General features: G+C 37.1%; 37 protein-coding genes and 2 pseudogenes. 7 read left to right on the plus strand and 32 right to left on the minus strand.

Going from position 1 to position 45,996, the window contains the following annotated elements; all coding sequences use genetic code 11:
* Nucleotides 1-268: 268 nt before the first annotated feature.
* The 14 genes from ACTHO6_RS18500 to ACTHO6_RS18565 form a co-directional block, all read right to left on the minus strand.
* Nucleotides 269-1,255: a hypothetical protein gene (locus ACTHO6_RS18500; RefSeq protein ID WP_440243157.1), complete on the minus strand. Its 987-nt coding sequence runs from the start codon at nucleotides 1,253-1,255 to the stop codon at nucleotides 269-271.
* Between the two features lie 176 nt (nucleotides 1,256-1,431).
* Nucleotides 1,432-1,998 carry a hypothetical protein gene (locus tag ACTHO6_RS18505; RefSeq protein WP_440243158.1) on the minus strand — a complete coding sequence of 189 codons (567 nt, stop codon included), beginning with the start codon at nucleotides 1,996-1,998 and terminating at the stop codon, nucleotides 1,432-1,434.
* Nucleotides 1,999-2,335: 337 nt separating this feature from the next.
* Nucleotides 2,336-8,176, minus strand: a complete 5,841-nt coding sequence (locus tag ACTHO6_RS18510; RefSeq protein ID WP_440243159.1) for an SDR family NAD(P)-dependent oxidoreductase — start codon at nucleotides 8,174-8,176, stop codon at nucleotides 2,336-2,338.
* Nucleotides 8,177-8,214: 38 nt separating this feature from the next.
* Nucleotides 8,215-9,474, minus strand: coding sequence for an ACP S-malonyltransferase (gene fabD / locus ACTHO6_RS18515; protein WP_440243160.1), 1,260 nt, complete (start codon nucleotides 9,472-9,474; stop codon nucleotides 8,215-8,217).
* A complete protein-coding gene (locus tag ACTHO6_RS18520; protein WP_440243161.1) occupies nucleotides 9,471-11,834 on the minus strand; it encodes a non-ribosomal peptide synthetase in 2,364 nt (787 codons plus the stop codon). The genes fabD and ACTHO6_RS18520 overlap by 4 nt, the downstream gene beginning before the upstream one ends.
* Nucleotides 11,824-12,951, minus strand: coding sequence for a nucleotidyltransferase family protein (locus tag ACTHO6_RS18525; RefSeq protein WP_440243162.1), 1,128 nt, complete (start codon nucleotides 12,949-12,951; stop codon nucleotides 11,824-11,826). The genes ACTHO6_RS18520 and ACTHO6_RS18525 overlap by 11 nt, the downstream gene beginning before the upstream one ends.
* Before the next feature lie 125 nt (nucleotides 12,952-13,076).
* Nucleotides 13,077-13,346 carry an acyl carrier protein gene (locus tag ACTHO6_RS18530; protein WP_440243163.1) on the minus strand — a complete coding sequence of 90 codons (270 nt, stop codon included), beginning with the start codon at nucleotides 13,344-13,346 and terminating at the stop codon, nucleotides 13,077-13,079.
* A 144-nt stretch (nucleotides 13,347-13,490) separates the two neighbouring features.
* The gene (locus tag ACTHO6_RS18535) at nucleotides 13,491-14,603 is read right to left on the minus strand and encodes an acyl-CoA dehydrogenase family protein (RefSeq protein ID WP_440243164.1); all 1,113 of its coding nucleotides are present in this window, start codon (nucleotides 14,601-14,603) and stop codon (nucleotides 13,491-13,493) included.
* A 7-nt stretch (nucleotides 14,604-14,610) separates the two neighbouring features.
* Nucleotides 14,611-15,576 (minus strand): dTDP-glucose 4,6-dehydratase, encoded by a 966-nt coding sequence (rfbB, locus tag ACTHO6_RS18540; RefSeq protein ID WP_440243165.1) that lies wholly within the window; start codon nucleotides 15,574-15,576, stop codon nucleotides 14,611-14,613.
* The gene (locus ACTHO6_RS18545; protein ID WP_440243166.1) at nucleotides 15,573-16,334 is read right to left on the minus strand and encodes a sugar phosphate nucleotidyltransferase; all 762 of its coding nucleotides are present in this window, start codon (nucleotides 16,332-16,334) and stop codon (nucleotides 15,573-15,575) included. Before ACTHO6_RS18545 ends, rfbB begins: the two co-directional genes overlap by 4 nt.
* A gap of 59 nt (nucleotides 16,335-16,393) precedes the next feature.
* Complete coding sequence (locus tag ACTHO6_RS18550; RefSeq protein ID WP_440243167.1) at nucleotides 16,394-17,164, minus strand: ABC transporter permease; 771 nt, start codon at nucleotides 17,162-17,164, stop codon at nucleotides 16,394-16,396.
* Nucleotides 17,164-17,934: an ABC transporter permease gene (locus tag ACTHO6_RS18555; protein WP_440243168.1), complete on the minus strand. Its 771-nt coding sequence runs from the start codon at nucleotides 17,932-17,934 to the stop codon at nucleotides 17,164-17,166. Before ACTHO6_RS18555 ends, ACTHO6_RS18550 begins: the two co-directional genes overlap by 1 nt.
* Nucleotides 17,935-17,937: 3 nt before the next feature.
* On the minus strand, nucleotides 17,938-18,900 hold the full coding sequence (locus tag ACTHO6_RS18560; protein ID WP_440243169.1) for an ABC transporter ATP-binding protein: 963 nt from the start codon (nucleotides 18,898-18,900) through the stop codon (nucleotides 17,938-17,940).
* A gap of 260 nt (nucleotides 18,901-19,160) precedes the next feature.
* The gene (locus ACTHO6_RS18565) at nucleotides 19,161-19,871 is read right to left on the minus strand and encodes a thioesterase II family protein (protein WP_440243170.1); all 711 of its coding nucleotides are present in this window, start codon (nucleotides 19,869-19,871) and stop codon (nucleotides 19,161-19,163) included.
* A gap of 217 nt (nucleotides 19,872-20,088) precedes the next feature.
* Between ACTHO6_RS18565 and ACTHO6_RS18570 the strand changes: the two genes are divergently transcribed.
* Entirely contained in the window at nucleotides 20,089-20,829 is a 741-nt protein-coding gene (locus tag ACTHO6_RS18570; RefSeq protein ID WP_440243171.1) for a 4'-phosphopantetheinyl transferase family protein, read from the plus strand.
* A 49-nt stretch (nucleotides 20,830-20,878) separates the two neighbouring features.
* Here the strand turns inward: ACTHO6_RS18570 and ACTHO6_RS18575 are convergent, their stop codons facing one another.
* Both ACTHO6_RS18575 and ACTHO6_RS18580 read right to left on the minus strand, forming a co-directional pair.
* Entirely contained in the window at nucleotides 20,879-21,061 is a 183-nt protein-coding gene (locus tag ACTHO6_RS18575; protein ID WP_440243173.1) for a hypothetical protein, read from the minus strand.
* A 563-nt stretch (nucleotides 21,062-21,624) separates the two neighbouring features.
* A complete protein-coding gene (locus ACTHO6_RS18580; RefSeq protein WP_440243174.1) occupies nucleotides 21,625-21,831 on the minus strand; it encodes a hypothetical protein in 207 nt (68 codons plus the stop codon).
* A gap of 136 nt (nucleotides 21,832-21,967) precedes the next feature.
* Between ACTHO6_RS18580 and ACTHO6_RS18585 the strand changes: the two genes are divergently transcribed.
* The 3 genes and pseudogenes from ACTHO6_RS18585 to ACTHO6_RS18595 all read left to right on the plus strand — a co-directional run.
* Nucleotides 21,968-22,258 carry a transposase gene (locus tag ACTHO6_RS18585; RefSeq protein ID WP_440243175.1) on the plus strand — a complete coding sequence of 97 codons (291 nt, stop codon included), beginning with the start codon at nucleotides 21,968-21,970 and terminating at the stop codon, nucleotides 22,256-22,258.
* A 14-nt stretch (nucleotides 22,259-22,272) separates the two neighbouring features.
* Nucleotides 22,273-22,932 (plus strand): annotated as a pseudogene (locus ACTHO6_RS18590) (IS3 family transposase); the annotation flags it as partial.
* Nucleotides 22,933-23,027: 95 nt separating this feature from the next.
* Nucleotides 23,028-23,123: pseudogene (locus ACTHO6_RS18595) on the plus strand (IS3 family transposase); the annotation flags it as partial.
* Nucleotides 23,124-23,817: 694 nt separating this feature from the next.
* Here ACTHO6_RS18595 and ACTHO6_RS18600 read toward each other — a convergent pair.
* The 13 genes from ACTHO6_RS18600 to ACTHO6_RS18660 form a co-directional block, all read right to left on the minus strand.
* Entirely contained in the window at nucleotides 23,818-24,822 is a 1,005-nt protein-coding gene (locus ACTHO6_RS18600) for an acyltransferase (RefSeq protein WP_440243176.1), read from the minus strand.
* Nucleotides 24,823-24,858: 36 nt separating this feature from the next.
* A complete protein-coding gene (locus ACTHO6_RS18605) occupies nucleotides 24,859-26,226 on the minus strand; it encodes a UDP-glucose dehydrogenase family protein (RefSeq protein WP_440243177.1) in 1,368 nt (455 codons plus the stop codon).
* A gap of 296 nt (nucleotides 26,227-26,522) precedes the next feature.
* Nucleotides 26,523-27,323: a class I SAM-dependent methyltransferase gene (locus ACTHO6_RS18610; protein ID WP_440243178.1), complete on the minus strand. Its 801-nt coding sequence runs from the start codon at nucleotides 27,321-27,323 to the stop codon at nucleotides 26,523-26,525.
* Nucleotides 27,324-27,342: 19 nt separating this feature from the next.
* Nucleotides 27,343-27,801, minus strand: a complete 459-nt coding sequence (locus ACTHO6_RS18615; protein WP_440243179.1) for an NUDIX hydrolase — start codon at nucleotides 27,799-27,801, stop codon at nucleotides 27,343-27,345.
* Nucleotides 27,802-27,821: 20 nt separating this feature from the next.
* Nucleotides 27,822-29,123, minus strand: a complete 1,302-nt coding sequence (locus tag ACTHO6_RS18620; RefSeq protein WP_440243180.1) for a hypothetical protein — start codon at nucleotides 29,121-29,123, stop codon at nucleotides 27,822-27,824.
* Nucleotides 29,120-30,700, minus strand: coding sequence for a hypothetical protein (locus ACTHO6_RS18625; protein ID WP_440243181.1), 1,581 nt, complete (start codon nucleotides 30,698-30,700; stop codon nucleotides 29,120-29,122). Before ACTHO6_RS18625 ends, ACTHO6_RS18620 begins: the two co-directional genes overlap by 4 nt.
* Nucleotides 30,701-30,710: 10 nt before the next feature.
* Nucleotides 30,711-31,775 (minus strand): radical SAM/SPASM domain-containing protein, encoded by a 1,065-nt coding sequence (locus ACTHO6_RS18630; protein ID WP_440243182.1) that lies wholly within the window; start codon nucleotides 31,773-31,775, stop codon nucleotides 30,711-30,713.
* Nucleotides 31,776-31,786: 11 nt separating this feature from the next.
* Nucleotides 31,787-32,863, minus strand: a complete 1,077-nt coding sequence (locus tag ACTHO6_RS18635) for a radical SAM protein (RefSeq protein ID WP_440243183.1) — start codon at nucleotides 32,861-32,863, stop codon at nucleotides 31,787-31,789.
* Nucleotide 32,864: 1 nt separating this feature from the next.
* A complete protein-coding gene (locus tag ACTHO6_RS18640; RefSeq protein ID WP_440243184.1) occupies nucleotides 32,865-33,566 on the minus strand; it encodes a class II aldolase/adducin family protein in 702 nt (233 codons plus the stop codon).
* A gap of 18 nt (nucleotides 33,567-33,584) precedes the next feature.
* Complete coding sequence (locus ACTHO6_RS18645; RefSeq protein WP_440243185.1) at nucleotides 33,585-34,241, minus strand: class II aldolase/adducin family protein; 657 nt, start codon at nucleotides 34,239-34,241, stop codon at nucleotides 33,585-33,587.
* Between the two features lie 19 nt (nucleotides 34,242-34,260).
* The gene (locus ACTHO6_RS18650) at nucleotides 34,261-35,253 is read right to left on the minus strand and encodes an NAD(P)-dependent oxidoreductase (RefSeq protein ID WP_440243186.1); all 993 of its coding nucleotides are present in this window, start codon (nucleotides 35,251-35,253) and stop codon (nucleotides 34,261-34,263) included.
* 750 nt (nucleotides 35,254-36,003) lie between these two features.
* Nucleotides 36,004-37,317, minus strand: coding sequence for a helix-turn-helix domain-containing protein (locus ACTHO6_RS18655; protein ID WP_440243187.1), 1,314 nt, complete (start codon nucleotides 37,315-37,317; stop codon nucleotides 36,004-36,006).
* A gap of 356 nt (nucleotides 37,318-37,673) precedes the next feature.
* The gene (locus ACTHO6_RS18660) at nucleotides 37,674-37,907 is read right to left on the minus strand and encodes a hypothetical protein (protein ID WP_440243188.1); all 234 of its coding nucleotides are present in this window, start codon (nucleotides 37,905-37,907) and stop codon (nucleotides 37,674-37,676) included.
* Nucleotides 37,908-38,058: 151 nt separating this feature from the next.
* Here ACTHO6_RS18660 and istA point away from each other — a divergent pair, with 151 nt between their 5' ends.
* The 3 genes from istA (at nucleotide 38,059) to ACTHO6_RS18675 (ending at nucleotide 40,651) form a co-directional block, all read left to right on the plus strand.
* Nucleotides 38,059-39,132: an IS21 family transposase gene (gene istA, locus ACTHO6_RS18665; RefSeq protein WP_440243190.1), complete on the plus strand. Its 1,074-nt coding sequence runs from the start codon at nucleotides 38,059-38,061 to the stop codon at nucleotides 39,130-39,132.
* A 167-nt stretch (nucleotides 39,133-39,299) separates the two neighbouring features.
* Nucleotides 39,300-40,079: an IS21-like element helper ATPase IstB gene (gene istB / locus ACTHO6_RS18670; protein WP_440243200.1), complete on the plus strand. Its 780-nt coding sequence runs from the start codon at nucleotides 39,300-39,302 to the stop codon at nucleotides 40,077-40,079.
* A gap of 23 nt (nucleotides 40,080-40,102) precedes the next feature.
* On the plus strand, nucleotides 40,103-40,651 hold the full coding sequence (locus ACTHO6_RS18675) for a site-specific integrase (RefSeq protein WP_440243192.1): 549 nt from the start codon (nucleotides 40,103-40,105) through the stop codon (nucleotides 40,649-40,651).
* A gap of 209 nt (nucleotides 40,652-40,860) precedes the next feature.
* On the opposite strand, the gene ACTHO6_RS18680 is transcribed toward ACTHO6_RS18675, so the two are convergent.
* The 3 genes from ACTHO6_RS18680 to ACTHO6_RS18690 are packed head-to-tail and all read right to left on the minus strand — an operon-like array spanning nucleotide 40,861 to nucleotide 45,530.
* A complete protein-coding gene (locus tag ACTHO6_RS18680) occupies nucleotides 40,861-42,093 on the minus strand; it encodes a patatin-like phospholipase family protein (RefSeq protein WP_440243194.1) in 1,233 nt (410 codons plus the stop codon).
* Between the two features lie 21 nt (nucleotides 42,094-42,114).
* On the minus strand, nucleotides 42,115-44,487 hold the full coding sequence (locus ACTHO6_RS18685; protein WP_440243196.1) for a ThiF family adenylyltransferase: 2,373 nt from the start codon (nucleotides 44,485-44,487) through the stop codon (nucleotides 42,115-42,117).
* Nucleotides 44,487-45,530, minus strand: a complete 1,044-nt coding sequence (locus ACTHO6_RS18690) for a ComEC/Rec2 family competence protein (RefSeq protein ID WP_440243198.1) — start codon at nucleotides 45,528-45,530, stop codon at nucleotides 44,487-44,489. Before ACTHO6_RS18690 ends, ACTHO6_RS18685 begins: the two co-directional genes overlap by 1 nt.
* Nucleotides 45,531-45,996: the final 466 nt, after the last annotated feature.

The following is a 45,996-nucleotide window of genomic DNA, read 5'->3' on the forward strand; positions in this document are numbered from 1 at the left end:
ATTAGGCTATATGACGCCTGTTCAGTATCGCCAAGAAGCCCTTAAAATAGTTGTCTGAATTACTGTTGACAATCCACCTGTAGCTTTTTAGAGCTCAGGGTGTAAGCGTCCTACATTTTTCTCAAATGATTAAACAAATGCTATATCATGCGTATAGATTAAACGAATAAAGAAGGCTTCCTTCGTCTCGAGCCTGCCGAAGAAATGATCGGTGATAATGGAATAGACACTCAGTTTAAAACAAAACCAACTTTTTACCCTCTATTTTTTAGAACACTTCCAAAACTTTTTGTTGTAAGAGCATTAAATTCTTACTTTCTTGTTCGTATACACGGTCAAAACGATAACCAATACGCTCTTTCATGCCAGTGGTTTTTCCTGTAACGTGCATTCGACAAATCATGTTGGCCAAAACCGTCCAACATTGGTACGACTCCAAGAAAAGTTCGGCTTCGTCCCAATTGTAATAATTAAGTAATCGATACATGTGGTATCGTGAGTTACCTACCTCTTTTAGATGCTTGTAATAGACGTCAAAGATCTGAAACGCCCTTTCTCCATTATCCTCCACCCATTTGAGCACACCTTCTTTTATTTTCGGAATTGCCTCTAACCCAATTAAAGCCCCTTCGTACCTTACAAATCTATATAACGGATTACCTTCCATCACTTTAATGTAATCTTCAACCACCTTTTTTACATCCACTTCCTTAATTTTATCTTTACTAAGTTGCTCCTCAGGATTCATGTAAATCAATTTGCAGGTAGAACTAACCGTATTTTCAAATACAGAAAAAATAGCTCTTTCTAACTGTTCAATAGCAATCCACCCTTGATAATGATAATAATGATCACAAATTTCAACTGCACCCTCCTGAAATTTAATGATCTCTATCATGTGAATCTCATGAGTTTTTTGATAATAAATACAATAAGGAAGTTCATAAATGTCACACGTAACCCCAACAGTTACTCCATCTTTAATAAGTGCGTTCTTAAAATCCTCTAAATATGAGAGATACTCGGATTCCAAGTAATTGCGTTCAAATAGTGAAATTTCATTGTGAACCTTAATATCGGTCCTTAAATTTTGGTAATAGGGTGTGAGAATGACTCCTTTTTCTGTTTCTTGATACAAAAGACCGGCCTGTTTCCACAGATGAACAATAGGAATTCCTTCTCTATTTAACATTGCTGAAACAACAAGTTGTGAACAGTTTAGGTAAGGGTTTTTATAAACTAAGTTTGACGACACCTTCATTGTTCCCCCTTTAAAAAATGTATTTATTAACTCTCTACAGATGAAGTATTTTCCTGAATCAAAGTAGAATGTCCAAAACATAGTTAAGAAACAAATCAATTTTCAAAGAGGTTTGTTTGAGTGAGTACATTACTCAATCCAAAGAGCTCAGTGAAATATGTCTAATACTATCAACAATCAGTTAGCTCTTTCTCACTTTCAAAGGTGACAGCAAAAATATGCATAAATGGATTGTCCTCTAAACGAATCCCATTAATAAAATATGTTTTTTCTAAATCCACGCAATAATACCAAAGGTTAGGGCGATAAAAATCATTCCTCCCAACTTGTGTATGAAGGTATTCAAAATTGATCGCTAGTTCGTCTCCGAGCGCAGGCACCGTCTCAACAAAATCTGACAGACATACTTTTGCTTTTTTGACTACTACATCATTTTGCAATAAATAAAGATAATCCGAGAGGCTCCCATTACTAGAAACCCCGATAACATGGATTTTTGAAATGAATTGTGAAGGAAAACCTATTGTTTGCCCCTCTAGTTCAATATTGTCTCCTTCTAATTTATAGGTAAAGTGAAAGGGAATGTTTTTATACACAAATTCTCTATCCAGTGGAACCCCCTCGACTGGTAAAGATGACCCCCCCAGACTCAAGTTCCCGTCTTGTACATTTTGTTCTGTCGTAAACCCTCGATTATTTAAATATGGACCGATATTTAACATCCAAAATTTTGACATTCACAGCACCTCATTTAGGGTCCAAACTTCCATTTCACAGCTCATCGTATTAGATAAAAAACTGAAGCAATCATTGCTTTGCTTGATGAAAAAAGTAGACGAAGCAAATTTTCACCCCGTCTACTTTTTTCTAACCCGAATTATTCAAAGGTTAAATTGCTTTTTGCTCAAGTTTGTCGATAGCTTTTTGGTCGTTTTTACGAGTTTTCATGTTAATCACCTCCTTTCCATATTTTATCATATTAACAAATTTTTTCAACTTTTTTAGTTATTAATATTAAAAATTATTGATAATCTTGAAACACTATCCACATTGGTCAAAGTTTCATTGCAGATTTCAAATCCCGAGGTGTTTATAATACCGTTTTTCGAGTTGATAAATTTGTTCTAACATACTTGGAACACTCTCCATTTTTTCCTTATCCCATCGTGAAGTGTAGTGATATCTGAGCATGATAATTCGGATGGAGTTCCAAAGATTGAAAATCTTGTCCCTAATAATCGTAAATTCAGAGTCACCCCCCCATAGCTGATGGCTGCTAAATTTCTCGATTTGTTTACAAAGAATGGTATAGTTAAGGATTGGGATAAATTTGTTTAAATCGCACTTTATTCCATTCTTTGAAAAAATACTTTCCCGCAATTGCCATACCTCATCGATTCCTCTATCTATCTTGTTTTTATTTACCTGTACATTGTTTCGGTAAATTGTTTGATAACGTTCCAGGCTTTCATCGATAAAACCAGATTCATTATCACCATCTAAGAAAAACTCGTAATATGTTGGCATATTTGCATAAGGAGCGTAATTACGCACAAATCCTTCATAGGCAGTGACTAGATCATCGTAAGAAATAAATCGTTCTTTGTACGTTAAACTCTCCAGAGAATCATGTTCAAAAACTGTAAATAATCGGGTGTCATCATTAAAACCAGTTAGCAGAAGAGAATGCATCCAATGAGTTCTCTTGAATGTGTCCTTTCTAATTGATTCATGGAAGCAATCCACCCAAATAATGATGGGGTTACCCTTTAAAAGTCCCTTTCTGATCTGCTGTACCAAAGAAGATATTTCGTCAACGTATTCGTTCGGATCCATGGCAATTTGTCTAGAAAATGTTTCTAATAGACGAATATCTTCTACAGGCACCGTAAATTCCGATTGTTTCGCTGAACGATGGCACTTTGTTCGAACCCCTATTCTTTGTTCCTGAAGTAATTCCCTTACCGTCCTCTCGAAAAAGTGGCTATTTTCATTTAAACTCAACTCATTAAAGTTATAGAAAAAGATGTCATTTGCATAAAAACCTTTTTTTGATTTTTGGAATAATGTAAGTACCGGAAATAAGGAGTTGTGAAAACAATCCTTGTAGAAAACATCATTAAAAGGCTTTATTTGATTTACTTTGGTTGAGTGGCAAGTTGAAAGTTTACTTGATTTTCCTAAATCTGAATCAACTAATTGGTTCGCGATTGCACTGGCTGCACTTTGTGAATCAGTGGCTTCACAGCTTTCTTTACATAGTTTTCTTTCTACATATCGGGCTAGATCGTTAACGGTTCCGAACTCGTACAAATCAAGCAGCTTAATCGGTAACTGATGATTTTCCATCTCAAGTTCTACTTTCACAGCCAAAATCGAGTTTCCACCCATGTCCAAAAAATTCTCATAAACATTTATCTTTTCCAAGCCCAAGGTGCTGGATAAAATACCTGCGATACGTTTTTCTAAATCCGAATATTCATTTTCTTCCCGCCCTGTTAGAGTTACTTGAGTAAAGGAAACAGGGGTCTCCGCCTCAAGAGAAGAGGGTCTCTTTAGTGTACTGACCTTTTCTTTGATAGGAGCAGATAAACTAAACAGCAAGGAACCGTCTGTCAAAGATGGATGCTGATAATTAAGCTCACCTACGATAATTCGATCGACTCGTTTTCGAAGAACGGTATCTAAAACAGCGATCGCATTTTTCGTAGTGAGACTATAGAAAAGGTCTTTGTCCATCTCAATTTGATAATTCACGGCCATTCCTGTCTCATTCCATGCTGGCCAGTTGATTGTTAACGTCCGTAAACCCAACCGATTTCGAAAAGAAGTGAATGAATCGAGAAAACAGTTTGCGGCTGTATAGTCACCTTGACCGGCGCCCGCTAATAATGACGTGATGGACGAAAACATGACGAAAAAGTCTAATGTATCGTTCTCAGTTAATTTGTGTAGCAGCCACGTGCCTAGAACTTTAGGGGAAATTACCCTGTTAAAAGACTCCTTTTCTCTCCTTACAATAAACTGATCTCCAGCAACTCCTGCACCATGGAAAACCCCATTGATCTTTCCAAATTTCTGTCGTATTTCATGCAGTAATGAGGATAATTGGTCTTTATTTGAGACATCTGCAGGACGAATGTGAATTGTAGAACCATTGCTCTGAATTTCTTTCAAAATAGCAATCTTGTTCTTGAGTTTCTGATCACTTGAAGAATTTAAAATATCGGTCCAGGTTTCTTGTGATGGAAACTCAGAACGCTGCGTAAGAACGAGATGCACATTTTTTTGAGTTGAGAGATACCTTGCTGTTTCAAGGCCAATTCCTCCCGTTCCACCCGTAATGATATACACCCCTTGTTCTTTAATCTCCAATCCACTGTCATCAATATTACTAAAATCTACTGTAATTAACTCTTGGACATACCTATCTCCATCTCTGTACGCAGTCAAATACATGGGATTCTGTGCAGTCAATTCATCGACAACCACACTTACATTGGATCTGTCGTCTAAATCAATACATCTGCAAGTCACTTTCGGAAATTCCTCATGTATTACTTTACCCAGACCAAAGAATGCTGCATTCAAAGGGGAGATTTTCTCCTCCTTTTGGTTAACTACATGGGCATATTCCGACACCAAAATTATCTCCATAGGTTTTTGGAATCTGCTCGCCGCTAATGCTTTCATGAGTCGAAATAAGCTGTTAACTCCTCTATTCTGATCTTCAATTAAATCATTATCTAGCAGGACCGCGTGTTTTTTATCCGAGAGGGTTTGTAAGTGAACAATATAAGATATCTCGGTTTCTTTTACACTTTCTAAAACTCTGCTATAATCTAGTTCCGTTAAACCGGTGACAAGTTTACCTGAATCATCTATAGAAAAATGACTCCCAAGTTCGACTTCTATTATCTTAAGTCCTGATTTTTTGAATGCATGTACGATGTCCTCGCTCTTCTGCCCACTCCCTTTAAAAATCAATACACATTTTTTTTCAACAGTTGCTGTTTCCCTTTTTTCTAGGAATTCCTGTTTCCAACTCATATCAAAGTACATATCTTTTCTTCGTTTCTTTAGTTGATCTAACTGGTCTTTGTTAACTTTCTTTATCATGTAATCTTCTATCTCTACCAGTACGTTCCCTAATGGGTCAATTAACGTGATATCAAATGCAGCCACCTCAGGATTTTTACGATCCTCATTTTTATACCTTACATAGCTATAAAACTTTGTTGGCAGTCGATCATAGATAGTTACTTTTTTGTATGCGAAGGGTAAATACAGGTCTTCTCCAATACTTCTAAGCGCAACGTTAGCTGCTTCATCTAATAGAGCTGGATGAAGATAGAAGCGTTCTATTTCCTCTCTGTACCTTTCATTCATATCTATTACCGCAAATACCCCATCAATACCAGCCTGAATACTGTGTATACAATCCCATCTATCTCCCGTTTCGATTTCATCTCCATGTCGGTAGGAATAAGTCTTCAACTGTCCTCCTGAACATGATTCTTTTATTTTCGCAATATCACATATTTGTTGACTTTTATACCCGAATATTAAAACGCTTCCTTTTACGTGTATTATCCATTGCTCACTCTGATCTGTCTTGCTGCAAATTGTAAATTCAAACCGACCTTTTTCAGTCTCATGAAGAATCGTTTGAACCTCTTTTGATTCACCTTCATTTACCTCAAGGGGGGCTAGAAATACTACATCCTCTAACCTTATCATTTTTCCAGCTTTGTGTTTTTGAACTGCTTCATGGACCATTTCCAAATATGCAGTACCAGGAACGATTGGTATCCTAGCTACTTTATGGTCACTCAAAATCCAATGAGTTTCACATGAAAATTTGCTGACATACGTGATTCGGTCGAACGAACTGGCAAGGCAGCGGTCAAGTAAGGGATGCACAGATTGATCCTCACGCTTACCGGAGCTATTGCTCTCAACCTGCAACGGTGACTCAATCCAGCACTTTGTTTTTGCAAAAGGATACGTAGGTAAGCTTAATTTTGTAATTCTTTGGCCTTCATAAAGAAGCTCCCAATTTAATTCTGCTCCTCTTACATATAGATTACCAACCTTTTCCAACAATTCTCCATCGACACTACTACTCGTCTTCCCCTCTTGTAATAAGCTCATAGCCTCGACAGATAAAGCCATTTTATCTTTTTGTGTAATTTCTCCCTGTTTTCTAGTCGTTTGTCTTTCTGAAACGATCCGATGTTCGTTGTAACTCACATATCGTAATTCTTGTCCTGATAAGCCATACAGGATTGCCTTCTCCAATTTCTCTATTAAATCGTTTCGATCTTTAAATACAATTGATAATCTGTGTGAATAATGTCCTCTCCCTACATTCGCAGTAGCACAAACCTCTCCAAGGTTTAGATTTGGGGATTGGTGCAAAAGGACTTGATATTGCCAGATGAGTTGCTGTATTCCTTCTTTGCTTTTTGCAGAAAGACATAGTATTTGCTCAGAGCCTATTTGTTGGGACATTGTTTCCTTCGTTACTGAGGGAGCCTCTTCAAGAACAATGTGGCAATTGGTTCCACTAATACCAAACGCGCTTACCCCACATCTCCTAGGATGATGGTCTTGCTCCCATTTTCTAAGGCTGTTGTTAACGTAAACAGGTGATTCCTCGAAATTTATCTTTGGATTTGGTCTCTTAAAATGGATGGTTGGTGGAATCTCTTTGTGATGTAAAGCTAGAATCACCTTTATCAGAGATGCTATACCTGCCGCATGATCAAGATGTCCAATATTGGTTTTAACCGAACCGATGCCACAAAACTGTTTTTGATGTACACGACCATGGAAAGCCTGACTAATTCCGTTTATCTCAATAGGATCACCTAATTTTGTACCTGTTCCATGCGCTTCAATATACGATATGGTCTGAGGATCAATGCCTGCATCCTCCCAAGCACTCAAGATGACTTCACTTTGGGCCAAAGGATTTGGAGCTGTAAGACCAACTGATCGGCCATCTTGGTTTATTGCACTTCCTTTTATGACAGCATAGATATTGTCTCCGTCTGCTAATGCTTTGGAAAGCGGCTTCAATAAAATGGCTCCTACACCTTCACCCAAACCTGTTCCATCTGAACTGCTATCAAATGTTCTAGCACGTCCATCTACTGATGTGATACCAATTTCATCCTCTTTAATTTTGATGCTATTTAAAGGAAGTAAATCGATTTTTACTGAACCCGCGATAGCCATTTCACATTCTCCGTTACGAATGGAACGACAAGCCATATGTACTGCAACAAGTGACGAAGAGCAAGCTGTATCCACAACTAGGCTAGGACCTTTTAAATTGAGAAGATATGAAATCCTACTTGCAATTGTGGAATTTATGTTACCTGAAATGGAGATACTCGATAATGAAGAGTCTATAGTTTCTATATACTCTCGATAACTAGTACCAAAATCAGTACTGTGTCCAAGGAAAACTCCAGTTTTTGAATCGCATAGTCTTCCTCCACCATAACCAGCATCCTCTATAGCGGACCATGCGGTCTCCAAAAATAGCCTTTGGTTTGGGCTCATAAGATTAGCTTCTAAAGGGCTCAAACCAAAGAAGTCTCGATCAAACTTATCAACCTCTTCCAGAAAACCGGCTTCATAATATCCATCTTGCTCAACAGAGATATTTTTGCAATTCAAAAACACTTCATTTAATTTTTGTCTGTTTTCTGGAAGGGGACGAATCCAATCCTCCCCCATTTTTAGGGAGTGCCAAAATTCTTCTTTATTATTAGTACCAGCAATTCTACAGGCCAATCCTATTACGGCGATATCGATATTCTCTCCATCTTTAGTACTTGGTTTCTCTTCAAACTCCATCTGTTTACTAATTGATTCTGATAATAGCTTTAGGCTGATTGACATAATAATCCCCCAATAAACCACCTATTAACATTTTTCTTTTACCAAGTCGTAAATGAATCTCCAAATACTTCCGCGCTCGTTTCTCTGATCAATCTTTTGACTATTTCTTCGACTTCATCCATTGGAGTTTTCTTGGAAAGAAGAATCATTCGAAGCAATTCAAGCGCATTAGTCATTTGTTCTTTTGAAGGATTTTCATTGTTGGATTCCGGTTCCATTAACATTTGCTTCAACTTTCTGATTGGTTCAATGAATGCGTTATGATATTCGACAGACGAATCATTATAATTAGGAGTACAGACTGCTATAGCAAGACATTTCTCAATAAATTGCAATGCAGTCATTTCCTCACGAAGATTGATGTTAAGAGAACGAATATGTTCAAAATCTTCTAGTTTGTCAAATGAATAAGCTTCCATTCGTGCAGAATTTAATTTACTTAGTGCTTTTAAGGTATCTTTAGGTCCTAAGTCAATACACACATCGATTTTTTCTGCCATTAGAAACCGCATAGTTTGGTGCCATTGCACAGGCCTGATCAGTTGTTCTGTTAACATATCCACAATAGTATCCTTATTGACATTAACGTAAGGAAAAGCAGTTACGTTAGAGATCACTGGGTATGTAAAATCATGAAACTGCAGTTTAAGAAGTTCAGACCGAAAACGATCTGCAACAGGTTTCATAAGGATGCAATGAGCTGGAGCGGTAATATTTAATGGAATAACTTGAGCACCTTTAGAGTTTAAAGCAGACGCAACAGCCAAAACTGCTTTTTTGTTACCTGAAACAACAAACTGATTTGGGGAATTATGGTTTGAGACGAAAGCCATAGAATCTTTGGTCGAGTACCTCTCACACTCAGCTCTAACAGCTTCCCTGTCGAGTCCATTTACTGCAATCATGGAGCTTTCAATATCTTTTACCAATTCTTGCATGTATCGCCCTCGAAGCTGCACAATTTTAATTGCATCTTGGAAGCGAATTACTCCTGCACAAGCAAGTGCCGAGTACTCCCCTACACTATGACCAGCCATGTAAGTTGGTTGATATCCAAATTGTTCTAAAAATACACGGAATGCTGCAACACCTACTGTAAAAATCGCCGTTTGGGCTTTCATTGTTTCCATCAGCTGTTTTGAATCGCCTTCGAAGCATAACCTTTTCATATCGTACTTCAATACATCAGATGCTTCTTCAAACACTTGCTTTGCTGTTTGAAATTGCCTGAAAAGCTCTTTTCCCATACCAATGTATTGAGTTCCTGTTCCAGGAAAAAGTAAAGCAATCTTTTTCATTTCATTTCCCCATTTACCGTTGTAAGTTCACCGATGATAATAGTGACCAACTTTTTGTATTTAGCTAACCAGTGGGTCATAATATTCTGCTTAAATTTCTTGTTATTAAAGACCATTTTTAAATGAAACGATGAATCCTCCTGCGTTACCAGCAAAGAAATGTCTGAATACTTTTGGACTTCTTGTTCGGAATCATAAGCAAACAACATAGATCCTTCATTGGTAGTTGAATGGTCACTTTTTGTGTTTGGATGTAAATTCATACCCTTTGCATTCAGTACTTCTCTTTCAATTTGTTTATATACCTCATCAAATTGGGTAATATCATCAAAATTAAAGTTCAATATTGACATACTTGAATCTCCGTTCAAGTATGCGATAATCCTTAGTTTCTCTTGACGTAATTCTTCAGATAATAGGAACCCAAAAGCTGCGGCTAGGAGATAAGATATATTCATTCGACAGACATCAGCTATGTAGCTTAGTTTTTTTTGCAGCTCTTGATCAATGATTTTCTCTGAAATAGATCGATACTTACTTTTTTGTTCAGCCAAATAGCGAGCCAATTTTGAGACTGTGGGGTAGGAAAATATATCTGATATTTGTAGTTTCATTTTAAAATGTTCTTCTAGTTCTACATACATCCGAGAAAGAAGTATTGAATTACCTCCTAGTTCAAAAAAATTATCATTCACGCCCACTAAATCAAGTTTCAATACTTTTCCCCATATAGCGGCAATTGCACTTTCTTCATCAGTATTAGGAGCCAAGTAATCTGTATCCAAATTCGGGCGTTTCATGTCTGGTTCGGGTAAGCTTAATCGGTCTATTTTCCCATTCGGGGTTAACGGAATTTGCTGCAACCTTACAAAATAACTTGGTATCATGTACTCTGGCAAGCTCTCGGAGAGATGAAAAATCAAATTCATTTTTGTTAGCTCATTATCCGCTACATAATATGCAACTAAATATGACTCGCCCATCTCATTTTCTTTCGCTGTTACGACACATTCCTTTATTAAATAATGTTCTTGGAGACAATCTTCAATTTCTGCTAATTCGATTCGGAAACCGCGAATCTTTACTTGTTGATCAATTCTGCCTAAATATTCGATTTCACCATTCTTTAAAAGTCTCACTCTATCTCCTGTTTTATACATCTTCATAGCAGGATAATATGGGTGGTTTCTGAATCTTTCACTTGTTAAGTCCGAGCGATGTAAATAACCACTTGCTAATCCATCCCCTGATATACAAAGTTCTCCTGCTGATCCTAGAGACACTGGAATGCCTCGCTCATCGACTATACATAGTTGTGTATTTGCTATCGGAAGTCCGATGGTAATATCATCTTCAGATAATATTTTTTTCACGGTAGACCAAATTGTTGTTTCGGTAGGCCCATACATATTAAATATTGTTGCTTTCGTTAATCTTCTCAATTCACTTAATAAGTGTCTGGGAAGAGGCTCGCCACCAAGCATTATTTCTGACAAACGTGCGATTAATCCTAGATTAGAGGGATCATTCAACATTAATTTCATTGTCGAAGGCGTTGTTTGTAACATATCAGGTTGATGATTTAACAAATCCGTTGATACTTTTCTTGGATCTGCAATCATGATTTGCATTCCGATTGTTAAAGGTAAAAGTGTTTCTAACACAAAAATATCAAAAGAAATAGTAGTTAAACATAATATAGATTTATCTGAATGAAAGTCTATAACATCAACCATTCCCAAAATGAAGTTATGGACAGACTGATGCTTAATCATCACTCCTTTTGGTTTTCCCGACGATCCTGAAGTATAAATTACATAAATCAAATCAGAAGAATTGTTAACATTATCAAGGTCAGAGTCTTCTCCCGAATATAAAAAATCATCATCTATATACATGAGAGTTCCGTCAAAAATAAAGTTATCACTTAACTCATGCTGTGTTATTATTAAATTGACATTACTTTCGTGGATCATATATTGAATTCTAGTCATTGGAAATTTTGGATCAATTGGCAGATAACACCCCCCCGCCTTGATAATCCCCAAAATCCCAATTATCATTTCAATGGATCTTTGTACCATTAATCCCACTATCATGTTGCGCTTAATACCATATTGTCTTAGCTTTCTTGCTAATTGATTGGATTTTCGATTTAGTTCTTTATAAGTAATACTCTTATTTTGATAGATGATTGCTGTCTTCTCTGGACACTTTTTTACTTGTTCCTCAAACAGCTCATGAATAGTTTTTTCGGTATCATATGATTTCTTTGTTCTCTCATATGTTTCGTCCATCCATGTAAAAACATCCAAAATTTTATTGTCAATATCATCTAAAGCTTGTCTATTATTTTCCACTCTTACTATTCATCTCCTCAATTCGGTTAAAATTGAAGAATCGCTCCACAACTGGGCTTGTCCACTTATGCCATACTTGGCCATCATATAGAACTTCTGACAAATAATCGAGTGATCCGGGATGAAGAGCTGCAAGTAAATTTTGCGGAACAGTGTCTGGGAATAATTCATTAACATAGTGCAACGCAAAATATACTTCCTTAATTAGTGAATTCTCATTTACGAGTTTTATAAAAGTATCAAAATCAATTTGAATATTTCTGTTAACAAAGAAACTATGTATATCTATTGCTTTGTACAACACTAAATCCTTATACCGTTCAACACCGTTACGATAAATCGCGTCTTTATAGAAGTGAATACAAGTAAAGAGTAGCAAGTCTTCTACTTGCAACGTCGATATAGGCCACTTTCCGCCAACGACTCGTTGCGTTCTCCTATTTAACATTTGCTGTACAAGCTTGTCCGTTCTATTTTTTGTCATAAAATCAATAGAGAATTGGATGTCAATTTTATGGAATTCTAGGAAAGAACTGTTTTTTACAGGTTTAACAAGTGAATATAATTGGTGAGACGTCATTTGTGAATAAAGAATCTCACTCCGCTTCACACTGTCAATTGTGCCTAGTTGAAAATTGTAATGTCCAAATACATATCCGTGTTCTTGCAAAATTTGCGCAACTTTGTTTGCCTGGCTTGGCTCTATTAATACGTCGTTGTCGGAAAATAGGCGTAAGCCAAGATCTTCATAAATCCAATCCGCGAGAATGGCCCCTTTAACTAAAGCGTACTTAATTCCAAGTTCATCAAATTTCTGGAATACCATGTGATTAAATGTCATTTGCTCATGAGAGAGCTGACGTTGACCTTTGTACATGATCTCAAGAGCTTTGAAAAAATATGCTGCTTTATATTTAGCACGTTCTTGAATTATATAATTGCGTATATTTTTCCAAGCTAGTCCTGCAACTCGATGAACTTGTAACATCCCTAGAGTCAAATTCCAGTTTTGATGAGATTGTAATAGCTGCTTAAGTCTATCCACCTCTTCTTCTGTTAAAATGGGTTTTGCCAATAACAAAACAAGTTGTACCTCTTTTTTTAAAATATCCTGCACCTTTATCCCATCCTTATTGAACCAATTACTATCGACTACTTAGCTCCAATTTTTGAAAATTGATAACCAGAATAGTATTCATGGATAATTGAATATGGAGCACTAAAAAGTTGTCGATTATACTTTTAAGAAATTGGCAGTATGTCAAATTTATTGAGCAACAACTTGCATACCATCTCTAATGATCTAAAATTGTCTAGAATTAGATCATCATCATCAATTTGTATCTCCAGCTCTTCTTCGATTAATACAATCAATTCCACTGTTTTAAGGGAATTCATTCCTACTTCAATTAAATCAGTTGACATTTCAACGCTTCCCTTAGGCAAATCCAACACTTGTAAAACCTTAGTTACAAGTAAATCTTGTAATTGTTGTTTGTTTTGGATGATCATGCGTGCTATCCCCTTTTCCGCAGACTCAAGTGTCTTAACGAAAACGAATAATTTAATTACAACTGCCCATCGACCACAATTAATAATGAGCATTACACATGTCGTATATAAGAGTAGAAGTTATCAGAAATAACTCTGAAACATTTAGCACCAACGGTGACGAAATGAAATCAATCCCAATTTCTCTTTTGCTAGAACTTCATACACGATATCTCTTTGGGGTGGATGAAATGCCCCCGCTTTTACGTCTCGATATAAGGTAGAGAGTAAATTACTATTGAATATACTCCCAATTCCTTCTATTTTCATTGCTTTGTTCACTATTTCTTCCGCAGATTGAGTTACGTACTCTTTAGTAATGAAGCTAGTAGTTTTAAGTTTTTGTTTAATGCCTTGTTCCGTAGGTTCCTGTAAATAAGTCCTGAGCAGTTCACAAAAATATCGTATCTGGGAATAGGAGGTTTCCAATAAAATTAACATTTCTGCCAATGAAAACTGGACTCCCGGATATGTTCCTAACTTGTTATTTGTATGTGGTACCGCCTTTTCTTTACTTTGTCTTACTACATAATCAAGTGCTGTATTTGCAATGCCATAATATACGGCCACAATACTGAAACGAAACAAGATCCCTAAAATCTCGGTTTGATCTAAAGAACCCGCTTTACGTATAACCTGATATGGCTCTACAACTACATCCTTTAGCTTAATTCGATTGCTATAAGAGCCTTGCATTGCAATGGTATCCCAATCCTTTTCTACAGTAACTCCAGGGGCATTTTTATCAAGAATAAATAGGGCAACACCAAAACTAGGGCCATCATAATCTTTGATAAGTGCATAAACTGGCAAATAGCGCACGTATGGCTCTAATGAGACGAAAGGTTTTATACCATTTACTAAATATTTATCCCCTATTTTCTCTGCCTTGATTGGATATGACGCTTCGTTAACTTGTTTGGGATGCACGAAATAGAACCCAGGTTCATTCAATGAACTAAATAATGCTTTTTCTTTTAGTACTTGTGAAAAATAAAATTTCTTTTGTTCTTCACTCATTAGAAATTGAAAGCCCCAAACTGTGAATAGATGCATCGCCAAACTAAGGGCTACTGATGGAGATTTTTTAACTAAATCGCAAATAGTTTGAAAATAAATATGTGGATCAATACATATTCCACTCTCATTTGGTAAAGTAAGACAATGTATATTTTGATCTAATAAGGTACTGATTTGATCATCTACTTTAATCGTCATATGGGAATCAATCCTTTACAGTTTTCCACCAATTAATATTATTGATATACCAATCAATAGTTTTAACAATTCCATCCTCGAAACTAGTTAAAGGTAGCCAGCCTAATTGTGTCCGGATTTTTGCTGAGTTAATTGCATATCTTCTGTCATGCCCCTTCCGATCATCAACATAAGTAATTAAACTTTTTGGTTTACCTAATATATTTAGTATTAAATGCACGACATCATTGTTAGTTTTTTCATTCCCACCGGATATATTGTAGACTTCCCCAACATTCCCAAGATGCAGGACACTATCGATAGCTCGACAATTGTCTTCCACATATAACCAATCCCGAATATTCAGTCCGTCACCATAAATTGGGATCGGCTTATTTTCTAATGCATTCGTTACTACAAGAGGAATTAATTTTTCAGGATATTGGTGCGGTCCATAATTATTAGATGAACGAATGATATTAACCGGAAGTCCATATGTTTGGTGATATACACGGACAAGAAGTTCTGCACTTGCCTTAGTAGCTGAATAAGGATTGTTTGGTGAAATCGGAGAATCCTCACAAAAATAGCCTGACTCATCTAGGCTACCGTAAACTTCATCTGTCGATATTTGAATAAATTTTTTAATTTGGAATTTAAGTGAGAGTTCTAGAAGGCTTTGGGTCCCAAGAAAATTTGATCTAATAAAAGGAACAGGACTTATTATGCTCTTATCTACATGTGTCTCAGCTGCAAAATTTACCACAGCATCTACACCTTGGGAGAAAATGGAATTGAGCAACCTACCATTGCAAATATCACCGCGCACAAATCGATAATTAGAAAAGTTCTCAACATCTAGTAAATTCATGAGATTGGATGAATACCCTAGAATGTCAAGATTAATTATTTGATAACTGGGATACTTATGTAACATATACCTTACAAAGTGACTTCCGATGAACCCCATTCCACCTGTTATTAATATTCTCATTTTATATCCACTACTTTAGAATAATTATCAAAATGTTGAATAGCTAAGTCAACGTCTCTTGCTAAATGATCAGCTTTTAACCACGATTCATATGTTCCAGCGTCTACCCACCATCCTTGTAAAATGTCAAAAGTTAATTTTTCTCTGGTGATATAGATGTTGTTCACATCAGTAATCTCTAACTCTCCACGTTTCGATGGTTTCAAGCTTTTAATTATTTCAAATACTATTGGATCGTACATATATATACCAGTTACGGCATAGGGACTTTTTGGCCTATTCGGTTTTTCTTCTATTTTGACTATAGAATTTCCTAAAAAAACAGGAACACCGTATCGTTCTGGATCGGCCACTTCTTTAAGTAGAATTTTGGCCCCACTCGCTGTTTGCTCGAACTGCTTAACGTATAACGTAATATCATCTGAAAATACATTATCACCTAAAATTACTGTCATTAAGTCATTAGATACAAAATCTTCAGCAAGACTTAAAGCGTGGGCAATTCCTCCTGCTTCATCCTGGACTTTGTATGTAAATGATACTCCAAACTCTTCTCCACTTCCCAATAAAGACGCAATGCTACCTATGTGTCCCTTTCCTGTGATAATTAATATATCCTTAATATCCGCTTGGACGAATTTATGGATCGCATGAAATATCATGGGGTATTTACCTACAGGTAGCAATTGTTTATTAGTGACCTTTGTAAACGGGTATAGACGCGATCCAGTTCCTCCAGCTAAAATTATTCCCTTCATGTAATCACCCCTTTAAGCAAAAAATATGGAAGCTCCGAAAGACTTTTTCAATCACTAATCTAGTTAAATAGTGTAGATTTTTGCTTTGCGATTTTTTCCATAATTTTAATCAACAAAAATGCTAATGAGAAATAGAGGAACCCTAGTAGTAACTCGTTAAACAATAAATGGGAAACATTGTAAAAACCAGCTCCGTTTAATGCCGCTCTCATAGCTGCTAATCCATTTGTCACAGGCAATATTTTTGAAATTGTTTCCAACCAAATAGGTAGCAAATTTGTTGGAAAGTTAATCCCACTCATCACCTGAAAGATCCCTATCGAAATATTTAGTATAAGATTGATATCACGAAGCACCAACCCTACACTTGCAATTATTAGTGCAAAGCCAGATACGGAGAAAATAATTGAGCTAATTAATAGAAACAGTAACAAAATATTTGAAATATTGATATTAACGTGAAAATAAGTGTAATAGAGGAACAGACTAAAAGTAGCTACAAAATATGCATCCAAAATAGGAATTAACATTCTTAAAATAATAATTTTAAATATTGAGGTTCGAGTGGATGTAATAAGCCCTATGGTGCCGTAAAGGCGCTCATATCTGGACATTAGGGTAAGGTTGAAAATGACCGTCCGTAGTATAATTAAAATCACATTACCTAAAATTAAATAGTTTAGATATTCATTACCTAAAACGGTATATCCTAAAAGAATAAAAAAAACAAAGTAGAAAAATGGTTCGACAAATCTAAATAATATAAATGATTTCAGGTCCTGATACGGATATAATGCTTTATACGTCAACTTAATAAATTCAAAATGCATTAAAGCAATCCCCCTATCTCACCCTTCTTTTTCATATTAGACTCCATTCTATTGATTAAAATATAGCTGATAAGTGTATAAATTAAAGATAGTAACAATGCAGTCCCAAGACAAAATTCAATACCTTGAACATCGTTTGAAAAAGAATTGGATATACTTTTTATAGACCAAGTAGTAGGAAGCATAATCGAAACGATCTTTCCAATTAGCGGTAGATCTTCTAAATGAGTGAATAAACCTGATAGCAACAGAAAGGGGTACACGATAACATTCTGATATGAATACACATTCTCGCTGAAATTGAAGATTATCGCTAGAATCATACCAATTGCGGATAAAGAAATGATTAGAGATAGTACAGATAGAACAAACCTGAAGATATTTTCTATTTCAACGGCAAAATAAAATATGAATATAGCATATAAAAACGTAATTACTAGAGATAATGCACCTAGAATAGCGTTATTAATGATTTTACTTAATAAAATTTTAAAAAGAGATGTTTTAGTCCCAACCAACAGTCGTAATGTGTTTGTTCTTGTTTCTGAAATTAGAGCTGATCCACATGAATAGAGCACATAGTTCCACATACTAACTACTGCCACCGCGACAAGAAACATCGTCACATTTTGCTTCGGACGAATTATCAACATATATTTAATGATTGTCAGCAAAATAATTGGTTGAAAGAAAAATATAAATTGATACATTTTGTTTTTTAGATTGGTAAATTTAAGAAACTGAAAACCAAAAAGGTGAAAAAAGTTCATGTTTTATGCCCCTTTTACAATGTGCTTATAAGCATCTTCCAGACTAATTTCTTTTTGGTCTAATGTAATAACGTCCGGAAAATATTGAAGTAACTCGTTTTTAATCTCTTCTTTTGAATGTGACATTTCTACTTCAAAAGTAATGTGTTTATACTTTTCACTAATTATCTTCATTTTTACATTTTTAATTACTTCACTATTTTCTATATTTTTTTCAGTCGAATTTTCTACAGTAGCTTCATAAATTCTAATTGAATTACACGACTCCTTTATTTCTTGTGGAGTTCCAATAGTTTTGAATTCACCGTCATTTAAAATCCCAATACGATCGCATAACTCGTCAGCTTCTTTCATGTAGTGCGTAGTTAGGATAATCGTAATATTCTTAGCTGATAAATTTCTGATAATTTTTCTGATATGCTCGCCGATTACCGGGTCTAAACCGATTGTTGGTTCATCTAAAAAAATTATTTTTGGATTATTTATTAGTGATCGTGCAATGTGTAATCTTTGAATCATACCTTTAGAAAAGGTGCGAATTTTATGCTTTGCTTTTTCCTCCAACTCTACCAATTTGATGACTTCGGTTACTGTCTTCTCTTGGTCTTTTTTAGGAATCTTGTACAGACAACAGAAATACCTTAGATATTCCTCTGCTGTTAGCCTTCCATAAACGCCACTTTCGCCACCAAACATAAAATTAATTGATCCTCTGATTTGTGTATCATTTTTTATTACATCATGTCCAAGTACCCGTACTGTCCCAGATGATGGTGCAAGTAACGTACACAGTATCTTAGTGGTGGTCGTCTTTCCTGCCCCATTCGGTCCCAGTAACCCGAACACTTCACCTTCAAAAACATCAAACGAAATACCTTTTAATGCAGAAACAATTTGCGATTTGCCTTTTAATTTAACTTCATATTCTCGAGAGAGATTATTAACCTCTATTACTTTTTTCTTCAAGATATGACCTCTCCTAACTCGATAACTAATAAAAAACCTTAAGGAAAACTTACTATTATACGATCTAGGTGATTATGAATCCGCAGACACTGTCAACTGCTTATAGTGAGTTATTTCAATTAATAGTTACGCGCTTCATTAAGTCTGCCTAAAATATACCATACATTCAAATTGATAGATTTTTAAAAGTTCGACAATTAAACAACCTTATTTACTCTATTAGCTGAAATTCATTGAACTTAAAGCGTTTTAGCTGATTGCTAATGTTTGTAAGTGTTGAAAAGCTTTTCACTTATTAACCCGGTTATTGACTCGATATTATCATGTATAAAGAAATGCCCACCTTCGAATAATGCAAATTCGCATGGCTTACTTGTGTATTCTACCCATTCTTTGAGTTGTGCAAATGTTGAAGTTTGATCATCTGTGCCATGTAAAATAAGTAGACGACATGGTAGTAAAGTATCTTTATGTTCGAACTTGTAGGATTCGATAAGTTTGAAGTCCGCTTTAATTACCGGAAGAAAAAAACTGAATAATATATCATTATTAATGATTTCCTCAGGTGTTCCACCAAGTTTTAATAACTCTATTTTTAAATCTTCATCTGACAAGTTATGCTGGATTTTATTTGAACAAAGATGTGGCGGTTTCACACCAGAAATAATACTGAGTGAAGGTAACCTTAATTTACATGAGTTGATTTTATGAACTAATTCAAAAGTAAGTAAGCCCCCCATACTATGCCCGAAGATGGCATATGGAGAGTCATCGATCTCTGTTGCAATGTTTTTCAAAATATCATCGATCGCTTCTTCAAAATCGGTATAAAATGGGTGTTGCAGTCGTTTACCTCTACCCGCCAGCTCCACAGGAATTAATTTTATAGATGAATGGAGATGCTGTTTCCATTTATAATAGATTGAAGATGATCCTCCGGCATATGGAAGACAAAAAAGCTTAAAGTTCATCAATCTCCCTCCTCAATAAACATAATCACTCAAGTGTGATAGTACTATAGTGCCTTCATATATGAAAAAAGTAATTTTATTAAGCTTACACTCTTACCACCTTAAATATAATCAAAGTTAATAATAAAATAGTAGTACTCTTATGTATTGGTATTTGTACATAGAAAAATAAACAATGTTGATGATATTGTTACACAGGAAAGGTATGAGGGCAAAAGTGATTCGTTACGTACCGCCTCAAGAAACAAAAAGGATAGCGCTTTGTGCTATAAAAGTCCCATTGGTAATGGATTCAGATATTTTCAATCAATTTTCCCAAATGGTTTCACCGGAAAAAAATAAAAGAATCATTCGCTTCAAAAATCAGGTTGATGCCTATAGAACATTAGTCGCAGATGTATTAATTCGATCTGTAATTTGTAGGGAATTACAACTTAGAAATAGTGATCTTACTTTTTCTAAGAATCCCTATGGAAAACCCTACTTAGTTGACGCTCCAAATTTCAACTTTAATGTCTCACATTCAGGTAAATGGATAGTATGCATAACACACAATGCAAGTGTTGGTATCGACATTGAGGAAATTAAACCAATTGACCTTAGCATGGCGGAGCGTTTTCTATCAAGGGAAGAATACAATGATCTATTTGCTCAACTTCCGGAAGACAGATTGCATTATTTTTATGACTTGTGGACGCTAAAAGAGAGCTATATAAAAGCTATAGGAAAAGGAATGTTCATTCCATTAAATTCATTTACAATAAGAAAATCCAAGAATGAAGACATCACGTTATTAGACAATCAATTGAATCAATTATCTATGTTTTATTTTAAACAGTATATTCTCGATGAAATGTATAAAATGTCAGTCTGTGCTACTATAGCGGATTTTCCGAATGAAATAATAATTCGTGATATACTAGAGTTGCGAGATGAAATGATCAATAAATACTTGTGAATATTTTCGTTATCAGCCTAAATACATATGCTCTCCATGGTTCTGCTCACTAAAAATGTTTATCACGAATTATGTACTGTTGATTCATGACGTTTACACCATAATTGTACTGCTGTTGCGTGATATCCGGGTGAGCAGCCCTATAAGCTTCATCATATTCCGCTGATACCGGTGTGCTTAATGCGCTTACAAATAATAGACTAGCTACAATCATACCCAGTTTCTTTTTCATCTTTTTCCCTCCGATAGTTGTCTTTTTCTATCATAATTCTTACTTTTCATTGATGCAAAAAAAGTAACCGACTTGATTGGATGGTTAACCTCCCAAATCACGTTTTTTGGATTTTATTCATACACATACATTTGCATCAGCCGATTATCCAGGACCCTTTAAACATTATGGAATGGTATGTATAGACCACATTGTTAATATCGTTTCTGTTTCACAACCAATAATAACCGAAGTAAAAAGATGAAGATGGTTTTATATATGTTATTCAACTAACGGAAATCAGATAGCGGAATAGTGGTTGCTAAGGCAACCGTTTTTTATTACTCCGCTAACAGGCAGGATAACTGAACAAATACTGATATTAAAACAAAATGTACTGCTTAATTTTTAGCCATAAAACTGTGCACGGATGGTGCTTATGAAGAGAGTGCTTGTAATTTACTTACTTTTATGTATTTTGAATACGAACTTAGTCAATGCAGCTTGGTGGTCGAAACCACCACTGCAGGTAACCCATTTTGGGTCTATTGGTCGTTGATTTGGGCAGTGGATTTTTTCGTTGCCTAATTCATTACGAAGCTATAAATTCTAAATGCATCTCCTTCAAATTCTTCATAATCATCCCAAGCAGTAAATGATTCGTTCGTAATGGAGTAACTTATATAGGTTTCAAAATCTATCTGAATTATTGGCAATTGTTCATCGGTAATGACCGAATAACCTGTAAACGACTTATCTCCTACTTCAAACGATTCTGGTTTATCGCTCACTTTGCGTCTCTTGAAGAATAGTCTAAGCGAATTAACTGCTGGTTCTGTCGTTCCAATTAAATCAATGGACTTTCATCAATCCTCTTTACACGGAGTTAAGACTAAGGATAACTTTGTGTAAAGGGGTTGTTTTTCTATGGTGCGTAAAAAGTATGACAAAGCCTTCAAGATAGCTGCCGTGATGCAGATCATGGATGAAGGAAAGAAGGTCTCCCATGTTGCGAAGGCTTTAGGCATTCTTCCTACGATGCTGAGCCGATGGGTGTATGAATATCAAACACACGGTGATGAAGCATTTACAGGTAACGGGAAACCAATCGCCAACAAGGATCTCGAAATCAGACGGCTACAAAAGCGCTTGGAAGAACTCGAAAGGGAGAATGAGATTGTAAAAAAGTTTCAGGCATTCTTGAAGGAGCCCGAGTAGCCAAGTATCGGTTTATTCAAAGCCACGTAAAAATCTATCCCGTCCGGCTCATGTGTAAAGTGCTTGGAATCAGCCCCCAAGGGTATGATGACTGGAAGAAACGCAGAAAAAGTCAACGAACCATCGACCAGGAAATTCTCGAGGAAGCCATTCTGCAAGTGTACAAAGAATTCAAGGGTCGATATGGCAGTCCCCGGATCGCTTTAGCGTTGTGCAAACGCGGCTTGTTTACCAGCAAGAACCGTGTCGCTCGCCTTATGCAGCGGATGGGACTGGCTGCCGTTTCTTATCGAAAACGAAGTCGGATCGGACGGAAACCAAAAGGAAAAGGATCGGGAATCATGGACAATTTAGTGAAACGTGCGTTTGAAGCCCAAACGAAAAACACGCTCTGGATTGGAGATATCACTTACCTTCCCCTTCAGCATGGATTTCTCTATCTGGCCACTTATCTTGATGGATTTTCAAGGAAAGTTGTCGGTTGGGCAATGAACACCCGAATGACCGAACAGTTGGGGATAGACGCCTTTTTGCAAGCCGTTGGAAGGGAACGCCCGTCAGCAGGACTGATTGTACATACGGATCGAGGTTCGCAATATACAAGCCGACGTTACCAAAGCACCTTGGCAGCACATGGAGCCATCCTCAGCATGTCCCGCTTGGGAGATCCATATGACAATGCCGTGATGGAGAGCTTTTACAAAACGTTAAAACGCGAACGGATGCCGGAACAAGAAAGTTCACCAATGAAAAGGAAGCACGAAATGCAGTCTTCGAGTACATCGAAATGTTTTATAATACGAAAAGAATGCATTCCGCATTGGGTTATATGAGCCCAGTGGAATATGAAAAACAACATTCATAACAGATTGGTCTTACCTTCGTGTCAAGTAAATTAGGGAAAGTCCATCAGAGTTTATCCCAGTATCCTGCTTCTGGAAAAAATCATTTACTTCATCTCCGTTGTCCATAATTCGAGCTACGGTTACTCGACAACAACCCCTTTACTAGAGTGACTCTGTTGCTGAACTAACCTCCCTCTATGTAGGTTCACTTTTCTCTAAAATCCTGCGATTCTCGCAGGATTTCGCGTTTATTGAAATCGTCCAGATCATCTTCTTTGTGGCTGGAAGTTGAAGTGAAGGAAAATCTAGGGGCGGAGAGATCGCAAAAAGGGTACCCACCTAGCCACTTGTTTCTAAAAAGTGGATACTTAGGAGATGTATAGTCGCACTTATGGATCTCCACTCATATCATGGAGGTCAACCCTCCCATAGTTCGATCAGGACCGCACACCTAAATAAGATTGATCTCGCCGTTGAAAGGAATAAAAAATGCCCACACTCCAACCAAAACAGTGATTTTAACCGTATACATCTTATAGGTCATGATCATTGTACAATACCTAGAAAAGGGACCATTTGGCCCCTTTTTATTGTTAATCGTAGTTATTAAACATAGATAATAAACTTTAAAGGGTATGTAATGTTCAACATTACAACAAACGAAACAATTAACCATTTCACAAAATACTTACTTCGGTTATAATCATCAATTTATCACTGATTATTGGCCCGTTTTATCATCTCAAAATGGTGCTGAGTATAAAACCGGAAGCCTTTTCTCCTTAAAAAGTTTCGAAAGCCTTCAAATACTAAAGAAAATTTTTGATCGTCAGGTAATACGTTGTAATCCTTTAAGTCAAAAATAGCTCCAAAGTTATTAGTTTTCGGATGGTCCCCTCCATTAAATCTTCCCAATATTAATTGATTATAATTTGGATATTCACAAAATTCATATTTATAAGTAATGATTTCCCCAGTTTCTAATTGGATTGACAACTCATTGCCATCGCTATAGAGGTTACTTCGATAACTATGATGGTTTAGAATTTCATTGTACTCTTCAAATATTTTATATATTACTTCATACTCTTCATCAGTACTTAATGGTTTAGGATAATAGTTGTTTTTGATTATGAATTTACCACCTCTGCTAATACACAAAGTATTACAATCAATGCTTCTATCTATTACGGAACCAGCACCTATTACACTACCAGCTCCTACTGTAACACCAGGTAATATTGTACAATTAGTTCCTATATAAACATTGGATTCAATAGTTACCGGTTGATGCCTATAGGAGTACCCTTGTAGTGCCGGTTGCCAACCGCTATGAGTGAAAATCATGCTCCTATTAGATATCACTGTGTCGTTTCCAATCTCTATACCACATCCACAATCCAGAAAAACATTATCCGTTAAAGCAGAACGTTTGCCTATTCGAACATTCGCTTGAGGGCTATAAGTTCCTCCACCACCTATAACGACATCTTTTCCAGAATAGAAATTCTCTTCAATGATCAGATTATTACAATTAACCTGTAGATTTACACCAAGAATGGATGTTCTTCCAATCTTTAAAATTCCATCGCATTCTATGCTTACGTCCTTTGATACCTTTACATATTTCTCAATAACTACGCTCCTTGCTTTGATTTTGGCGCTGTCATGAATAATTGCTTCTGGGTGAATATCAATAAACTCCGCACTAATTGGCATAAGCAAAACTCCTTTCAATAAAATTTTGATAAATTGTTAAATCCCTATTCCTTCATATTGAAAGTTCATTTCTTCTAAAGCCTTCTGTGGCAAAAAATTTCTTGTGTCAAAAATCAACTTTTTTCGTAAGTTTGCATATATCAAATTCCAATTCAGGTGTAAATATTCTTCCCAATTTGTAAGTAATACGAGGATATCCGCTTCATTAGAAACTTCCTCCGCTTTTTCGCAGTAAATTACATTCAACTCAGGATTATTCATTCTAAAAGTATGATTCCCCTGAGGGTCATGCACTTTTACTTGTGCGCCTGCATAAATCAATTCTCTAATAATATCGCCTGTCTGAGCATTTCTGGAATCATCGGTATTAGGTTTAAATGTTAATCCTATTATTCCGATCGTTCTTCCTTCTAAGTAACCTAATAAATCCCTCATTTTATCTACTACATATTTTTTCATTTGATTATTAGATTCAATCGCTGCTTTTACAATTGAAAGCTCTCTACCCATCCTTACACTATGAGAAAACAATTCAGCTGTATCCTTCGGAAGGCATGACCCACCCCACCCCGGTGAAATTTGGAAGTATTGATTTCCAATTCTTGAATCCATCCCAATCCCTTTTGCAACATCTAAAACATTGGCATTGGTTACCTCGCACAATCTTGCTAATTCGTTTATAAAACTAATCTTTATCGCTAAATAGGCATTAGATGCATATTTAATCATCATTGCAGAAATTGGATCTGTTTCAAAATATGAAGTTTTTCTTGAGATTGCAGTCTCATCTATTCGAATAAAATTATCAAATAAATAATATTTTGTTCTATTTAAAATATCACTATAAAGATTCTTCATAATTTCCGAAGCTTTAGTGTTAGTTGAACCAACGACTATTCGTTCGGGATATAGAAAGTCTTCCAACGCAGTTCCTTCCCTTAAAAATTCTGGATTGCAAACTACCGAGAAATGTTCCTCGTTTATTAAACCTGAGTTTTCTTGAATAATGTTAATAATTTCATTCAATGAGTTAACTGGAGTAGTAGATTTAATTGAAATTACAGTATAACCACATGGATTTAAATTCTTTGCGATATTCCTAGCAGCTAACTTCATATAGTCGAGATTAGTCGATCCATCCTTGTTTAGTGGAGTACCCACGCATATCATTACTAAATCCATGTCTTTTATTGTAGAATATGAATTTGTAGCAAGAAGCCGATCCTCCACTAAGTTTTCAATAAGCACCTCTAATCCTTTCTCAAAAATTGGGCTTTTTTTTTCTTTGATTTTATTAATCTTATTACAATCATTGTCAATTACTGTGACTGTGTGACCTAAACAGGCGAATACTATTGATATAACACTGCCAACATATCCTGAACCTATACATGCAATATTCATCTTTGTTATAATTAACCTCCACTATTTTAAAAAGAGCTACATTAACGCCGTTTTATATAAGGTTAGATAATCCTTGTACCCTATCTCGACGCTAAGATCTAGTATATTCTACAGCTCCGTGGCCTATAGTTTAAGAATTTAACAGAAAAGGAGTGAAAGGCTTTGACGAGACCGCCAAAGCCAGTTGATTTAGTATTTTCTTGCTATCATTACTTTCCTTTTAAACCCAAGCGGTAACTGAGCGCCTACTAACTATTTGTTTATTTTCTAGAGGAAATTATTATCTTTTTCACGCATTAAAACTTACCAATTACAACCCGATATCCTCTGATTCCTTGATGAGGCTCATTCAGATCGCCATATTTATCAATTGCCCATTTTTTGAGTAACTCTATCGATATTTTTAATGCTTTGTCGCTAACACCAAATGTGGAAGAGCCTCCTCTATTAGCGAAATGATCAATTTTCGAGGAGAAAGTTTCTATTACAGGCCAGGTTCCCAGTGTAATGATTTTTGCAGAACCACCATTACTTCTAATACACTCTACGATTTCATCATCTTTTACAGTTCCAGGTGGTTTATTGAACTTCTCGTTTTGATCAAGAATAAATTCCTCCCACCGATTTCTTACTTCTTTAGTTGGAGGTTCACTAACCCAATATTCCTCTCCATGAATGAAATAACCGCCTTTTTTAAGCACTCGTTTCGATTCATTTATAACATCATGCCAATTTGGGATATGACGTAAAACTTTCGTTCCCCAAATAAGATCGAACATGCCTGTCTCAAAAGGTAATTTTGTTGCATCAGCTAACTGTAATTTAACTTTATCTTGATTCTGAATGTCACACAGTTTTTCTTTAAGCAATGCCATCATATTTTCTGAGATATCGACCCCATAATATTCATAACCCTTTTTTATAAAAGAAAGGGCCATCCTTCCCGTTCCTATTCCTATTTCGCATACCTTTGATGCATCGGGTGTAAGTTCAGTCATCATTTCAATTAGTTCAGTGATAATTGGATAAATATAGCTTGGATATGCTCTTGTTTGGTCATAAAGATGCGCGATAGAATCAAAATTGTTTGAAGTCATTTGGAATTACTCTCCTCTATTAGTAAGTGTACGTAATATGGAAGTGTTCATAACTTCCTGCATACTTATCCAGTGCATCCTTTAGCCTGATAATTTGACGAGGGTTTTCTAATAATTCAAACGCCTTTTCTGGTGTAAAGTAACCAATCTCAATCGATTCATCGCTGGTCTGAAATTCTCCACCAACTGGTCGGCAGAGATAGCTAAAGTTTAAAATTCCCCGCTTCATATTTTTATATAAACCGACAAAACCTATTATTTCTGCCTTTATTCCCGTCTCTTCAAAAATTTCACGTAAAACTGCATCTTCAATTTTTTCATCTAGTTCTACGACTCCACCAGGCATTTCCCAGGTCAGCTTATCGCTTCTCTTCTGCAACAATACTTGTCCTTTATCATTTAATACAATTCCTGTCGCTCCAACATAATGTTTCGGTAAATCCAATGAAAAGCGATAATCTCCCTTATCGTTAGACATATTAACTTCCTCCTCATTAATTATTTAAAATTAATAACATCCATCCACGTTGGTTGAAGCAGTTTTGTAATTTCCCCAGCAATATCTTCCTTAGGTTGATCAACTAATCCAATTCTGCTGCCTTTTCGATTAAGATAGAAATCAGGAATATAATATTTTCTTCGAAAATTTAGTTGATTCTCGTCTGAAGGTAAAATTGAATATACTGGAGGAGTTTTCTCTGATACCAACGTATTTACAACATATCCAGAGAGGAAACCAACTAATAGGTCAGTTTGAGAAATGACACAATGTACATCTAAAAAATCTATACCCTTTATAGTATTATCCATAAGACTGTAAACATCATCCATCTGTAGAAGTCGATTTAGGAAAGTCTCAGACATCGGATCTGCATTAAAGTTATCCATCGGAAAACTCTGTTTTCCAAATGTCGTTTCGCCAATTAATATAATGTTTGAATCTATTTTTCTTCTAACAGATGTAATCAGATCATACCAGTCTTTCAATCTCCATGTATATCCTGTAGAAAACGGTTTCTCTCTTAAATTAAAACAAATTGTTGGTTTATTTTTTGTAATTTGTTCCAAAAACTTTTCAGCAAATATTTTATTACTCTCTAGTACTGTTGGGTTCCACTTAGTTGATACTGGAAATTTCGGATCTAATGAAATGGGGCCTAACACATCGTAAAAGAGGGAAGATGAATCTAAGTTATACTTATCCCAAACCTCCATTCTGTCTGAAGCACACATCGGCACCATGGAATGAAAATCAGGGCTTATAATAACTGAATCAATCCATCTTTCATTTCTAATTTGCTGCTCCACTATGTGTGCAATATTTCGTGGCGTCTTAAACTCGACTATCATATGAATGTCAGGAAAATTAGCTTTTATTCCATAGAGTACAGGAAGACAACTTGCAATTTCCCCAAAAGTTCCCTTTAACTGAAAATAAATTTTCTTATAGTGTTGTAGGGATTTAGAAGGAAAAACAAATCTGGGTTCATACAATAGTCCGTATTCATGACAAATGTGAATTAGCTTTTGCTTGATGTTCAAATATTGTTCCTGACCACCAATTCTCCATTTATCGTCGGGATTATCTGTTCGCACATAAACTCCAATTACAGGCGTTTTGCATTCCTGCGATCCAATATAATCCAAGTAAAAGCCAGAATAGTATCCTTTTGACTGAACTCGGAAAAACAGTTCAGTAGGATCAGCAGTTCCAAACAAATCAAAAATAATTGTTTCCAATAGTTCCGGTGAGGAATTATTTATTATTTTTAGATCTTTAAGTACAATGCCGAACATCATCCCGAGTTCACTTCCTCCTCCGGTAAAGCAACTTGAAATGATAGTACCCTATGGTGTCCAGTATCAGAAATTAATATGTTTCCCTCCTGAGTAGCGGATATCCATCTTAAGAAGAAGAATTCTTCTATTACAGGCGCCCCCTTAGGGAATCTAATGGAAACAATCTTACCTATCCACTTATCGTACTTTTTCTCCAATTGAATTATTCGATGTGCATCCGTATCAAGAACAAGAAGAATATTGTCATAAAAAAACGCATACCTAGGTTGAGTAAAGTTCTCACGTTGCCCATCAATATAAAACGAGTCAATTATCTCAAGATTGCCATCATCATTAAAAATGACTATTTGATGTTTAGCTGAATTTGCGACAATTATCCCGTTCTTGAGGTAATTAGCTGAGTGAGGATCTAGCATGTTTTCCCATTTTCTTAATACATGACCATGTCTATCTATTTCTACTACCAAGTTACTGAGTGTTAACGTTACCAACAGTTTATGTCCTGATTTATCGATTTGTATATCATGAGGATCACCAATCGGATATTTATTGCCCTTTTCGATAATATATTGAAGTTTTCCGGTGATGCGACCTGTATGATAGTTTAAAAAAACTATTCTATTGTTTCTGCCATCTCCAATTACGAGCTCATGTGTATGTTCATTAAAAACCGCACATCTAGGCCAATGGAATCCATCCTCTAGATGGTTATCGAACACTCTTTCAACTTCATTCGTAATAGGATTTACCTCTAATACGTTATTGTGATATGTATTTGATATTAGCCAATTTTTGTTAGGTAACTCAGTAACTGATCTAGGAAAAGCAAGCTTAAAGATGGATATCTTTGGTTCGCCAATTTGGGAAACGATTTTACCGTTTGGTGAAACCTCAATAATTCTAGAATTCGCAGAGTCTGCGATTACAATATTCCCATTTGATAACCATTTGGCGCACATCGGTCTCCAGAGTCTGTTTGTCTCAGAACCTAACTGACATTCCTGGCCATATTGCCAAGTGATCCTTCCCTCTCGATTAACCTTAATAACTCTTCCATTGAGAGTGTCTGTAATCAGAAATTCTTGGTCACGTTCACTATACATTGCAAAATGTGGTGCACACAAAGAAAGACCTCGACCGGGGGTATGATCTTCGCCAAAAGACCATAGAATATCTCCGCTTCGATTAATCAGCAATACTTGATGTCTTGCAGCAAGTGTAAGTAATAAAGATTCACCTAGCATTTGGATACTTGAAGGTTTAACTTGAGGAGCGTAATGAAACACTTTGGTTCCAGTATCCGTTTCAATTACTATCTCATCTGAATACGTTACTTTTTTAATTTTTTGGGAAAAATTCAAAGATTTTCCTCCGTTATCAATCACAATGATTTCATTCTTGAAGGCAATCCCAGTGTCGATTATTTTGTGACCATCGTACTTATAGATTTTTTTTTCATCAATGATGATGTCCAACTTATCATCATCTGCAATTTCAAAGAATGTTGGCTGTCGCAAACAGGATGCTGACTTAGGTGCATAAATTGGTCCAAATTCTTTTTCAAATAGTAAATTCATTGCATTCCCCTCAAACAAATTCAGCATGCTGCTTTGTTTCCAAAGCAAGATACGAAATTATATCATTATAAATCCAGTATCTCTTAGCGCGGTCTGTTGCAGCAACTTTACAAATGTGGTTGCATACACCTTGTTCGATTTTTTTTATGACTACCTGCCTTCTCTCACTATTCCAGACTTTCTCAAGACCATTTTCTAATACATTACCAAAAAACATCTCAGGGTTGTCTTTTTGGAAGCAACAAGGAGCCATCACTCCATCTGTTCTTATTATTCCAATAAGCGAATGTGATTTACAAAGCGAATTTTCTTGATTTATTTCTTCATGAGCAGCAATTATCACTTTAAAGTCTGGTGTTTCTAAAAGTTTAGTTCTATCCAAATTATTTCTAATTGTATTTTTAATCTCTTCTGAATACTTTATCTTTTTACCTATTGTTGGTATTTCTGGTCTAAAAGCAATGTATCGTGCTTTTAATTCCTTTGCAATTTCTGCTGCTAGAACGATTTCTTCCGCATTGATCTTATGATAAACAAAATTAAAACCAACGACTAAGGAGGTATTCGCACTTTCTTCTATAAGTCTTTTTGCAGAGGATAGTATTATGGGTAATCTTGCATCTGGATTTGGACGGTGTAATCGATCGTGCATTTCTGTAGACGCGGCATCTAAGCTTATACGCACCCATTCACATGAATTTATTACTGCTTTTCTGATCGTGTCATCGCTTAATTTGGCTCCATTTGTAATCAAACCAACTCGTATTTCTTTTTCCTTTAAATAACCGAGTACCTCTACAAAATGTTTATAAGTTGTAGGTTCACCTCCTCCTTTGAGGACTACCGACTTGACTCCTTTCGAACGAAAATCATCAAATAGCTTGAAGATGCTCTCCAGGCCAAATTCCATATCTTTCTTTCTATTGGTGCGATCCACACACCATACACAATCATGATTACAATAGTCAGTAAGGTCCATTTCGACCATAACTGGATACTGATTTTTACCGTCCGCAATTGCTTTAAGTTCAGGGTAAAGATTTAAATATCGTAGTGGATCAAACCATTGCGACATGTTCGCACCTCTTACAAGAAATTTGGATGAAACTGCTGAAGCGGATTTTTAGCATGCCATAACACTTTATTCGCTTCATGTCCTTTACAATTTGGAGGGCATTTTTGCACATTAATATTAGAGATAATGTTCTTTCTTCTCTCTCCCCACCAAATTTCTTCTAAGGTGTTCTCATTTAAGTTCCCTAACTTGAAATTCTCATTTCCACGCTGATTGCAACACACATATAGGGTTCCGTCCGCATTGATTAACCCCTGTAAATGATGAGATAAACAACAATGATAATCTCTTCCGAAGTTTTCCATTATGATAGAATCAAACTTATGTCCAATAACTAGTACCTTAAATTCATTGTTTGAATACGTTTTGGCCTCATCTAGGAGTGGATATACCTCATTAGCCCACCAATCCTTGCTATATTGCTGACCTCCCTGATGTTCGGCAAACACAACCGGCTTAAATTCAAGGTAATCCACACCTAAATTTCTCATTAATTCAGCTGCTTTGACTATATCTTTGTAGTTTGTTTCATGCACAATAACAGATACCCCTACAGTAGTGCCAATCTTTCTCTTAACTATTTTTGAAATATTATTAATTACGGTATGAAAGGTACCTGGTCTTACTCGATGGGCTTTTTGATAGGTCTCATCTGTACCTGCATCTAAACTAAATCTGATAAATTGGAAGCCTTTAGTAATTGCGTCAATGTGATGATCGTTCAATAGTTGACCATTTGTGTATAAGGCTTGCTGCAATCCTAATTCATATGCATGGTGAAAAAACTCTGCCAGGTGAGGGTTCGTTGTTGGTTCCCCCCCACCACTCCACGTGATGGCCTTCGTCCCATTCTTTGACATTGAAGTTATTGCGTTAAGTAATACTTCTCTTTCTAACATTTTTTTATTAGGAAGTACCTCCGTATAGGAACACCAGACACAATCATGATTACATAGATTTGAAGGATCAATCCCAAAATGAATAGGCCAAACTTGTTCATCATTAACAAGCTTATTTACTTTATCAAGATGCCACCATAGCTTTTTTCCTATATCAAAAGAGGTTAAATCTTTTAAAGAAGGTTCCATATTACTTATCACCACCTAGAATCTTCATATTTAATAGTAATTTTGCATTATTCTCGATCCTCTCAACCGCATCGAATGTTTCATCCAAGTGTCTACCAATAGTAAATAACCCATAGTCAAAATCCACCAAGAATCCTAAACTATGTTGCTCAAGCCCTTTTTCGTATTGCTTCATCGTTCTGACCACAGTAGATGAAAAACGATGCCTTCTCTCGATGAGCTCAGCATTTCCGGCAAACATTGATTTATTCTCAGTTTTCAGTGGGATTAGTTTTAAGTCCCCGCCATTTTTAATAAATTCTTCTTCGCTTTCATCGTATATGATTGGTACTGGTCCCAATCGGATTGCCGCTGGAGTGATTGGCTTTGGAGATATTCCGAGCGCCGCAAAAGCTCCTGTTGTGTGCGAGTGGACATGCATAACTGCGTTTGCATTTGGGAATGCTTTCAGAATTGCGACGCTGATTTGGGTAGATGCTGGAACCGGTCGATGACCACTGATTTTGTTAAATTCCCCATCAAATAATACAAGATCATCTTCAGAGTCGATAAATCGCCTAAAGCTAATTCCAGATCCTGTATTTAGAAAACGATTTTCCCCTACTCTTACCGTAATAATTAGTCCTGTTGTATCAGTGAAGCCTCTTTGATATGGCAACTTACTTAACTGTACAATCGCCTTTCGAACATCTGTATAATCCATAGATATTTCCTCCAATAGTTAATATAAATTTGCTTGCCTTAAAGTTAAGTTTACAAAAGCATTATGTTCGATTCTTTCCAATAGATCGTAACAATGTAATAAGTCATGACCGCAAATTACAATACCATGCTTTGGTAGAAGCACTGCAAACCCTTTTCGCTTATCAACTTGTCTCAATAAATTTCGTACGGATTTACTAATTACTTCAGACCTTCTGATAATATCAGCACGTTTTACGAAAGTGTCAGGGTACTTTCTTTCCACTGTAAATTCTTTTTCCCATGGCACGTTTTCAAGTACTGGAACATCACCAAGACTAAAAGTAGTCTCAGTAATCGAAGGTATCGGCAACTGGGCGCATGCGTAAACCAGACTATACTTTCCGTGCACATGAAGACATGCATTAAATTCTGGAAATTGCTCAAGAATATCCCAATGAATAATCGCATCTGCGGGCAATAATGTATTACCTTGAATGTATTCAAATCGATTATTTACAACTGGAATTTCTTCCGGAGGAATTTTCCACATTTTTTTAGCAACACCACTGGGAGACTGCAAATAATGCTGATCATTAATTCTGACTGTTATACTTGAACCACAGGTTTCTGTATAACCTTTTTCAAAACAGAGCCTTCCAATCTCTATCATGTTTAATTTTTCTTTCAAGTACATACTTTATCTCCCTCCTTTCTTAAGCGAGACGCGACCATTCATCTCTGCTTACACCGACATCTTTTTTCAAGTTGATGAACATATCTAAATTGTCTACTATATACCCCAATAAACTTCTTCGTTCATCCAAAGTTCCCCCAGCAATGTGCGGGGTACAATAAAATCCATTAATTTTACGCAACTCATCATTTGGGTCCATTGGTTCCTTTTTAAAAACATCTAGTACTACTTTAATATTTTTTTCTTTTGATACTTTTACCAGTTCTCTTTCGTCTAGTAAGTGTCCATTTGCCGTATTAATGATGATTGCATTTTCTTTTAATAGGGTGATTCTATTCTTATTTAGCAAGTTATTTGATTGTTCGTTTAATCCACAATGAAGAGAGATTATATCAGAAGAAGATAATAATTCATTCAACGGAACCTTTCTCACATCGTTATCATTCGCCTCTTCATCAGTTAAATAAGGATCGTAAATAACGACGTCACAATTGAATGGTTTTAGTAACTTTCTCAATTTTTTTGCAACTTCTCCAAACCCAATCAATCCAACTACTTTATTAAATAACGAAGGTTCCCATCCTCGGTTAACTTCCCAACGCCAGCCACCATTTTTTACTGACTCTATATAGTTATTAATATTCCGGAGACCGCAAATCATCATTCCTAGTGCATATTCCGCGACAGAATTTGCTATAACAGTTGTTCCACTAACAACTTTTATGCCTTTATCAATAGCTGATGAATGTACTTGTTTTTTGATACTTCCTCCAGCATGTCCGATAAATTTCAGCTTGGGTGCACATCGGATGATCCTTTCAGAAATGTAAGACGATTTCCAACTTGTTATTAAAACTTCAACATCTCTTATTTCTGAAATTATTTTCTCTTCGTCCCATTCAAAACAGTCATTATTCCATTTTACGTTGCCTAGCTTTTCAAGTTTCTCCTTTGATTCAAAAGTAGAAACTTCCTCTATTTGTGATGCACTTGGTATCACGAGAATATTCATTACATTTACCCCTTTAGCCTAGTGATATGATTAGTGTTTTCTAAATGGTATTACGAAAAATGCACCATATTAAATCAATTAATGTTGTTATTGTTAGTATTAAAAATTTGTTCATCTAATATTTAAGTAGAATATATTCTTTTGATATGAGAGATTATCCCTATTACTGTTTTATTGCTATTTGAACCTATTTACTTGTACGATAATGACTGGCTTTTCCCAGCAATATAAATATAACACAGAATAAATTTACTGAATTTTTAAAAGTTCGACACGGATATATTATTCTTCGTTTTATTGAATATGTATCCAACTATAAAAGTGGTAAAAATATTTGTTTTATTGTAAATATGGCAGTCTATAAACATAAAATATGTCTAAGACTGCCATTCTTCATTAATATTTTTCAATCGGGTATAGTAAATATCTAACAATGTGATCAAGAATAAAGACATTAATTAATTTGCTCTTTAAGGAGTTTTTTCCCTCAAAAAATTGTGTACTCTTATGTCAGTCTACTTTACCGTATGGCCATGATCTTATCTGGGTCACGGCTACTTACCTAATACTTTTACATTCATGTCTTAAACTTCACTTAGAAACATTTGAGCAGTAGCTCTTTATTTAAAAATCTTAACTTTTAAAAAATTAGAAATCCTTAAGTCTTTGACCGATTAGCTTTGACGAAGTATGCCTACGAACTGGTGAATTGTTGCCATTTTTGATTATTAAGTTTGCATAAAACTCATATCAGGACTGGACCCCCCATAAAGTCTTATAGCAATTTTGGGAGATATGCAAGTATTTACAGTAATCACTCAAGTTCCCTCTATCTTTATAATATTCTCCTAACCACTCCGCGGATTCCGCTATGCCTTTTGTAAAACCTATACTTTGAAATAACTTGAGCGCTTTTTTAACGACTTTAACGGCTTCCATTCTATTACCCTCTGCATATTTTATTTTTCCTTCTAATAATATACAATCGCCTAATATATATGATTTTTCTAAGTTTGCGAGAGTGCTGTAAGCCTTTGACAAATAATCATATGCATCACTATACATTCCTTCCAAATAATAACACTCAGATACCTGTTTATAGGTATCTGCGTAAGATTCCGGTTCTATATCATCTTTTATTGAGTTCTTTATTTTCAATGACTCAGATAGTCTCTCAAAGGCACGATAGTAGTCCTTTTCTTGTAAAGATATCGTCCCCAAGCAGTGAAGGGCATTTGCCTTGTAAATCTTTAAATTAGCGTTTTCTCCAGATAATTCAATTGTTTTACTAAAGATATTTTCGGCATCATATTTTCTTCCAATTTTTCGATAATTTGCACCTAGTATAAGTAAAGATCTAATTAATAGTGGAACATTATATTCCTCGGTAAAAATATCAATAGCCTTTCTACAATAATATAAAGACTTGATAGGATTGTATTGAATTTCATATACATACGATAGACTATAAAAAAGGCATGCAGACTTAAAACTAGTTTTATCTTTCATTAGGTTTTCTGCTAAATGGTAAAATTTTATTGCATTGGCGTAATTTTTCCCCAAAAAGGCTACATCCCCTTTTAGTTTAAATATATCAAACTCAATATTATTATTATTTTTCCACTTAGATACTTCCGCTTCTAAAGTATCTAACAGTACCTTTGCATTCTCAACATCCCTAACCTCAATAAAATAATGGCATAGATAAATTTTAATTAAGAATGTGCAATTCACAAAAGCACTATATTCTTTTAATTTTTGTTCTAGTAAGGATTTTAAGTTCATATAAACATTCTTATCGTTCATATTCAAGGCCGATATTAATTGTTCTCCGATCTTCTCGATTTCTTTACATACCTCGTCCTCTGAAATAGATTCTTCAATTAATTGTTTAAAATCACTTCCCAATCTATCAGATATGCAACGTAATACGTCATAAGGCGGGGTTACCTTCTCATTTTCGATAAGACTTAAGTATGGAACCGAAATAATACCATCAGCTAAATTAGATTGTGTTAGGCCTTTTCTTTTTCTTAAGATTTTTATTTTACTTCCGATACCCATCTTACCTTGTCTCACCTCTTAATTGTTTTAACTTATGGGTGTGATTGAATAGGAATTTCCTACCAAAATTTATTCTATCTCCATTTAACAAAAAAGCAGAATGTAAAAATGCAGTTAAATTTTCGACATTTTTCAGCGAAATGTTAATTTCCCCCACAAAAGCATATCGTGGTTTAAGCGTGGTAACTGACTGGATGACATAATCTCATTTTCTTTCACAGTCTGAGGCTAGTCTTGAAAATCTGTTTTGCTAATTTAAATTTTTTTATAATTACCAAATTTCAATTTATTCATATAGATACAAGAACCATTTTCCCTTATAGTAGTAAAAGAGTGCTTTATTGGGAAGGCGTTATTTAATGAGTTCTATAATATTTAATTCGAGATGCCTTCATGATGTTCTGGGTTAGAATCCAATGAAAAACTACAGCAAATTCTTCTTCCGACATTTCATCCTTAATGTATTTAACGTACTGATGATAAGGATCAACTCCATATTTTCTTTCTAATTCAGTAAGTTCCGCACTTTGCTTGAGTAATAAAGCTATACGCATTTCTTTTGCTTCGTCGAACGAACGAACCCTTACCACAATTAACCCTCCTAGTGAATGTGCTTTTATTATACCATATATTTGTCAATTTTTATAAATTTTGTGAAGATCAGCAATAAAATCCCCAATAGAATCGGTTGAAAATTACCCACTTTCATCGCAAACTCTCTCCTTGGAGGAGAGAGAAATCATGGTAAAGAATGGGGAGTTTTACATGATTCACGAGATGAGAAAACGTGGCATGAGTATTACTCGGATCGCACAGGAAATGGGGAGGGATCGAAAAACCATTCGTAAGTGGCTGAACAAGAAGGAACCTGAATCCTATCAGCGAAAGGTCATTCGTCTCGGCAAGCTGGATCCGTTCAAGGATTACGTTCGCCGCCGAATGGAGGAAGGTTGCCTGAATGCCAGAGTTATCCTGGAAGAAATCAAGGCAAAAGGGTATACCGGTGGGATTACCACTCTGCGAGTCTTCATGAAACCGTTCCGGCCCACCGTCATCAGCAAAACCACCGTCCGATTTGAAACGGATCCTGGATACCAGTCCCAGGTAGACTGGGGACGGTTTACGGTAGACTGGCACGGCAAACCAAAACGGCTCTATGCGTTTGTCATGGTCCTAGGCTATTCCCGCATGATGTATCTGGAGTTCACCGAAGACGAGAAGTTAGACACGCTTATCAACTGCCACCAGCGGGCTTTTGAATATTTGGGAGGGTGTACGGAGGTAATACTGTACGACAACATGAAGACAGTCGTGAAAGACAGAGATGAACAGGGCCATCCCGTCTGGAATGAGCGTTTTTCCCGATTTGCCAGCCACCACGGCTTCCTTCTTACGAGCTGCCAGCCCTATCGCGCTCGCACTAAAGGAAAGGTCGAAAACGGAATTGGCTATGTTCGCAAGAACTTTTGGCCGCGCGTTCGGGCATTTACCGGATTGGACGATCTGAATCGCCAAGCACGCGAGTGGTTGAATCAAGTAGCTAACGTGAGGATTCATGGAACCACGCACGTCAGGCCGGTTGACCGCTGGCAAGAGGAAAAGCTGAAACTCATGAACCCAACACCGTTTGCGGTCGTCGACCGTCATGCCCGGAAGGTATCGGCGGACTGCCTGGTATCGTTTGAGGCCAACCGATACTCCGTTCCCTTCCGTTTTATGGGTCACATCGTACATGTCCAAGACGACAAGAACGGACGCATCCGGATTTACAGTGGAGACATCCTCATCGCTGAACATCCCAAGGCCGTCCAATAAGGGCAGCTGGTCATCAACAAAAAGCACTTCGAAGGACTGCGCCCAACCGGTCAACACCGAGCTTACTCCCCTATGCCCAAACTTGTTGACCAACCAGCCCCTGAAGTGCATGAACGAGACTTATCTGTGTATGAACAATTCCTCGACGAGGCGGTGAAGCTCCAATGATCGGGCTGAAAGAACGTCTTGAAGACGCGTTCCGCCAGTTCGGATGGTCTCGCATTCCCGAGGTGCTTCACTACCACGCCGAAGAAGCTTCCAAACACAATATATCGTATCTGGAATTTCTGGACAAGCTTTTACAAGAAGAACTGGCGGCGAAATGGGATCGGTATGTCCGAACCCGGACACGCCTGGCCAATTTGCCCTTTCACAAGACCTTGGATCAGTTCGACTTTCGGTTTCAACCATCCATCGATGAACGACGAATCCGGGATCTGGCGACCCTTCGGTTTATCGAGCACCAGGAGAATCTCATTTTCCTTGGCCCGCCCGGTGTGGGGAAAACACATTTAGCCGTTGCACTGGCTTTGGAGGCGATTAAGCAGCGGTATACCGTGTACTTTACAACCGCCCATGACCTGGTCCAAACGCTTCAGCAGGCTGACCAGAACCATACGATCAAACAGAAAATTCGCATGTACACCAAGCCGCGTCTGTTGATCATCGATGAGATCGGCTATCGCAAGATGGACGAACCGGCAGCCCATTTCTTCTTCCAAATCATCTCTGAACGATACGAGACCGGCTCCATCATCCTAACTTCCAACAAGTCGTATGTTTCGTGGGGAGAGATCTTCGGGGACTCTGTACTGGCCACAGCCATCCTGGATCGTTTACTGCATCATTCCACCACCATCAACATCAAAGGGGAAAGTTACCGCATCAAGGAAAAGAAAAAGGCGGGTTTCTTCCGACCAGAAGGGCATGAAGACCCAAAGGAGTAGTTCATGTTTCCGCCCCCTAAGGGGTGTATAATAATTCTCTTACTGAGGAATTTTCGATTGATTTTTTTGAGGAGCTTTCTTTTGATCTTGACATTAGGCAAACAATTTCAAGGACTAAAGCAGCGGGTCTATACGAAAATAAACCGAAAACACCAAAATCAAAACGTGAAATAACCATTCCTGAGGTTGTAGTTAATCAATTGAAAAACCACTATCACAACCAACTTAAAACTCAGGAAATGATGGGTAGCGGATATTCTAATAACGATCTCGTTGTTTCTACATTAAAAGGTACACCAGTAGAACCTAGAAACTTATTGAGAAACTTCAAGCAGATGATTAAAAAATCTGGCGTACGTAACATCCGCTTCCACGATTTACGACATACGCACGCTTCCCTGCTTTTAGCAGAAGGTGAAAATATTGTAGTCGTAGCTGACAGATTAGGTCATAGCAAACCTGGTGTAACACTCAATATTTATACTCATATCATTCCAGGGAAACAGGCAGAAGCAGCTGAACGAATTCAAAGAATAATTGAAAAAGTAAAAGAGGACAGGATTTCAAGCTAGTAACATTTTACAATTTAACCTTGGGCAGCTAAATACAACGCATAGCAACCAATAATGATCTTGAAAAGATCTTCACCCCTTCACGTCAATAGAATCATTAAACAGAATTAGTCCTGTACTTAACAGGACTAATTCTGTTATACTACATGCTCATCACCCGCCAATCGGAAAACTTCATGCTCTTCACTACAAGGCACATAATCCAAAAATCAAGTGTGTAATGACCGATGTAATTTGCCGAAATATTTTCTGTTTTGCCCACGTTTTAAAACTTTTACAACTTTGTCCATTGGATAGTCAGGAAAACTAGGGACCTGATACCACTTATCATCTGGAACTATTTCTGGCAAAAGAGTTTTAACTGCCAAATCAATCCTAATTGCTCCAGACCAGATCAACGTATCAATTTCAACATCGTGGAATGAATCTAAATCCGTTCTGAGTCCACCGATCAATTCCTCGATTTCCGAAAGATTCGTTGGGTATTCCGGCAACAGTATTTTCAGTTCCCGATATTTTTTTTCACTCTCAACAATCTGATAGACGGGGCGGTTTATAAGCAACTGAATACCGTTGGATTGCTTATAAATCAGTCTTCGACGTAAAAGAACATTTTGTTCAAGCGTGGTTTCCAAAATTCTGGCGTTCAGATCCTTAAAGCCCGGTTGAAAGGCTTTCTCCCATGGGGTTGCCGTTGCTGACGCGTCTAAAATCACAAACGGTGAGTCTTCCTTTAAAATATTCTCAGAGCCCAAATTGTCATATACTCCTCCGTCGGTTAAATACAAAATTTCCGGTGGAGTTGGGTACACCATTGAACCATATTTATCGTGATAACGTCTGCCCCGGTTATCCATACGTAACGGAGCAAACATCATTGGAAAAGCTGCTGAGGCTGCCACCGCAAAAGCAACGGTTATATCTTCTATGTCCATGCTTGAACCAAGCAGATTGCCGTATATATCTGTCACTTTAAACCGAAATCTTTTCATCGTGTTTAGACAGGTAGCATTGCAACTCCATTCCGGCTCTTTGGGCAATTCAATCATTCTTTTGCCGTGAAAAAATTCTTCGTCAAGCGTTTCTGGAAACAATCGACTCAATCTCGTTCTAGGTAATTCTATTCGAAGATATGTGCGTAAATTAGTAATTGACGGGAAGAAGGCTTTTCGAAGCATCTTCTCTCGGACATTTATTTGCCCAAGCCTACGCAACGGCCCGGTCACTCTACAATCGAAATCATTTATATCCAAAAAGTCCCTTTCCGATAGCGCTGTCATTATCGCCCCCGCCGTGATGCTCCCCCCAGAAACGGAACTAATATCGGAAACCAAAGAATGTAACCCCAACTCAACCAAACGGCGGTAGGCTCCAAGACAATAAAACATTGCCCGAAAACCTCCGCCTGAGAATGCGAGTTTTAACTTCCTCTGCTTGGTCATTCCCCTTCCTCCAAGTCAAATTCACTCTTTTATTAATAACTGTTTTGCTTCTTCCAGCGTGATCACTTCAAAGTCCACCCTTTCGTGCAAGCCGTTGGGGAAATGAACTGTGAACGATAGTTCGAGTGCTGGGGACAAAATTAGGCAGATGGGGGTATCTGTCTCATAATTGTCCTGAAGCGCAATTTCCATCATGCTTGCGAAGTCCTGCGGACTCGGCTTGTTTGTTCCCGTTGGATGAAAGTGCCATTCTCCGATGTAATATCCCCTTTTGCCCATTTTTTCAACTGCTTCATCCAAAAACTTTTGACAAAACTCAACGTCCCTTTCGAACCAATCCTTTTTTCTAACCGCATTAGGACCGGGAGGAGACGCGTCCATGACTACAACTCGACCGTCACCTGTGTAAAAACCAACAATAACACCTCCCGTTTCGAAGTCCCCAGATTCACGTGATTCGTACACCACAGATTCATAAGCCTCTTGTGTTATCAAAATTCTCTTGATCGGATTACTTTTGCATAAACGGCAATTTACATGTGGAGGTAGGAACCGCTGATGAAGCGTGAAAGGAACATTTGGATCATGGTTCAACCCGGACAATTCCTCTGTGGTCCACACCCATTGATTAAACTCTGATTCCTTGCCTTGAAGTGCGTCTAGTACAATTCTTGCCGTTATCGAAGAGACAATACCTAAATCAGCCGCGCTTCCCGGACGAACGGGGTTGTTGCATTCGTTTGTCAATAGTGGAAGATCAGGATCTTCTTCGACCTTAATAAAGTCTGCGTGTCCTTCTGCGTGGTAAATTGCCAAACATTCCTTACAAGCGTCTTTGCCAGGACGAACACGGAAGATCCTAGCTGCTTTCGCTCCTCTTAAAGCCCGAACATAAAACATTTCACGATTCGACCGAACAGCCAACTCGTTTATCCAAGCCTCAATATTATCGTCTGCTATGCTTGATACACCGACAAATTTTTCTGGAAAAACTGAATAAAATTCGATTTCGTTTAAAGTTGTGACATCTCGGTCAATTACACTTATATCAACATAGGGATTGTGTTCTACCATTGTTACCGCTACTGCGGTAGCTTTATCGTAACCAACGGACGTTAATTTGCACTCATGCCTGATAACATTGTGGGCTCGCAATTCCCCTTTGTCGATTAAATGCACATTCCCAACACCCGCTTTAGACATATGGGTCCCAAGGGTTGACCCAATTGCGCCGACTCCAAAAAGCACGATACCTTTGTCCTTAAGTATTTTTCGATCCGCTCTACCTCGGTTCCGAAGATGAAAATATTCTTCGGTAACTTTTTCTGTCTTCACCGCTTCCAAACGATACTTTCTCAATTGATTCATTAGCTCAGCTTCTGTTGGTATTAAAAGGGCAGGGGCTCCTTCGGGTTTCACCAACCGAAACATCGCCCAATCAAAAGCTTCGCGTCGGCCTGGAAAACGGAGACCCAAATAAATGTGCTGCACTCCCTTTGCGACTTTGTCCCGAATCGCTTCTAACAAACGTTTTTGCCCTTCCGTTCCGGATTGCTCCAAAAACCCCGCAAACTCTTCTATATTCGCAAACGGACGCGGTTCAACAGAGATATCCCACCAAAAGCCTTCTATAAGAACTCCTTTTTCTATTTCGGATATGACTTCCTCTGTACGCCTTACCAACTCCGAAATGTCCCATACACGCTGAAGGAGCAGGGTATTTGGTTTTAATGCTTCAAAAGAAGGCACCTCTATTCCGGACAATTTTTTTCCATAAATACCTAACCCAAAATAAAACCGGGCGTCAAGAAAACGAGAACGCTGAAAATAAAAGCGCCCTTCCACTATGTTGCCGTCGAAAAAGGATTCGCTTAGCAATAGTTCAATCCCATTAGCCCTATATGGGAAGTGGTAAAACAATTCGACTTCTCGACTATCAGGTGGAAACCGATTCGTGACTACTCCGAAAAACCAGTCACGAACTCGCGAGATGGTAGCGCGCGCTCCGACAATTTCTGCTCTTTCACTGTGTAAATCGTCCGCTTCCAAAATGCACAAACTACCGTCTACATTTTGATGACGGTGATAATAAATTTTAATTCGATTTTGAATCATTGCCGCAATTTGCAATGGGGGTCTTTTGGAAAACTCTCTCGTTTCCTCTTGGCTTAACGGTTCTTTAAGTAAATAGACGGCGGGAGGAACGTAAGGAGTAGCATCGGGGTAAACAATCAATATTGGAAAGCTGTACACCTTATCAGCTCGTACTATAATGTTACCGCTTGATACGAGAGTACGTTCCGTTGCTAATGAAAGCATACGATAATTCCGGTTATTTTCAAGTTCCCTGAGTTCACTCAAATACCAACGAGAGTTATGAGTCCACCAACTCATCAGCAACCCCCCATTGGCTTTGTGTCAAGTTTGGTGTGAACATAAACGCCTCCGAAAAGGGAACTTTCGCTCTTTTTTTCACCGTCATCTTCATTGTCTTTGTAACCGTAAGTTTCCACCAATTCCTGATCAGTTCGGACCAATATGTCTCCGTTTTCATAAATATCAACGATCACGCATTCCCTGTTTTCTCCCAAATGAAAGATTGCTTCCTCGTCAAAGTATTCCCGGTACAACTCCATTGCGTCGTCATGTGGATGATCGTGTTTGCTTTCTTCTTGTTTTGGAGCGCTAACTACCAGATAACTCGCGTTAATGGCTTTAATATGATCGAGGTAAGGTTCGTCATCCTTATCGTTTTTAAAGAAGGTCCGCGAACCGTGATGAACCGCGCTTAAAACAGTCGACTGTAAACGATCTTTATGATAATTAGTAATATGATCACGCCAAGCAACTAAATCTGCGTCACCGGTAATTAAGATTTGTTTCTCTTCCTCACCGTACAAGAAACGAATAACTGCGCAATGCTCGTGAATTCTACGGTTGCGGGTATCGGCATCCTCACCACTAATTTCTTCTTTCACATACTCCGCTGGAGAAAGAACATTGTACCTTACTTTTCCTACGGTCTGTTCTTCCCTTGTTCCTTGCAGTTCCTTTACTTTGTCCGCTTCCAATCCGTCAATTATTTCTTTAAAATGCTCGTAATACTCACAATGATCGCCTGCTGGTATATGACCTGAGTGCCAAACTTCCTCAATATTTATCTTTTCGACAATCTCTTTCAATCCATCAAGGTGATCTTTGTGAGGATGAGTGTTCACAAAGTAATGCAGAGTACCGTCGGTAAGGTCTTGTAATAAAGCGGATAAGTCAATTCCTCCGGCACTCTTGTCCTTATTGGCGTCGATTAACATGAATTGGTAACCACTGTCGGTAGGAATAGAAAGTAGCGTTGCGTCCCCCTGCCCAACATATAGGAAACATACTCGGAAAACACCTTGCTCGTTTGGAATCAAAATTTCCTTGGCCTTGTTTGACATAGATTCATTCCTCCCTAAATAAATTTGAATTTATTCGGTTTACAATCTGTTTGGGCACCGTTCTCTTATTCCCCTTTTAATGGTGCAGGACCACTAGTATAGGTAAATTGTACCATACCATCCATCGAAAATGAATCATTTGTTCTTGTTACTACAAAATATAAGCCTCCCGTTAGAAATAAATACTCTGAGCCCAATCCAAAACTTTTCTCGAATACAGATTCGCTGTGACTTCGAGTTCAAGAGGGACAAAATGAATAGGACTATAACCCAAGTAAAAATGCGCTGTAATAGGGATGCGTTTACTAAACCATCAAAGTCCGAATGTGAGCATGATGTGAGCAATTGAAAATTCTGCCTTTAACAACAGCATCTAATACAAGTACAAAAAGTCATAACCACCGGCTTAGCCGGTGGCTTCCATTAGCCCTATAAGGGCATGTTACAAGCAAGCGCCTCAAAGGCG

It is taken from the genome of Brevibacillus sp. SAFN-007a (assembly GCF_051967035.1).
Classification (GTDB): domain Bacteria; phylum Bacillota; class Bacilli; order Brevibacillales; family Brevibacillaceae; genus Brevibacillus.

What these genes read in the sequence shown, in the direction of transcription:
- ACTHO6_RS18505 (WP_440243158.1), bottom strand. Translation starts at nt 1,998, where the DNA reads ATGTCAAAATTTTGGATGTTAAATATCGGTCCATATTTAAATAATCGA.
- ACTHO6_RS18510 (WP_440243159.1), bottom strand. Translation starts at nt 8,176, where the DNA reads ATGTCAATCAGCCTAAAGCTATTATCAGAATCAATTAGTAAACAGATG.
- fabD (WP_440243160.1), bottom strand. Translation starts at nt 9,474, where the DNA reads ATGAAAAAGATTGCTTTACTTTTTCCTGGAACAGGAACTCAATACATT.
- ACTHO6_RS18530 (WP_440243163.1), bottom strand. Translation starts at nt 13,346, where the DNA reads ATGATCATCCAAAACAAACAACAATTACAAGATTTACTTGTAACTAAG.
- ACTHO6_RS18535 (WP_440243164.1), bottom strand. Translation starts at nt 14,603, where the DNA reads ATGACGATTAAAGTAGATGATCAAATCAGTACCTTATTAGATCAAAAT.
- rfbB (WP_440243165.1), bottom strand. Translation starts at nt 15,576, where the DNA reads ATGAGAATATTAATAACAGGTGGAATGGGGTTCATCGGAAGTCACTTT.
- ACTHO6_RS18545 (WP_440243166.1), bottom strand. Translation starts at nt 16,334, where the DNA reads ATGAAGGGAATAATTTTAGCTGGAGGAACTGGATCGCGTCTATACCCG.
- ACTHO6_RS18550 (WP_440243167.1), bottom strand. Translation starts at nt 17,164, where the DNA reads ATGCATTTTGAATTTATTAAGTTGACGTATAAAGCATTATATCCGTAT.
- ACTHO6_RS18555 (WP_440243168.1), bottom strand. Translation starts at nt 17,934, where the DNA reads ATGAACTTTTTTCACCTTTTTGGTTTTCAGTTTCTTAAATTTACCAAT.
- ACTHO6_RS18565 (WP_440243170.1), bottom strand. Translation starts at nt 19,871, where the DNA reads ATGAACTTTAAGCTTTTTTGTCTTCCATATGCCGGAGGATCATCTTCA.
- ACTHO6_RS18575 (WP_440243173.1), bottom strand. Translation starts at nt 21,061, where the DNA reads ATGAAAAAGAAACTGGGTATGATTGTAGCTAGTCTATTATTTGTAAGC.
- ACTHO6_RS18585 (WP_440243175.1), top strand. Translation starts at nt 21,968, where the DNA reads ATGGTGCGTAAAAAGTATGACAAAGCCTTCAAGATAGCTGCCGTGATG.
- ACTHO6_RS18600 (WP_440243176.1), bottom strand. Translation starts at nt 24,822, where the DNA reads ATGCCAATTAGTGCGGAGTTTATTGATATTCACCCAGAAGCAATTATT.
- ACTHO6_RS18605 (WP_440243177.1), bottom strand. Translation starts at nt 26,226, where the DNA reads ATGAATATTGCATGTATAGGTTCAGGATATGTTGGCAGTGTTATATCA.
- ACTHO6_RS18610 (WP_440243178.1), bottom strand. Translation starts at nt 27,323, where the DNA reads ATGACTTCAAACAATTTTGATTCTATCGCGCATCTTTATGACCAAACA.
- ACTHO6_RS18615 (WP_440243179.1), bottom strand. Translation starts at nt 27,801, where the DNA reads ATGTCTAACGATAAGGGAGATTATCGCTTTTCATTGGATTTACCGAAA.
- ACTHO6_RS18620 (WP_440243180.1), bottom strand. Translation starts at nt 29,123, where the DNA reads ATGATGTTCGGCATTGTACTTAAAGATCTAAAAATAATAAATAATTCC.
- ACTHO6_RS18625 (WP_440243181.1), bottom strand. Translation starts at nt 30,700, where the DNA reads ATGAATTTACTATTTGAAAAAGAATTTGGACCAATTTATGCACCTAAG.
- ACTHO6_RS18630 (WP_440243182.1), bottom strand. Translation starts at nt 31,775, where the DNA reads ATGTCGCAATGGTTTGATCCACTACGATATTTAAATCTTTACCCTGAA.
- ACTHO6_RS18635 (WP_440243183.1), bottom strand. Translation starts at nt 32,863, where the DNA reads ATGGAACCTTCTTTAAAAGATTTAACCTCTTTTGATATAGGAAAAAAG.
- ACTHO6_RS18640 (WP_440243184.1), bottom strand. Translation starts at nt 33,566, where the DNA reads ATGGATTATACAGATGTTCGAAAGGCGATTGTACAGTTAAGTAAGTTG.
- ACTHO6_RS18645 (WP_440243185.1), bottom strand. Translation starts at nt 34,241, where the DNA reads ATGTACTTGAAAGAAAAATTAAACATGATAGAGATTGGAAGGCTCTGT.
- ACTHO6_RS18650 (WP_440243186.1), bottom strand. Translation starts at nt 35,253, where the DNA reads ATGAATATTCTCGTGATACCAAGTGCATCACAAATAGAGGAAGTTTCT.
- ACTHO6_RS18655 (WP_440243187.1), bottom strand. Translation starts at nt 37,317, where the DNA reads ATGGGTATCGGAAGTAAAATAAAAATCTTAAGAAAAAGAAAAGGCCTA.
- istA (WP_440243190.1), top strand. Translation starts at nt 38,059, where the DNA reads ATGGTAAAGAATGGGGAGTTTTACATGATTCACGAGATGAGAAAACGT.
- ACTHO6_RS18680 (WP_440243194.1), bottom strand. Translation starts at nt 42,093, where the DNA reads ATGACCAAGCAGAGGAAGTTAAAACTCGCATTCTCAGGCGGAGGTTTT.
- ACTHO6_RS18685 (WP_440243196.1), bottom strand. Translation starts at nt 44,487, where the DNA reads ATGAGTTGGTGGACTCATAACTCTCGTTGGTATTTGAGTGAACTCAGG.
- ACTHO6_RS18690 (WP_440243198.1), bottom strand. Translation starts at nt 45,530, where the DNA reads ATGTCAAACAAGGCCAAGGAAATTTTGATTCCAAACGAGCAAGGTGTT.